Annotated in this window: 43 protein-coding genes (1 of these 43 cut by a window edge); 5 read left to right on the top strand and 38 right to left on the bottom strand. The window is 37.1% G+C overall.

The genetic code is table 11. From position 1 onward, the window contains the following. The first annotated feature begins 696 nt into the window (after positions 1–696). The 3 genes from ACWZFG_RS03110 (at position 697) to ACWZFG_RS03100 (ending at position 6,059) form a co-directional block, all read left to right on the top strand. Positions 697–2,175 (top strand): hypothetical protein, encoded by a 1,479-nt coding sequence (locus ACWZFG_RS03110; RefSeq protein WP_455577035.1) that lies wholly within the window; start codon positions 697–699, stop codon positions 2,173–2,175. A 14-nt stretch (positions 2,176–2,189) separates the two neighbouring features. Further along, positions 2,190–3,263 carry a glycosyltransferase gene (locus tag ACWZFG_RS03105; protein WP_177505785.1) on the top strand — a complete coding sequence of 358 codons (1,074 nt, stop codon included), beginning with the start codon at positions 2,190–2,192 and terminating at the stop codon, positions 3,261–3,263. 195 nt (positions 3,264–3,458) lie between these two features. Beyond that, positions 3,459–6,059 (top strand): diguanylate cyclase, encoded by a 2,601-nt coding sequence (locus tag ACWZFG_RS03100; RefSeq protein WP_177505786.1) that lies wholly within the window; start codon positions 3,459–3,461, stop codon positions 6,057–6,059. Between the two features lie 28 nt (positions 6,060–6,087). On the opposite strand, the gene ACWZFG_RS03095 is transcribed toward ACWZFG_RS03100, so the two are convergent. The 10 genes from ACWZFG_RS03095 to ACWZFG_RS03050 form a co-directional block, all read right to left on the bottom strand. Continuing rightward, a complete protein-coding gene (locus ACWZFG_RS03095) occupies positions 6,088–8,163 on the bottom strand; it encodes a methyl-accepting chemotaxis protein (RefSeq protein WP_177505787.1) in 2,076 nt (691 codons plus the stop codon). 52 nt (positions 8,164–8,215) lie between these two features. Then, positions 8,216–9,115 carry an L-serine ammonia-lyase, iron-sulfur-dependent, subunit alpha gene (sdaAA, locus tag ACWZFG_RS03090; protein WP_455577034.1) on the bottom strand — a complete coding sequence of 300 codons (900 nt, stop codon included), beginning with the start codon at positions 9,113–9,115 and terminating at the stop codon, positions 8,216–8,218. A gap of 2 nt (positions 9,116–9,117) precedes the next feature. Beyond that, positions 9,118–9,780 carry an L-serine ammonia-lyase, iron-sulfur-dependent subunit beta gene (gene sdaAB, locus ACWZFG_RS03085; RefSeq protein WP_177505788.1) on the bottom strand — a complete coding sequence of 221 codons (663 nt, stop codon included), beginning with the start codon at positions 9,778–9,780 and terminating at the stop codon, positions 9,118–9,120. A gap of 54 nt (positions 9,781–9,834) precedes the next feature. Further along, the gene (locus ACWZFG_RS03080; protein WP_177505789.1) at positions 9,835–10,977 is read right to left on the bottom strand and encodes an iron-containing alcohol dehydrogenase; all 1,143 of its coding nucleotides are present in this window, start codon (positions 10,975–10,977) and stop codon (positions 9,835–9,837) included. Between the two features lie 156 nt (positions 10,978–11,133). After that, positions 11,134–12,327 carry an MFS transporter gene (locus ACWZFG_RS03075; RefSeq protein ID WP_177505790.1) on the bottom strand — a complete coding sequence of 398 codons (1,194 nt, stop codon included), beginning with the start codon at positions 12,325–12,327 and terminating at the stop codon, positions 11,134–11,136. Positions 12,328–12,486: 159 nt separating this feature from the next. Next, on the bottom strand, positions 12,487–12,978 hold the full coding sequence (locus tag ACWZFG_RS03070; RefSeq protein ID WP_177504999.1) for a flavodoxin domain-containing protein: 492 nt from the start codon (positions 12,976–12,978) through the stop codon (positions 12,487–12,489). A gap of 107 nt (positions 12,979–13,085) precedes the next feature. Beyond that, positions 13,086–14,309 carry a tryptophan synthase subunit beta gene (gene trpB, locus ACWZFG_RS03065; RefSeq protein ID WP_418626664.1) on the bottom strand — a complete coding sequence of 408 codons (1,224 nt, stop codon included), beginning with the start codon at positions 14,307–14,309 and terminating at the stop codon, positions 13,086–13,088. A 121-nt stretch (positions 14,310–14,430) separates the two neighbouring features. After that, positions 14,431–15,342, bottom strand: a complete 912-nt coding sequence (locus ACWZFG_RS03060; RefSeq protein WP_455577033.1) for a DMT family transporter — start codon at positions 15,340–15,342, stop codon at positions 14,431–14,433. An 80-nt stretch (positions 15,343–15,422) separates the two neighbouring features. Beyond that, a complete protein-coding gene (gene hcp, locus ACWZFG_RS03055; RefSeq protein WP_455577032.1) occupies positions 15,423–16,997 on the bottom strand; it encodes a hydroxylamine reductase in 1,575 nt (524 codons plus the stop codon). 14 nt (positions 16,998–17,011) lie between these two features. Next, positions 17,012–17,710 (bottom strand): ATP-binding protein, encoded by a 699-nt coding sequence (locus ACWZFG_RS03050; protein ID WP_455577031.1) that lies wholly within the window; start codon positions 17,708–17,710, stop codon positions 17,012–17,014. 156 nt (positions 17,711–17,866) lie between these two features. On the opposite strand from ACWZFG_RS03050, the gene ACWZFG_RS03045 reads away from it, so the two are divergent. Beyond that, positions 17,867–18,538 carry a cyclic nucleotide-binding domain-containing protein gene (locus tag ACWZFG_RS03045; protein WP_177504994.1) on the top strand — a complete coding sequence of 224 codons (672 nt, stop codon included), beginning with the start codon at positions 17,867–17,869 and terminating at the stop codon, positions 18,536–18,538. A gap of 56 nt (positions 18,539–18,594) precedes the next feature. Here ACWZFG_RS03045 and ACWZFG_RS03040 read toward each other — a convergent pair whose 3' ends face one another. The 19 genes from ACWZFG_RS03040 to ACWZFG_RS02950 all read right to left on the bottom strand — a co-directional run bounded on the left by ACWZFG_RS03040 (position 18,595) and on the right by ACWZFG_RS02950 (position 41,378). Next, positions 18,595–19,068: a nucleoside deaminase gene (locus ACWZFG_RS03040; RefSeq protein ID WP_177504993.1), complete on the bottom strand. Its 474-nt coding sequence runs from the start codon at positions 19,066–19,068 to the stop codon at positions 18,595–18,597. A gap of 164 nt (positions 19,069–19,232) precedes the next feature. Then, on the bottom strand, positions 19,233–20,198 hold the full coding sequence (locus ACWZFG_RS03035; RefSeq protein ID WP_455577030.1) for a type I phosphomannose isomerase catalytic subunit: 966 nt from the start codon (positions 20,196–20,198) through the stop codon (positions 19,233–19,235). Positions 20,199–20,376: 178 nt separating this feature from the next. Next, positions 20,377–20,718: a hypothetical protein gene (locus ACWZFG_RS03030; RefSeq protein ID WP_455577029.1), complete on the bottom strand. Its 342-nt coding sequence runs from the start codon at positions 20,716–20,718 to the stop codon at positions 20,377–20,379. Positions 20,719–20,792: 74 nt separating this feature from the next. Beyond that, the gene (locus tag ACWZFG_RS03025) at positions 20,793–21,242 is read right to left on the bottom strand and encodes a metallophosphoesterase family protein (protein ID WP_418626659.1); all 450 of its coding nucleotides are present in this window, start codon (positions 21,240–21,242) and stop codon (positions 20,793–20,795) included. Positions 21,243–21,397: 155 nt separating this feature from the next. Then, positions 21,398–23,173 carry an oleate hydratase gene (locus ACWZFG_RS03020; RefSeq protein ID WP_455577037.1) on the bottom strand — a complete coding sequence of 592 codons (1,776 nt, stop codon included), beginning with the start codon at positions 23,171–23,173 and terminating at the stop codon, positions 21,398–21,400. 316 nt (positions 23,174–23,489) lie between these two features. Continuing rightward, positions 23,490–23,984 carry a hypothetical protein gene (locus tag ACWZFG_RS03015; RefSeq protein WP_177504990.1) on the bottom strand — a complete coding sequence of 165 codons (495 nt, stop codon included), beginning with the start codon at positions 23,982–23,984 and terminating at the stop codon, positions 23,490–23,492. Between the two features lie 656 nt (positions 23,985–24,640). Next, positions 24,641–25,444, bottom strand: coding sequence for a lincosamide nucleotidyltransferase Lnu(B) (gene lnu(B), locus ACWZFG_RS03010; protein ID WP_002294514.1), 804 nt, complete (start codon positions 25,442–25,444; stop codon positions 24,641–24,643). 44 nt (positions 25,445–25,488) lie between these two features. Then, entirely contained in the window at positions 25,489–26,982 is a 1,494-nt protein-coding gene (lsa(E), locus tag ACWZFG_RS03005) for an ABC-F type ribosomal protection protein Lsa(E) (RefSeq protein WP_195923603.1), read from the bottom strand. Positions 26,983–27,424: 442 nt separating this feature from the next. Then, on the bottom strand, positions 27,425–28,996 hold the full coding sequence (locus ACWZFG_RS03000; RefSeq protein WP_195923604.1) for a recombinase family protein: 1,572 nt from the start codon (positions 28,994–28,996) through the stop codon (positions 27,425–27,427). 3 nt (positions 28,997–28,999) lie between these two features. Further along, a complete protein-coding gene (locus ACWZFG_RS02995; RefSeq protein ID WP_195923605.1) occupies positions 29,000–29,413 on the bottom strand; it encodes a recombinase family protein in 414 nt (137 codons plus the stop codon). After that, a complete protein-coding gene (locus ACWZFG_RS02990) occupies positions 29,414–30,979 on the bottom strand; it encodes a recombinase family protein (RefSeq protein WP_195923606.1) in 1,566 nt (521 codons plus the stop codon). A 61-nt stretch (positions 30,980–31,040) separates the two neighbouring features. Next, a complete protein-coding gene (locus ACWZFG_RS02985) occupies positions 31,041–31,277 on the bottom strand; it encodes an SHOCT domain-containing protein (RefSeq protein ID WP_455577028.1) in 237 nt (78 codons plus the stop codon). Positions 31,278–31,472: 195 nt separating this feature from the next. Beyond that, positions 31,473–32,174: an N-acetylmuramoyl-L-alanine amidase gene (locus tag ACWZFG_RS02980; protein ID WP_195923607.1), complete on the bottom strand. Its 702-nt coding sequence runs from the start codon at positions 32,172–32,174 to the stop codon at positions 31,473–31,475. Beyond that, positions 32,171–32,587: a phage holin family protein gene (locus tag ACWZFG_RS02975; RefSeq protein ID WP_195923608.1), complete on the bottom strand. Its 417-nt coding sequence runs from the start codon at positions 32,585–32,587 to the stop codon at positions 32,171–32,173. Before ACWZFG_RS02975 ends, ACWZFG_RS02980 begins: the two co-directional genes overlap by 4 nt. Positions 32,588–32,671: 84 nt before the next feature. After that, entirely contained in the window at positions 32,672–35,140 is a 2,469-nt protein-coding gene (locus ACWZFG_RS02970) for a glycosyl hydrolase family 18 protein (RefSeq protein WP_195923609.1), read from the bottom strand. Beyond that, complete coding sequence (locus ACWZFG_RS02965; RefSeq protein WP_113803079.1) at positions 35,137–35,706, bottom strand: hypothetical protein; 570 nt, start codon at positions 35,704–35,706, stop codon at positions 35,137–35,139. The genes ACWZFG_RS02970 and ACWZFG_RS02965 overlap by 4 nt, the downstream gene beginning before the upstream one ends. A gap of 222 nt (positions 35,707–35,928) precedes the next feature. Next, positions 35,929–38,448 carry a phage tail spike protein gene (locus ACWZFG_RS02960; RefSeq protein ID WP_455577027.1) on the bottom strand — a complete coding sequence of 840 codons (2,520 nt, stop codon included), beginning with the start codon at positions 38,446–38,448 and terminating at the stop codon, positions 35,929–35,931. Positions 38,449–38,453: 5 nt separating this feature from the next. After that, positions 38,454–39,227, bottom strand: coding sequence for a distal tail protein Dit (locus tag ACWZFG_RS02955; RefSeq protein WP_195923611.1), 774 nt, complete (start codon positions 39,225–39,227; stop codon positions 38,454–38,456). 15 nt (positions 39,228–39,242) lie between these two features. Further along, positions 39,243–41,378 carry a phage tail protein gene (locus tag ACWZFG_RS02950; protein WP_455577026.1) on the bottom strand — a complete coding sequence of 712 codons (2,136 nt, stop codon included), beginning with the start codon at positions 41,376–41,378 and terminating at the stop codon, positions 39,243–39,245. A gap of 202 nt (positions 41,379–41,580) precedes the next feature. Between ACWZFG_RS02950 and ACWZFG_RS02945 the strand changes: the two genes are divergently transcribed. After that, positions 41,581–42,722 (top strand): IS3 family transposase gene (locus ACWZFG_RS02945; protein WP_455577025.1). Its coding sequence is split into 2 segments (ribosomal slippage): positions 41,581–41,830 and positions 41,830–42,722, totalling 1,143 coding nucleotides; the frame shifts between segments, so codons are not numbered across the junction. A gap of 23 nt (positions 42,723–42,745) precedes the next feature. On the opposite strand, the gene ACWZFG_RS02940 is transcribed toward ACWZFG_RS02945, so the two are convergent. The 9 genes from ACWZFG_RS02940 to ACWZFG_RS02900 all read right to left on the bottom strand — a co-directional run. Continuing rightward, on the bottom strand, positions 42,746–42,961 hold the full coding sequence (locus ACWZFG_RS02940) for a hypothetical protein (protein WP_455577024.1): 216 nt from the start codon (positions 42,959–42,961) through the stop codon (positions 42,746–42,748). A 209-nt stretch (positions 42,962–43,170) separates the two neighbouring features. Then, the gene (locus ACWZFG_RS02935) at positions 43,171–43,554 is read right to left on the bottom strand and encodes a hypothetical protein (protein WP_067424337.1); all 384 of its coding nucleotides are present in this window, start codon (positions 43,552–43,554) and stop codon (positions 43,171–43,173) included. A 2-nt stretch (positions 43,555–43,556) separates the two neighbouring features. Next, the gene (locus ACWZFG_RS02930) at positions 43,557–44,156 is read right to left on the bottom strand and encodes a major tail protein (protein WP_044037664.1); all 600 of its coding nucleotides are present in this window, start codon (positions 44,154–44,156) and stop codon (positions 43,557–43,559) included. A 2-nt stretch (positions 44,157–44,158) separates the two neighbouring features. After that, positions 44,159–44,503: a hypothetical protein gene (locus tag ACWZFG_RS02925; RefSeq protein WP_195923613.1), complete on the bottom strand. Its 345-nt coding sequence runs from the start codon at positions 44,501–44,503 to the stop codon at positions 44,159–44,161. Further along, positions 44,500–44,931: an HK97-gp10 family putative phage morphogenesis protein gene (locus ACWZFG_RS02920; RefSeq protein ID WP_195923614.1), complete on the bottom strand. Its 432-nt coding sequence runs from the start codon at positions 44,929–44,931 to the stop codon at positions 44,500–44,502. The genes ACWZFG_RS02925 and ACWZFG_RS02920 overlap by 4 nt, the downstream gene beginning before the upstream one ends. Then, positions 44,924–45,259 carry a head-tail adaptor protein gene (locus ACWZFG_RS02915; RefSeq protein ID WP_085333699.1) on the bottom strand — a complete coding sequence of 112 codons (336 nt, stop codon included), beginning with the start codon at positions 45,257–45,259 and terminating at the stop codon, positions 44,924–44,926. The genes ACWZFG_RS02920 and ACWZFG_RS02915 overlap by 8 nt, the downstream gene beginning before the upstream one ends. Before the next feature lie 3 nt (positions 45,260–45,262). Next, positions 45,263–45,580, bottom strand: coding sequence for a head-tail connector protein (locus ACWZFG_RS02910; RefSeq protein WP_195923615.1), 318 nt, complete (start codon positions 45,578–45,580; stop codon positions 45,263–45,265). 19 nt (positions 45,581–45,599) lie between these two features. Continuing rightward, positions 45,600–45,980, bottom strand: a complete 381-nt coding sequence (locus ACWZFG_RS02905) for a head fiber protein (RefSeq protein WP_195923616.1) — start codon at positions 45,978–45,980, stop codon at positions 45,600–45,602. A 12-nt stretch (positions 45,981–45,992) separates the two neighbouring features. Continuing rightward, positions 45,993–46,279 carry the 3' end of a phage major capsid protein gene (locus tag ACWZFG_RS02900; RefSeq protein ID WP_012102984.1) on the bottom strand. The gene runs 919 nt beyond the window's last position, so only the last 287 of its 1,206 coding nucleotides appear in the window; its start codon lies off the right edge, out of view — the gene reads right to left on this strand; the stop codon is at positions 45,993–45,995.

Genomic DNA, 46,279 nt, shown 5'->3' with positions numbered 1-46,279 from the left:
AACCCGCACATCTGGCATAATTGAATCAAGTAATACATTACTTAATATCTACATTGTTTAGTTTTCAAGGAACACTTGATTGCTGGCGTAACCAGCTCATTTATATTATCAGAAGCGATTTGCTTTGTCAACATCTTTTTTTAAGATGATTGATAAAGTTTACTTCCCGTGCCGCTCGTTAGCGACTTGTATTATATTACACGCTTCATTCTTTTTTGTCAATATCTTTTATGAAAAAATACGAGAATTTTTTTATCCTCGTATTTTTGCTTAATCTTTTAACTATTTATATTCAATTATTTTACACTTCAGTATGACAAATACACAGCTGCTTCTCTGACAACAATAACCTGATAATGTAATTAATATTAAACATTTGCTCTCTTTCCCCAAAAACTCTCTCAGCTTTATTTTTTCCTATGGTTAATTGTATAGCCTTTTAACATATATAATAGTTTCTTCATCTAGTTTTACTTTACAGTTCTTAGCTTCAAGCTAAATTTGTCACAATTTTGTCATATAACTCTTTTTATTATATGATTATACCCCTAGTAAATCTCATACACACTCTTCTCTCTTTTCAAAGAGAAGCACTCTATTTATCATGAGTGCTTTTTTTATTTAGTTTATGTTCCATAAAATAAATAAAATTCATAACCTAATAATGTATATGAAATTTTTAGGAGGAGAGATTTTATGAAAGATTCAAAAAAAGTTCAACAAGACCTATTTAGAGCTAGTAAGCCACCTAATATTGAATTTGAAAAATTTGTATCCCCGAGTGTTGTAAAATTAAATGATACCTTAACGTATAAATTATATTTTCACAACGAAAGTGATGTTCGACTAACTGATGTAACTTTTTCAGACACATTAGCAACCTATTTTCAGGCAGTCCCTAATAGTTTAACTATTGACGGAGACAGTTATGATATAACGAAATTACCTACAGGAATAAATTTTGGCGCTGTAAATCCACATGTAACAATTCCAATTGAGTTTGAAGTTACTTTAATATCCATTCCTAATAATCTTTGTATATTAGGAAATAATGGGAAAATGACCTTTACCTTTAATGACCAAGGAACAATTACTACCGAATCAGTTTTTAGTACAGATGCAAATGTATTCTTAAATTCAATTTGCGGCGCTACCGGCGCAACTGGCGCAACTGGTGCTACTGGTGCTACTGGCGCTACTGGTGCAAGTGGTGCTACTGGCGCAAGTGGTGCTACTGGCGCTACTGGTGCAACTGGTGCTACCGGCGCTACTGGTGCTACTGGTGCTACTGGTGCTACTGGTGCTACCGGCGCAACTGGTGCTACTGGTGCTACTGGCGCTACTGGTGCTACTGGCGCTACTGGTGCTACTGGCGCAACTGGTGCTACTGGCGCAACTGGTGCTACTGGCGCAAGTGGTGCTACTGGCGCAACTGGTGCTACTGGTGCAAGTGGTGCTACTGGCGCAAGTGGTGCTACTGGCGCTACTGGTGCAACTGGTGCTACCGGCGCTACTGGTGCTACTGGTGCTACTGGTGCTACCGGCAGAACTGGACCTACTGGTGCTACTGGTGCTACTGGTGCTACCGGCAGAACTGGACCTACTGGTGCTACTGGTGCTACTGGTGCTACCGGCAGAACTGGACCTACTGGTGCTACTGGTGCTACCGGCAGAACTGGACCTACTGGTGCTACTGGTGCTACCGGCAGAACTGGACCTACTGGTCCGTGTTGTATATACAATACAATTTACGGAGATTTTGCTTTACGATGTTGTTGCTTTAAAACAACTAAAGGAGCTTTACCATTGCGTGTTATTACGTCAAATGGTCCAACAGTATCCTCCTCTAGCAATTTTAGAGAAATATCACTTCCTTCTAATAAGCTATATAAAGTTTGTTGGAACATAATTGTGAAAGTGGATCGTGGACCATATGACTTAGAAGGATATTTGCTTTTAAACGATACTAAAGTTTCCGGTAGCAACTTTAGAGTTTCTGGAGCTGTAGCTAGATGTGAGTTTATAACCTTAGTTGGATCTGCATTAATCAGCATACATTCACACCACGATGTTTTATCCTTAGTTTTAAATTCGCATGATAATGCCTCTGTAGATGTCGTCGATGCATCTATAAAGATGATTTCTTTAAGCGAATCTATTGATAATCATTTATAGAATGGAGTGTTTTCATGAAAATCTGCGTATATGCCATTGCTAAAAACGAAGAAAAATTTGTTAAACGTTGGATGGATTCAATGAATGAAGCCGATTTTGTCGTTGTGCTTGATACAGGATCCACTGATAATACAGCTAAAATTCTTAAAGAATACGGTGCTATCGTCAAAACAGAAATAATTTCCCCTTGGCGCTTTGATGTAGCTAGAAATAAATCCTTAGATTTAATCCCATCAGAAGTAGATATTTGTGTTTGCACTGATTTAGATGAAGTTCTTGAATCGGGCTGGCGTAAAAAATTAGAATCACAATGGACTTCAGAAACTAAAAGAGGTCAATATAGATATACATGGAGTTTTAACGATGATGGCTCTGAGGGAACAGTATTTTGGGTTGATAAAATTCACTCCCGTCATGATTTTAAATGGGTAAATCCAGTTCATGAAATACTTTCTCCAAAAAAAGAAGAATCCTATCTTACTACTATTTTATATGGTATACAATTAAATCATTTTCCAGATCATACCAAGCCAAGATCACAATACCTTCCTTTATTAGAATTATCCATTGAAGAAGATCCTACAAATGATAGAAACATGCACTATCTTGGTAGAGAATATATGTATTATGGAAAATGGAATCAATGCATTGATACATTAAAAAAACATCTTAATTTACCCAAATCCACCTGGATTGATGAACGTTGTGCCTCTATGCGATTTATTGCAAATGCATATTACAATCTCCAAAACCACGTTGAATGTGAAAAATGGTTACTTCGAGCAATGGCAGAAGCTCCTCATTTAAGAGAACCATATATTGATTTAGCAATGCTATATTATCATCAAGAAAATTGGTATGGTGTTCTATTTGCAGCCGAAAAAGCACTTGGCATAACAACGCGTCCTATGACTTATATTAACGAACCACGTGCGTGGGGTTTTACTCCTTACGATTTAGCCTCTTTAGCATGCACTAATATAGGACTATATGAAAAAGCTTACGACTATGTTAATCAAGCAATAAAATATGCTCCACATGATAAACGATTAGAATGTAATCGGCAATATATAAAAGAACATTTATAAAAATAAAATGGAGTTGAAAATTCAACTCCATTTTATTTTTATAAATTTTAATATTTTAGGTTAATATTGTATTTTTTTTTACCAAACTATGCTAATATGTTATCAAATACTGAAATAAAATGGAATTTATATGATATAAATAGAATTAATTTCTTAAAAACAGTTTATTTATCTCATTTATGGAGCGTGTTCTATTTGAATAAAAAGCTTACATTTTCTTTAAAGTTAATTCTAATATTTTCTCTTTTAATTTTAATTTGCACATTATTCTTTAGCCAATTTCAAATTTCATTAGATAAAAACCTTAAAGAATCAACCCAAGAAAAATTATCCTATAATACGCAACAAACCTTATATTCTCTAGATAAAAATTATATTGATACTTTTGCTAAGCTAAAAATACAAGCAGATACTCTTAGCTTACATTATGACGATATTACAAGCAACGAGGCTCTATTATATTTAAGCAATCAAATAGATAACCATTTTTTATTACGAATGGCCATAATGACATCCGATGGTACAAGTTATACAACTGATGGCAAAACACAAAATAATGTTTCACGAGAATATTTCAAACAAGCCTTAGCGGGCAATAATAGTATTTCTGATGTTTTACAATCAAGCGTAGATGAAAAATCTATTATTGTTTTTGCTGTTCCTATTCATAAAGACAACACAACTATAGGGGTCTTGCGCGCCACCTATCAGTCCGAATATTTTTCTGATTTATTAAAAGCAAACACATTTGACAACACAAGTTTATCAATTATTATTAGCCGGTCAGGGAACATAATCGCGTCCACTCAAAATACCCAAAATCAAAGTAACTGGCTAAAAATATTAGAAAATGCTAATTTTCAAGACGACGAAACATTGTCTCATATAATAGATAACTTAGCAGATAATAAAAAAAATACAATTCACTATATTTTAAACAATCAGGAGTATTATGCCAATTTTCAGCCTATTGGATTAAATGATTGGTATCTTTTTAACATCATACCAGCTGAAACAATTGCAAAACAACATAGGGAAATTTCTACGAACGCATTAGCTTTGTGCATAAAAGTTCTTCTTCTTTTATTAATTGTTATTTTAGCTACAATTTTATATTTAAAGCATAGTTTTAATGAATTACAAAAAAGTAAAAATACCCTTGAAGCTACTACTAATAACATTAATGGAGTTGTTATTGTTCTATCTTGCGATGAAAACCTTACAATTAAATATGCAAACGATTCTTATTATTCTATGTTAAATTACACAAGAGATGAAATTCATATAAAATTTAAAAATGCCTTTTATCCTATCATTTATCCACCAGATGCTATAACCACTTTTAATTCTATTATAGAACAATTAAAATCTACCGAATTAATTTCATGCGAATTTCGTATTAGGAATAAAGATGGTACAATTTTTTGGATATTATTAAATGGGCAATGCGTAAATAACCAAGAAGATATTCAAACACCTCCTACGATAAATTGTGTATTTATTGATATCACTCCAATGAAGCAAACAACACAAGAATTAGAGACGCTCACAAATAGTATCCCTGGCGGTGTTGCAAAAATCTTCATTGGAAGTAATATATCGATTTTATTTGCTAATGATGGCTATTATGAGCTGATCGGCTATACCCGAGATGAATATATAGCCTTAGGTAAACGTGCTTTAGCAAAAATCATTCATCCTAGAGATATTGACAGGGTATTGTCATACCTACGTGCTAACGCACATAAAAATTACCCTATAAAAATCGAATACCGTGTAGTTCATAAAGATAAAAATATATCATGGGTATTATTACATGGAAATCGTGTAGATGATGAAATTATTACACCTGTTTTTCAATGTGTATTCATTGACATCACTCATAGTAAGGAATTACAAAGAACTTTAGAACTCGAGAGCGAACGCTATCGTACTTTAGCTGAATTATCTGATGATATCTTATTTGAGTATAATTTCGCAACAAAATCTATTAGTTTTTCTAAAAAATATGAAGAAGTTACCGGATTAAATCCGCCAATGAAAAATATCCGAAAAAACTTTATTGAATACCAGTTAATTTACGATGAAGACATTGAAACTTTTTTAGGTTTTTATGATTCATTTAAAAATGGTGCATCTTCTGGAACTACTGAATTAAGGTTAAATAAGAGACAAGGATATTCTTGGTATAAACTCCAAGCTGTAACGATTTTTAACTTTGATAAAACCCCTAAATTAATTATCGGAAAAATTGCAAATATTGATTCACACAAACAAGAAACTGATCATTTACGAAAATTAGCTGAACGAGATACTTTAACTCAACTTTACAATCATAATACAACGATCTCTCTCATTAACCAGTATTTAAATGAATGCGATGAAAGCTCTTATAATGCATTAATCATTATTGATATTGATAACTTCAAAGCAATCAATGATACTTTTGGACATTTAAATGGTGATATTGTTTTAAAAATGGTTTCAAATAATCTACGCATTTTATTCCGTTCTACTGATATCATTGGCAGAATTGGCGGCGACGAATTTGTCGTTTTATTAAAAAATGTTGCATCAAAAGAAGTACTATTAAAAAAAGCTACTGGTATTTGCAAATTTTTCCACACGATTCATTTGAAAGATTATCCAAACTATAAAATATCCGGCAGTGCCGGAATTGCGATAAATCTAGATGACGGATCTAATTATGATGAACTTTTATATAAAGCAGATGCAGCCTTGTATAAAGCTAAACGAAAAGGTAAAGATTGCTTTGCCTTATACGACGAATATTAAAAATAGCAAGCCTAAAGGCTTGCTATTTTTAATATTTAAATTTTCCTATTGCATTTTTCAATAATTCCGCCATTCTTGCTAACCCTTGGCTAGATGCTGAAATTTGTTCCATAGAAGCTGATTGTTCTTCAGTTGATGCTGAAATACTATCAATATCTGTAGCAATATTTTTTGTAGATTTATCAACCTCTTCGACAGCACTTAAAACGGTCGTGCTATCTTGAGCAATAGAATCTGCCCCTGCAGCTAATTGTTTTATTAAGTCATCCACTTGTTCTATTAAGTTAGCAATTTGCTTAAATTGAGTACCTGCTACACCAACAACCTCATTACCTACTCTAACTTCTTGAGTTCCTGCATTCATCGCATTCACAGCTCTATCAGTATCCGTTTGTATCTCACCAATAATTTGAGCAATTTCCGACGTAGCAGCTTGTGATTGTTCAGCTAACTTTCTTACTTCATCTGCTACAACGGCAAATCCACGTCCTTGCTCACCAGCCCTAGCAGCTTCTATAGCTGCATTTAATGCTAGTAAATTAGTTTGTGCAGCAATACTTGCAATCGTACCTACAATATCACCAATTTGTTTAGAACGTTGTCCCAAAACTTCTACCGCCTTAGAAGATTCCGCAACAGTACTCTCTATTTTGTCCATCTGATTTATCGCACGTTCAATTGCAGCACCACCATCTACTGCCGCATGACCAGCTTTTTTTGATACACCTTGCATATTCTCTGAATTCTCAGCAATCCCTCGAATTCCATCTGCCATCCCCCGAACTAAATCTACCATATGATTAATTGTATCCGTCTGTTTAATTGAAGACTCTGCAACGGTGCCAATTGTTTCTGCCACATGAACAATTGTATCTGCAGTTTGCTCAGCCCCTGTAGATAATTCAGATGATGCAACCGATACCTCCTCAGCACTCTTATTAATTTGTGCAACTAATTCTCTCAGTTGATTATTCATCGTTGTAAATGAAGTTGCCAAATTTCCAATTTCATCTTTTGAATGAATATCAATATCGACTGCTCTAACATCACCATCAGCAATATTGCCTGCTGCATTTTCTAATTTTTTTAATGGATTTACAATTTGATTAGATAACCAATATGCCGCTAAAACAATTGGAATCATAGCACCTAACAATACAAAGAATAAAATTTTGCGAACTTCATTTACTCCTGCCATAAGCTGAGATTTATCTACAACCGTTATGTAGCGATAGCCGGTTTTCTCGGATGAGTATGCGGCAACTAATTTAGTTACACCATCTATTTTAACTTCTTTAGATCCTTCTGTTAAACTTGCGATCTCATTAAATCCATCAATTCCTGTATCATTAAGATTCTTAAAGTTCAAATCTGGATTTTCAGGATCAGCTATAATTATTCCATTTCTATCTGTTAAGATAATATAGCCAGTTTCGCCAATTTTAATATCAGAAATAAGTTTCGTCACAATTGGCAAATCAACATTTAATCCTAAAACGCCTTGCGGGTTGCCATTTAAATCCTTCTTGACCATAAAAATTCCAATTGTCGGCACACCCTTTGATGTCATAAATGGATCAGTTATGATGATTTCATTCGGCTTTTCCATACTATTTTTATACCAATCACGACTTCTAGAATCATATCCTTCTTTCCTAGGTACAGCTGGCCATTGTAAAAAACCACCATCTATGGTTCCATAACTTACTACTGAAACAATTCTATCATGACTTTTACCAAAATTATCAAAAACATTATATACATCAGCTTCAAAGCCTCCATTTTCTAGAGGAGTCATTGGAATCATACCATCTGCTGATGTAGACTTCATATTTTTATAAACGGTAATATTGCCCCCTTGTTTTAATGCATCATTATTACCAATCATATAAAGATTTTCCTTTAAATCTAAAAACATGATTTCAACTGCATTATCGACCTGTTTCAATTCTCGATTTGCTGCATCAATAAAATCTGTTTTGCTTTTATTAGCAATCACATCGTCTAAAATTAATCCTAAAACAAACATCATACATACAAAAATCCCAATAAAAGAAATTACAATTTTATTTTTAATCCCTAAATTACTAAATATATTCCCCATAATTTTCTCCTCTCAAATAACTCCTACGTACTTTCATTAAAGAATAATCATTTTAAATTTTATGAATCTGTCCTTCAAATTTTCGTGCAGTAGGAGTATCCGCTAGCCCAGCCTCCGAAGTTTCACGTAAACTTTTAGGTATAGCTAGACCGATTTTATACATAGCTTCAATTATTTCATCTACTGGAATTACACTTTTTACTCCAGCCAATGCCATATCTGCAGCTAACATCGCATGAACAGCTGCAAATCCATTTCTTTTAACACATGGAACTTCTACCAGTCCTGCAACAGGATCACAAACAAGTCCTAATAAGTTTTTTATTGCCAATGCAACAGCATCACCAATTTGCTCAGGCGTTCCTCCCGCTAAACAAACAAGAGCACCAGCTGACATTCCAGCAGCTGAACCACATTCAGCTTGGCATCCTCCTTGCGCACCTGCAATAGACGCATTTCGCGCAATAATTATTCCAATCCCTGCTGCCGTAAATAAAGCATCTACAATTTTATCTTCACTAACAGGATATTTTTCTACTGCTGCCAAAATAGCCGCTGGCAAAATACCACAGGATCCCGCAGTTGGACAAGCCACAATCTTCCCCATAGCAGCATTAACTTCAGAAATAGCAACTGCATATGCGGCTGTCTTAAGTACCGTTGCTCCTGAAAAATTTTCACTATCTTTACTTAGATAATTGTTTATACTACGTGCATCACCACCAACTAACCCACTTGCAGACTTTTCATTCTTTAAAATCCCTTTATGAGCCGCCTCCTTCATCACCTGCCAATTTTCCTTCATTTGCTTTCTTAAAAATTCTTCAGATAGCTGCGATTTCTTAGCTTCATACTTTAAGACAATATCTGCTATTGTTATTGATTTTTCATTCGCTAATGTAACCAAATCACGAATGTAATTAAATTGAATCATCCCATACTCCTTCTTCACGATTAAATTGGAGGAATACTAAAACAATGATAAACCCCTTCTACAGTTTGTATTTTATTTAAAACATCTTTATTAATTGGCTCATCTACTTCAATAATCATCATCGCATCCTCTCCCCGAATTTGTCGCGACACGCGCATAAATGCAATATTTATATTATTTTGGGACAAAACTTTTGTTACCTGTGTAATAATTCCTGGCTTATCATGATGTATATTAATCAGCGTAGGATATCGTCCTGTAAGCTCGACTGCATATCCATCAATTTGAGTAATTAAAATATTGCCACCGCCGATAGATGATCCAACAACACGAGTTGTCCTACCAGCTTTTCCTATTAAATAAATAACAGCAGTATTGGGATGAACATCTCCTAAATCAATTCGATTAAATTGATGTTCCAATCCTATTTCGTCGGCAATATGTAACGATTTCTTTATTCTTTCATCATCTGTCTCAAAGCCCATAATACCTGCAATAATCGCTTTATCCGTTCCATGCCCTTTATAGGTCTGCGAAAAAGACCCATGAAAGCCAATCGTTGCCTTTACAGGCTCTTCCCCTAATATTTTCCTTGCCATTATTCCCAATCGCACAGCACCAGCGGTATGAGAGCTAGACGGACCAATCATAACTGGACCTATAATATCAAAAACACCGTTCACCGTCTCACCTCCCATAGTAACTAATCTTTATACATAGGATTTGCCCTTCACAAATTAAAATGCAAATTCTAAGATTTTTCTCACATCAGCTAATCTTAAAACACTTAATTTACCAATGTTTCCTCGAGAAACTGTCATTTCAGCTAATTTTCGTAAATCTTCTTCTTTTACTCCCAGCTCACGCAATGACGTAGCTGCATTCCAAGATTTAAGTAGTTGTTTTAATTCATATATTCCACTTTCAATATCATCGGTCAATAAAACATTCTTGGCAAAACGTTTAAATTGTTGTGGGTTACTATCACAAACATACTTCATCCATGCCGGAAAAATAACCCCTAATGCCCCGCCATGTGCAATCTGGGGATACATACAACTAATACTATGGGACATATCATGACATGCCCAGTCTCCACCTTTAAGCCCCGCACCGCTGATTCCATTCAAGCCCAAAGTAATTGCCCAAGCTAAATTCGCTCTACTTATCGTGTCTTTAGCATCTACTTTTAAACCTTCTACGGACTTAATAATTGTTTTTAATAAAGCTTCATTGACAGCAATACTCGTTTCCTCATTCGTGCCAATAAAGTAATATTCCATAATATGCGCCATAGCATCAAGCGCCCCATTTACAGTTTGATTCCATGGCAATGTATTCTGCACATCAGGTTGAATAATAGAAGCAACCGGATATAAAAGGGGACTTCCTGTTCCCCATTTTTTGTTTTCTTCATCATTACTAATTACTGCACTACAATTCATCTCCGATGCAGTTGCTGATAATGTTAAAATTGTAAAAATCGGCAAAGCTTTTTTTATTTTTTCTTTTCTTTCAAAAACTTTCCAAATATCGTCTACATAAACTCCTGCTGCTACAATTTTAGTTGTATCAATAACACTACCACCGCCAACAGCTAATACAGCATCAACTTTTTCTTTTTTCGCAATCGCAATTGCTTCCCGAACTTTGGCTAAAGAAGGATTGGCCCTTACCCCCCAACATTCCATCCACTCAATTCCATTTTTCTGCAAAGAATTTATCGTGATATCATAAACATTATTTTTTTTAATTGAGCCACTTCCAGCAATCATCAAAACTTTCTTACTCCCCACATTAGAAAGCATTTCGCCTATTTTCTCAATCGTATTTTCACCAAAAACTAATTTGGTTGGATTATAAAAATTATAAGAAATCATTTATCCCGCTCCTAACAAAACCTATCCTTAATACAATTTAAAATTCTACAAAATAGTTAAACTACCTTCAATAGAAACAATTTTTTTCACAAAATGATAAAATCGGCCTATGTTTTTTTGCATTTTTATTTTTTTCAAAAGTAATTTATTAAAAAATTAGATAAATAAAAAAATGTAACCGATAGTAAAAATAAGATATATTCCCCAAGCGAAAGAATATCCTATTATATCTGCCATAAAACCAGAAAAAAGAGGTCCTATTCCCCCACCTACAGTAAAAAACAACTGTGCAATACCTAGAATTGCAGCATAGTTTTCTTTAGAAAATAACTTTCCCACTCCATACGCCGGCCACAAAGAAGGCATACATAAACTAAGACCAAAAATAATTGCAAAAACATACGGAATAGTTGATTGCTCCATAAAAAACAATAAACATATCGCAATAAAATTCAATCCACTAAAAAATAAAATTGCATATTTCGTTTTCATCGAATCAAACACAGCTCCACCAAGGATACTTCCCACTAATGCTGAAATTGCTAATGTTGAACCAATATTTGCTCCATACTCCAGTCCATATCCTAAAGATGACAAATAAGATTGTACATGTATTTGAACCCCAGACACTGTAATACCTAAAAATAAAAGCCCTATAGTAAACCGCCAAAAAGTTTTATTTGTCCAGAGATTAGATAAGCTTGACTTATTGTTAATTTTAATATTCGGATTATCTTCAAGAACCCTTCTGATAAAATTATTCTTATCACTTGAATGAGGTGAAAGTTTCATAATAAATAATGAGACAGGAACCGCAATCATCAATATAATTAAACCAAGAAAAAGATATGTTTTTTCATACCCAAATTCTATGATTTTATCTGATACAATTTGCATCCAAAAAAAAGTTCCCATGCCTGCACCTGCGAATGCAATTCCCATCGCTGTTCCGCGCCATTCTCCAAACCAGTTTGTAATAACTGTAGCAATTGGAATTGACGTTAAGCCCGCCATACCAATTGCTATAAATACTGCAATAGTATAAAACTCTGTAATATTTTTTACAAAACCATAGCTTAAAAATCCACTTCCTACTAAAATAGCACTTATTGTCATAATAATTTTTAAATTTATTTTTTTTATGAGATATCCAATCAACGGAGATGCAATTGCAATCACAGCTGCGCTTATTGTAAAAATTAAAGAAAAAGCACTAATACTACACCCTAAATTTTCTACGACCGAACTCATAAATAATGGCTGAATGGAATTTACTATACTAAAAGGAAAAGCCATTAATAAAAAACACCCTATTAAAATAATCCATTTATACCATATTTTACTTTGCATTTACTTCTCCTTTTTAATGATAAATTATCACATTTTTAAAAAATTTAAATAAAAATTTTTTAAGATAGAACCTTATCGTTATTATGACTCATTTCTTTTTCAATATGCAAAAAAAGGAGCATTGCATATGCAACGCTCCTTTTTTGTATCTATTAACTTCTAACTAAATAGTTCAGCAGCTTTTTTCGCGATTCTTTCTCCAAAAACCTGAAACATCTGTTTGCTTTCTTCAAAATTTTCTTTTAATGCGACTGCGCCAAGATGAATGAATGGCTGTCCATATGCACTTCCACCAGAATATACGAGCATTCCTTTTACCATCAAATGATGCAAAATAAAAGAAATAGCACAATCTGCACCGCCTTGTGCATAATCAGCTGTCGCAAAAGCAGCTCCTAATTTTCCTGCCAAATTATATTTGTGAGATTCATCAAACCATTTTTTTATCTGCCAGCAAGAGCTCGCATAATATGTAGGCGTTCCAAAAACAACAGCTTTGCTTTCTGATAAAAATTTCTCATCTATCTCATTACAGCTTAAATCAAAAAGTCGCACCTCTATATTTTGGATTTGTTTCATTCCTAATGCAACCTCTTCTGCCATAATTTTTGTTTTACCACCCTTGCTATAATACAAAATCGAAATCTTCAAAAAAAAACACACTTCTTTCTTTAATTTATTTAACATTGATTTAATTCAATATTCCTAATTCATTTCCTGTATATAATTTATTATAAAAATTTTGCATATGAGCTTTATTATTTAAAGTCGTTATATTGCTCTCCATAACCATATTTCTCAACTACATAATCAATATCTTTATCGCCACGACCACTTAAACAAACTAAAATGGAGCCCTGCTTTATTGCTTTTGCTTTTTTCATAGCAAAAGCAACAGCGTGCGAACTTTCTAAAGCAGGAATGATACCTTCATACCGAGATAATTTAAAGAAAGCATCAATCGCTTCTTCATCTGAACTTGTACCATATTTAACTCTCCCCAAATCATGTAAAAATGCATGTTCTGGTCCAACGGATGGATAATCTAATCCACTTGCAATTGAGTATACAGGGGCTGGTTCTCCTTGATGATCTTTTAGCATAATGCTTTCAAATCCATGCATAATTCCGCGTTCACCATACGACATTGATGCAGCATGGTCACCTAAGTTGCTACTTTTTCCTAAAGGTTCAACCCCAACAATATCTATAGGTTCTTCTAAAAATGGAATAAACATTCCCGCTGCATTGCTTCCCCCGCCAACACAAGCACATACTACATCAGGAAGTAATCCTGTCATTTCTTTAAACTGATCTTTTGCTTCATAGCCAATAACTGCTTGAAAATCACGTACCATCAATGGAAATGGATGAGGTCCTAAAGCCGAGCCAATACAATAAATAGAGTCTTTATAATTTTTTGCATAAGATTCAAATGCAGAATCCACTGCTTCTTTTAATGTTTTCAACCCATGCGATACAGGGACAACATTCGCACCAAGAATTTTCATTCGAGTTACATTTGGTGCTTGTTTTGCAATGTCGACTTCTCCCATATGTATTTCACATTCTAATCCAAAGAATGCAGCAGCCGTTGCAAGCGCTACCCCATGCTGACCCGCTCCAGTTTCAGCAATCAACCGTTTTTTTCCCATAAATTTAGCAAGCAAGCCTTCGCCCATACAGTGATTCAATTTGTGGGCGCCAGTATGATTTAAATCTTCTCTTTTTAAATAAATTTGACAGTTACCAATTTTTTTAGATAATCTCTCACAATGATACACAGGGGTCGGTCTACCTTGGAATTCTCGTCGAATTCTTCTTAATTCATTGATAAATTGAGATGAGTGGCAAATTGTCTGATAAGCATCTGCAATTTCTTCAAAAGCAGGTGTCAATTCATCAGGTAAGTATGCTCCACCATATACACCAAATCTACCATTTTTATCAGGATAATCTTTTAAATATCTTCTAAAATCCATGCAGCAACCTCCAAATCATTTTCATACCATTTTAGTATAGCAATATGTGATAATCTTTACAAGGATACAAATAATCAGATTAAAAATCATCTATATTTTTATTTTGTCTTTTCCAAAAGAATTATAGTTTTTTTGAACCTCTAATATATTTATCAAGCCTTATCAAAGAGCTTACATCAATCTCACTTAAAAGTGTAAACCCTAAAATTAATCCCCCACCAATAATTTGTAAAAAACTCATCGTTTCATTTAAAAGAAATGAGGAAATTATTATTGCAAAAATTGGATCTATATAACTCATTAATGCAATTTTTTGTCCTGTCAACATTTTTATTGAAGATAAATACAAACAATAGGTAAAACCTGTATGAATTACGCCTAAAAAAATCAAATTAAAAATTCCCCAACCATCCAAAGTCCTAACATGAATACCATTACTAAAGCATACATATGGCAATAATACAAAAATTGCTGCAACAAATTGCAATAGAGTTCGCTCTACCCCCATTACTTTCTTTATATATTTATTTAATAAAACTACTGTTGCATAGAAAATTGCCGCCCCTAATCCAAAAAGAATCCCTAAAAAGTGATTCTTTGCTTCCCCCAGGCTAACACCAATAATTAATACCAACCCAACAGTCGCCATAATAAAGCAAATACTTTGTTTTAAACCCAACTTTTCTTTAAATAATATGGGACAAATCATCATTACAATAACAGGTGCAAAATAATAGCACAAGGTAGCTAAAGAAATACTTGTATAATGATAGGCCTCAAATAAAAAAATCCAATTCACTCCCATAGCGATTCCCGATGCTAATAACCATGGCAAATCTGATTTAATCTGACAAAAAGAAATATTTCGTCCCCACAAAAATTGATATATCAATATCGCTCCCGTACCAATTAAAGCACGAAACAAAGCAATTTCCCCAGCCGAAAGGGATATGTTTTTAACAAAAATCCCGACTGTCCCAAAGATCATCATTGCACAAATATATTTTACTTCTGCATACATATCTGTAAACAACCCCTTAAATAAAAAATACTCCCTTTACAGTAACAGATTTCCATACTTTCGTCTACTGCAAAGAGAGTCTTTTTATTTACCTATCCTAAGATTTTTTTCAAATCTTCCTCCGGCGTACTAATTGATGAAATATTAAAATTCTCCACTAAATAATTCAATACATTTGGCGATACAAAGGCAGGTAATGTTGGCCCTAAATAAATATTCTTTATCCCTAATGATAATAAAGTTAATAAAATACAAACTGCTTTTTGTTCATACCATGATAGCACTAAAGTTAATGGTAATTCATTAACCTCACACTTAAATGCCTCAGCTAAAGCAATAGCAACGCGAATTGCACTATATGCATCATTACATTGTCCCATATCCATAATGCGAGGTAAGCCAGCAACTGTTCCTAAATCAAGGTCATTAAATCTAAACTTTCCACATGCTAATGTCAAAATAATTGTATCTTGCGGCGATTTTTTTACAAAGTCAGTATAGTAATTGCGTCCTGGTTTCGCACCATCGCATCCACCAACCAATAAGAAGTGACGAATATCACCTTTTTTCACTGTATCAATCACCTTATCCGCAGCAGATAAAACCGTGTTATGCCCAAAGCCAGTCGTAACCGTTTTTCCTCCGTTAATCCCAATAAACACGGTATCTTCTTTATATCCTCCTAATTCCAAAGCTTTTTCAATGACCGGAGTATAATCGCGCTCATCATCGATATGCACCATCTCTGGATATGCAACTACTTCCGTTGTAAATACACGATCACGATAACTATCTTTTACTGGCATCAAGCAATTTGTTGTAAATAAAACTGGCGCCGGAATATGGTCAAACTCTTTTTGTTGATTTTGCCACGCAGTACCAAAGTTTCCTTTTAAATGAGGATACGCTTTTAATTTTGGATACGCATGTGCAGGCAGCATTTCCCCATGCGTATAAATATTAATCCCCTTATCCTTTGTTTGCTCTAATAATAAATATAAATCATATAGATCATGTCCCGTTACGACAATAAACGGACCTTTTTCTACAGTCAACGGAACTGTCGTAGGTACTGGGTTTCCATAAGTTTCAGTGTTCGCCTTATCTAGTAACTCCATACATTTCAAATTTGCTTTACCCGTTTCCATAACAACCGGTAATAATTTTTCCATTGACCAATCTTGACTAATTGCATATAACCCTTGATAAAAGAAATCACTTACTTCTTTATTTTTGTATCCAAGCAAAAATGCATGATAAGCATATGCCGCCATACCTCTTAATCCAAATAAAATCAAAGACTTAAGTGAACGAATATCCTCATTTGCCCGCCAAATATTCTCCATTTCATATGCTTTATAATCATTCTTATTACGGTTTAGCTTTTCTGTTTCATTTTTTGTAATCTCAATTTGTCTACTTATCGCCGCATCATCAAAACTAACGTTTGTTACTGTAGTAAATAATCCCTCTAAAATAATCCGCTGTGTCTGTTCTGTCACATTGATTGCGTTTTCTTTCGCAACACAGGCCAAGCTAATTAGCGCACTGGTCAATGCATCTTGTAAATTCGCAGTATTTTCTTTTTTACCGCATACCCCAGCCTTTCCTCTACAGGCAACACTTCCCGCAGTCTGCTCACATTGAAAACAAAACATATTTTCCATAAAATTAACTCCTCCTAATTTAAAATTTCACCTTTTGTAGAAATCGTAACGATTTGCCACGGGATAAATTTCCCACTTTCTTGCAAAGCCCGTTTAACAGCATTCTCAATACCTCCACAACACGGAACTTCCATGCGTACAACCGTTACACTTTTTATTTCATTTTCTCGAATAATCTCAGTTAATTTCTCGCTATAATCTACACTGTCTAATTTTGGACAACCAATCAGAGTAATATGATTTCGCATAAACTTACGATGAAAATCCCCATATGCAAATGCACTGCAATCTGCGGCAACAAGTAATCGTGCTCCATCAAAATAAGGTGCATGTACTGGAACAAGTTTTATTTGAAGCGGCCATTGCATAAGTTCACTACCAATATTCATATTCTCATCTTCTCTTTCATGCTTAACCATAATCTTTTGCGCTTGACTTCCGGGACAACTACCACTTGCACAAGTAGACTTCATTTTTCTTTTTGCCATTCGCTCCTTTACAATAGATTCATTATATTCATCTGCCTCCCGAACCTCAAAAGTAATCGCATTCGTTGGACAAGCAGGTAAACAATCACCTAAACCATCACAATATTCATCACGAATTAAATTTGCTTTACCATTTTTTATTTCTATTGCACCTTCATGGCATGCATCAGCGCAAATACCACACCCATTACACTTTTCTTCATCAATTTTTATAATCTTTCTCATTACCATAACTAGTTTTCTCTCCCTTCATCATGAAATTCCCAAATATTATTTACGAATTATCCGTAATCTATCATCGACTTAACTTGACTTTATGCTGTTATTTTACTATGCTAAAAAAAATAAATCTGTTGTTTTTACAACAGTTTGGAGATTTTTATGGAAAATATTAAATTTAATGTATTAAAAAAATCTCCGTTATTTTATAACATAGCGGAGAAAGACCTAGAAATAATGTTAAATTGCTTATCTGTTCAAGAAAAAACATATCCCAAAAACACCTTTATTTTTAATGACGGCGATAACGTTTCAACCGTAGGTATCGTTTTAAGAGGCTCCGTTCATATCATTAAAGAAGACTTCTGGGGAAACCGAAGAATTATCTCCCAAATTGGCATAAGTGATATTTTTGCTGAAACATTTTCCTGCGCGCAAGTAGAGAAAATACCTGTTAGTATTGTAACGAATGAAAGAACAGAAATCATGCTTATAGATTATAAGCGAATTATAAACACTTGTTCATCTTCCTGCCTTTTTCACTCATATCTCATTCAAAATATGCTAAAAATTATTGCAAATAAAAATATTTTACTTACACAAAAAATTGAACACATCACACAACGTACCACACGCGAAAAATTAATTTCTTATTTATCTGCCCAAGCAAAAATATCGAATCATCACACATTTACGATTCCTTTTAATCGTCAGGAATTAGCCGATTATTTATCGGTAGATCGCAGCGCTATGTCAAGTGAATTATCTAAATTACAAAAAGAAGGCCTCCTTAAATTCGAATGTAATACCTTCAAATTTATAGGAAGCCTATGATACATTTTCATATTTAGCAAAATTTTATAAAGTTATTTCAGATCAGATAAAACAAGTTAGTATATTGTTTTATCTGATTTTTTTTGAAATAATTCAAAAGCTTTAATTGTTTCACTTCGGGCTAACTGTTTCAACTCCAAAGTTGTAGAATCCTTGCATTTATCTTCAATGAAATTATATATAAAATCATCTCTAAATCCAATATTAGCAGCATCACTTGCGGTATTCCCATAATAAGCGGTCTTTATATTTGCCCATATAATTGCACTCAGACACATTGGACAAGGGTAGCAAGAAGTATAGATGGTGCAGTCGCTAAGATCATGCGTCTTTAAATTTTCACACGCATTTCTTATTGCCTGCATTTCTGCATGACACGTAGGATCATGTTTTAGAAGCACTTGATTGTGTCCACATCCAACGACTTTATCTTTCTTAACAATAACAGCACCAAAAGGGCCGCCCTCATTCGTCAAAAGATTTTTTTGTGATTCATCTGCCGCCATTGCCATAAAACGTTCGCTGCTCATCAGAAATCCTCCTTTGCCTACATCTGCATAAAATCTAAATGCTTCTTAGCTGTAAAGAATTAACTTAACAATTCATCCTCATTTATCTATCCATGGCATTCATCCTATTTTAAAATATACCTGATGAAAAACTGAATAGTTTTTTCAACTCTGATTTTATTACTTTATACCATACTTAAAATAAATTTACCTTTTCCGTTAATTTTATATTCCCCCATACTAGCCGGAATAAAAATACTGTCACCTTTACCTATTTTCATAGTTTTATCCCTATTTACCAATTCTACTCCACCATCTAGCACAAGAATGGATTGAAAAGAAGAATCATCAGCATAAAGATTGCATTGTTCTTTTACATCAAATAAATAAACTTTAAAATATTCACATTGAGCAAGTAACTTCATTGAAAAATCAGCAAAAAAGCTCATCGTGGCTTCCGCCGTACATGGTTTTGTTGGCTGATTTAAATGAGTTACATCCAATGCCTTTTCTATATGTAATTGACGTGGCTTACCATCAGAACCAATCCGACCATAGTCATAAATACGATATGTCGTATTAGAATTCTGCTGAATTTCAGCGATTACGATACCTTTGCCAATTGCATGGAGCGTTCCCGCATCAATAAAGAAAACATCGCCTTTTTTCACCGGTACACTGTTGCATACATCTAATAATGTATTATTTTCAATCCTCTTTTTAAACTCTTCTTTACTAATCTTTTCTTTAAAACCATAAAGCAAAGTTGCACCTGGCTCACAGTCAACAATATACCACATCTCTGTTTTCCCATATTCACCTTCAACTCGTAAAGCATATTCATTCTCAGGATGCACTTGTACAGATAAGTTGTCTGCAGCATCAATTAACTTGATTAAGATAGGAAAGTCAGTAAACTTTTCTGCATTTTTCCCTAATACCGCTTTACCCGCTTTTTCTATGTAATCCGAAAGTTTTAGTCCTGCATATTCGCCATTGAGCACAACACTTTGCCCAGCTTTATGACAAGACAGCTCCCAGCTTTCCGCCACCTTTTCAAACTCAGTTCGCTTATGAAAATCAGTTTTAAGCTTTGTTCCTCCCCAAATATAATCTTTCATCATTCCTTGTAATTGTAATGGATATAGCAAATTCTCCGCCTCCATTTTCTAATAGAATCTCTTAAATCTCTTTATATTAAAAATTAGCGAGCATTTATTTAGTCATTTTTTTATATTAAAACTATTCAAACCAATCCTAAATATTAATTTACAAAATAATCTAATCAAGTCATTATATCACTTTTACTAATGCCTCACAAATCTATATTCACCTTAGTTGGTATCTTACCTTTAGATAACAACATTTCATAATTCTGTCAATTACGATAATAAATTTACGCCATATTGCCCATCTCTCGACACTTTGTATTTCATCATAAATCTCATCTAAATTTTCAAATTCATTTCGACTCATAATTGACATTAAATCGCAAATTAACACCATAACCATGGCTTTTATTTCACCAAAGTTATAAGCGATAGCTTTCTTTAATCTCGCCCGATTTTTTATTTGTAAAGAAATAAAAATCATAGCAATATCAATAAGTATATTCAAATTATACCTTGACATTGCTATGATTGTATACGCTATTTCACTCGTGTTATCCACTTGCTTAAATTAAAATCTAAGACCACAATCTGTGTCTATCCCTTATTAATTTATATTTATTTACTAAACTTCATCTATTCTATAATGATCTTCTCATATTTGTAAACTCCCCCACTAATCCACATCTCACACATACTAATTGGTAAATCAAATCGATGTTTTCCACAACTTCCTGGATTTAGCCACAATACTCCATCTACTATTTTATCATCGTATTTATGGGAATGACCGTAAATAACCACATCAATATTTGTTAATTCTTTTGGTATATCTTCTTTATTATGAACAAGTAGAATCCGTACCCCTTCAATGGTTATTACAAGGATTTTGGGTAAATTGCAAGCCCATTCTTTATCATTGTTCCCACGAATAATAAATAGTTCACTATGTTCATTTAAATATTGAAGAACCATTGGCGTATTAATATCACCAGCATGAATTACAAAATCTACAGTCGGCAGTTTCGCTTTAACTTCATCACGTAATAGTCCATGTGTATCTGATATAATCAAAACTTTCTTCAAAAGTGCCCTTCTCCTGTACATTATTTCAGCGACTTTCATTATATCATGTCTCTTTAAGCCTTGAACATCTAATTTTATTGTAAATTCCTTTAAATGAACGACGCAACCCGAACACAAATTTATCCTGGAATGAATTTTGTTGTATAAAATAAGTTTTAAATTAAATGATACTCTCTAAGCAGTTTTTCAATGTCAGTTCCTTCAAGTTTTTTCAGAACACCTTTTAGAGCAACCTTTTGAGTAAGACTTAGTTTCATATCCGTAATTTTTTGACCATCACGAATCTTAACTGTAGCATCTAATAAATCTCGAATATCATACGTACTCCCCCATACTTCTGGAACTCCACGATCAATATTAAGAAGCGTATAAACCGCTTCCATACCTGTACGAATAGAATACTCTGTTGTAAAAATAGTATCACGTACAGTCTCTGCAAATTGACCAATGAATGCAAAATTAATACTGCCCTTTGGTACAACATCCGGTCGATCTCCAGCTGCACGCGGCATAAAGAAAGCTGTAATATACGGCATCATACATGGCACAGTATTCGCGCTATTTTCAGCCAACTCCTCAATTTCACTTTCTGGTACTCCCATATGATACAGCCATTCCATGCAAATTTCTTTCCCTGTACATTCACGCATAGGCTTTTTTACAAAATCTCCTTCTTTATCGCTAAACAGACCATAAATCCAACCAACAAGCTGATTCTTCGCTTGTTCACGAAACTGTGGCTGCCGATTAAAAGTCCAGCTTAAAAGCCAGCTCGAATCTTTCGCTGTAACAATACCGCCAGTGACTACTCCTCCACTAAAAGGATCGCGCTTACATATTTTTTCCACATAAGGAGGTATACGATCATCAAGTGTTGTTACAGTTGCAGACATCCAGTTACTCTTCTCCGGGGCATAACAAAACTTTTCAGGATTGCCGAAGGATGGATCTTGTGCAGCAATTTTCCGCCACATATCCCATCCCCCACCTTCTGTTGTTTCCTTATTAAATGGAGCTGGATGCTCTTGATCTCCAATCGTAGAATTTTCTACACAACCTCCATTCGTAATAAAAATCAAATCATCTTCCGCTAAATCAATATTTTTTTCTTTTCCATCACAAACAGTAATTACGCGTTTTGCAATCTTCGTATCCTTTTGAATATCAAATTCAACGTTAATAACCTTGATACCATAATGGAACTGCACATTATTGGATTCTAAATATTTAATGAGCGGTAAAACCATAGATTCATACTGATTATATCTTGTAAAACGAAGTGCCCGAAAGTCTGGCAAACCACCAACATGATGGATAAACCGTTTAATATAAAGTTTCATTTCAAGTGCACTATGCCAATTTTGAAAAGCAAACATAGTGCGCCAATACATCCAAAAATTAGAATCTAATACTTCATTACTAAAAACCTCATCAATCCGTTTATCATACAGTTTCTCATCTGGAGTGAAAAATAGATGCATAATTTCCATTGCACCTTTATCACTTAAACCAAACTTACCTTCAGTTTGAGCATCTTCACCTTGATTAACTGTTGCACGCATCAATGAATAGTTAGGATCTCTCTTATTAAGCCAATAATACTCATCAAGCACACTAATCCCCTCGGTCTCAATCGAAGGAACAGAGCGATACAAATCCCACATACACTCAAAGTGATTGTCCATTTCACGTCCACCACGCATGACATAGCCAACATTTTCATAATGGTAACCATCACATGCGCCCCCAGGTAAAGGCTCCTTTTCAAGAATATGAACGTTTTCACCCTTCATTTGTCCATCACGAACAAGGTAAAAAGCCGCCGCTAAAGCAGCAAGACCTGAGCCTATGATATAAGCTGTCTTTCTATCTACACCTTCTGGTTTTAACGGACGAGCAAAAGCTTCATAATTACCTCTAGAATAATAAATAATAAAAACTCCTTTGTTTCTAAATTTTATTTTACACCTCTATTTATATTTTCACAGATTATATAAACTATTCATCAATATACAAACATTGCCTTAATTTACATTGATAAAAATTTCGTAATTGTATAATAAAAATTCACCCAAACATAAGTCTGGGTGAATATAAAATGTATTGATTAAATTATTACATAGTTGTTTTCAAAGGCGCCTCGACTGATGGCTTAACTCGCATTCTAGCACCATTATGGTATTCTATACTTACTAAAAACCTGGCTGCCGCACGTTTCTCAGCACAGCAGCCTTTTTAACTTACTTTTTAAAATTTTACAGTCGCACCGACACCGAACTTGTCCTCATTTCGTCCATGATCGGGACTAAATGCATGGTAATTTACATTGAAATCAATATTAGATGCAATCGCAATGTTAGTTCCAATTTGAGTTTCTTTAAAATCGCCTCCGACCGCATAAGAAATATACCCAGTCATCCTATCGCCCAGCGGCGCACTTGCAGCCAATCCGGCATAAAAATTCGAAGAATCATATGGTAAATCGCGGTTACCGACCATTGCCCGAAGATTTTCATTAATGCGAAATTGTCCATAAATATCGTCCATATCACCATAATACCTGCGATCCGCATTTTGATACCCGATGGTAAACTTATCAGAAAGTTGATGTTCTACATAATATTCTGTAGTTCCGATTCCAATAGCAGTTTCCCCCTCCGAAAGATCATTTATCGGAGCAGCGAATACGGAAGTTACATTCAACGCTACTAATGCCGTTAATGCCAATAAACTTTTCTTCATTCTAGATATCCTCCTGTAAGTACTTTTCTTTAAAGCAGCAACTTTTTCAACCGCTTCAAAAAGTATCATACATGATATTGCTTTAAATGTCATTAAAAAGCGGGGTGGTAAATAACAGCAATTGTATTCCCTTATATATCTCGACAAACTGACGGTTCTTTCGTCTTATTTCATTTGCTAAAGTATCATTTTCCCCACTATAGCCCCACTATAACCATCATCTCTTATTTTTTCGCTTTTATACTTGTCTTGAAATAAGCGTTTTATGCTTTTTCTTGTAGTAGCAAATGAGCATGATAATCCCCTTCTTTTTCCTTAGATTCTCGTACCAATTGATTCAAATCAAGACAAAAACCATTCCTATTTTTTTAACTTCTCGAACAAACAAAAAATTCCTGCCAAATAACGTCATTATTGGGCAGGAATTTTTTGTTTCCTCTCTATATTCTATTCCTTTACTATCAACGCTACACACTCCACATGGCTTGAGAGGATAGAATGAATGTCATTTGATTATGTCCGTTCTCGGAAACATATCTACTGCGTTTTTTACACTATCGGTAGACGGAAACATATCCATAGGCTTCGCTGTTTTTTGAAAAACTGAGGTATGCTGTTAATTTTCAGTACCCAATACTGTAAATAACGTTACTCTCCTATTCACTAATGTAATTCAACAATCTTTCTAAAATGTCATGTGTAACTTTTAAGTTGTATTGTTCAATAAGGTGACTTTGCAAATCCATAACTAATAGCAAAGAATTTTTATAGGCTTCAAATAATTCTACCTTATCTAATCGAGCAGTGGTCTTTGCAAATTTTTTATAATTTTCAAGGCTAATTTCTTTTTCAAGGTTTTTACTCATGTTTAGCCAATTATCAGCATTTTTTTCTGCCATACGTATAAGTTGTAGTGTATTTTTTTGAAGTTGTGATAAGAGTTCTAATGAACGAGCATATTCTCCTCTTTTTAGAACGTTGATTCCCATCAACCATAGATTAGAGAAATTACACAACAAAAAATTAGCATTTTCTTCAGTAAGTCTATTTGGTCTTGCACCACTTATCTCTGATAAATAATTTTCTAATTGCCCTGTTTCATCATAAATAAGCATAGCCTTCGTATCAGGAATATAACCTGAATCTTTAAACGAGGGGATTATGTTCATATCTTTTTCAGAAAGGAAATGAAATTCCCCACGTATAAGATTATCAAAAATAACTACCTCTGTTCCGTACTCATTTTTATAAAGCATCAAGTACGGAGCTACGTCAAACAACCAGTTGGATGAATCAAAGTTCGAGGTTATACTATCTTTCAAAAATATATAGAACTCTATATCAGAGTATTGGTCACCTTCTCCTTTGGTAAACGATCCATACATCATACAAGCTGTAATTCGTTCATCTGACTCAGTAAGATTCTTAACGTTTGCAATTAATTCTTTTTGTTTTAACATTTCTTCACCCTTTCATGTAAATATCTTTTAGTTATTGTGGTAACTCAAAATCTCCACAAACCTAAATTAATATTTTTCGTAGAAATTTTGCTGCAAAAAGTATCATCATGCTCCACAAACAATAGGGTTGGACAATATTCCAAGATCGCATTTTCAATTTGAATACGTGAAAAAATATCAATATAATTCAAAGGTTCATCCCATATATAAAGATGGGCGCTTTCACAAAGACTTTTAGCAATCAGCACTTTCTTTTTCTGCCCGTCGCTATAATCCTCCATGTTTTTGTCAAACTGAACTCTGCTAAAATCCAGCTTACGAAGGATTGTTTTAAATAAAGTTTCATCAATCCCACTGTTATAGGCAAACTCAGTCAGATTACCTTTCAAAAATGATGTATCTTGAGAAATATAGGAGGTTTTCAATCCGCTACCCAACATTAGATTGCCAGTATGTGTAATGTTCTCTCCATTGATCAGTTTTAAGATGCTCGACTTCCCGCTTCCGTTTTTCCCGACAATCGCAACTCTGTCGCCAATATTGATCCTGAAATTAAGATCTCTACATATTTCTTTATCTCCATAAAACAAAGATAAATCTTTTGCTTCTATCAGGCACTCTTTGTGGTAACCAAGTGTTGAAATCTTTAAGTCATCATATTGCTCAATGTTATGAAGCAGTTCGGATTTTTGCTCAATAGCCTTCTTCTGTCTTGACTCAATACTCTTGGCACGTTTCATTGCTTTTGCTGACTTATGTCCAACATATCCCCTATCCAATTTTGAACCAGAGTTTGTCTTACCATATTTGCTTTTTTCTACTTTATTTGCCCAATTTGAACTACGTCTTGCCGCTGAAGATAGCCGTCCGATTTCATTAAGAAGTTTTTTGTTTTCCGCTAATTCATAATTGTCTTGTAAGCTTTTGTTCTCCCACCAACTAGTAAAGTTTCCTTTTTGGATTTCGATATTCGTTTTATTAATAGATAATATGTGGTCCACGCATTGATCGAGTAGGCTTCTATCATGAGATACCAAAATAAATCCTTTCTTGCTTTTCAGGTAGTTTTGCACTACATTACGTGCATCGATGTCAAGATGGTTTGTAGGTTCATCAATAAGCAGGAAACAACTCGCTGTAAGGAATAAAGCTGCAAGAAGGACCTTTGTTTGCTCACCATTTGACAATGTATTAAACGGACGATATAAAGCATCTTCTTGAACATCAAGCAATGATATTTCACGAAAAATCTCCCAATCCATACATTCCGTACAAATACTCTTCATTACTTCAATTGTATATAGACTCTTATCTTCCACATCATAAGGAAAATACTCAAACTTAACTGTAGAACTTATATTGCCGGAATACGCATATTTGCCAAGCAGTAAATATAAGAAAGTAGTTTTACCTCGTCCGTTTCTTCCAATAAAACCGAGTTTCCAATCTGTATCTATCTGAAAACTTACATTTTCAAAAATATTGTCATAACTTCCTTCATATGAAAAAGTTAGATTTGAAACATTTATTAAGGACATATATTTCTTCCTCCTTTACATTATAAAAATTCTATAAGCAAAGTCGGTTTTCGGCATTAATTACTCTATAATGTTATCCAACTCTGCAAGGATTTTGTCATGAATGACATAGTATCATTGTCTATCACGTTTATCTTCCTTTCTTTTACAAATATTAAAAGCCGCAAGAAAGTAAATTCTTACGGCTCAAAAACAAATACTATTATTACCTTTTGTTATACATAACATAAGGTTACTGTAATGTATTATTGAGTGTAGAATACTTAACTTTCTTGCAATTTGCATAACAAAACAAACGGTTCTATAGCCGTTTCTTTAAATATCTTATTATGCATCATATAATTAGCAAGAAAAGTTATACATTCTTCCACCTCCAAGTCGTTTTATTATATCATATTATCTTTAAAAATCCAATATAATTCTTCTGTTCTCTTTCTAAAGATTACCCTTCTACATCAATCTCGACTCCTGATTTGAATACAACGGCGAACTTATCATGAAATACCGTAACTTTTTCAATTAGCCGCCTTACTAATTGCTCATCATACTCCTCCAACTCGCAGGATTGCTCATTAAAGAAATTACTCATTTCAGCGATTCGTTGCCTTTTCCCTTCTCGATCTGCATTCTCTACAAGTGCATTTTGCTTTAACTCCCGAAGTCGATAAATTTCGTCAGCCACATCTTCATAGTCATTTTTTGATTTTGCTTGTATAAGGAGCTGTTGTTGTAACTCTTCCAATTTTCTATCAATATCATCGGTGGTATTATCATTTTCTTCACTAAGTATAGTAGTTATGTTTTTCTGCAACGCCTGGATGAAGGGCTCTTTGTTAGTCAAAAGTTCGTTAATAGCCTTAACCACTGCTGCCTGTAATGTTTCCTCGTTTATGGTAGGTGCCGTACATTCAGAGCCTTTTTCCTCTAAACGACTAACACATCTCCAAACAATAGACTTGTAACCTCGGTTATTCCAATGTACTCGTCGGTAAATATCACCGCACTGTCCGCAGTAAACTATACTCGATAAAGCATACTTACTGCTGTAGACTCTCTTTTTACCGCCTTTTCCGCTACGAAGGTTAGCTCTTCGAACCATCTCTTCTTGAACCTGCATAAAAAGCTCGCGTGGAATGATTGGCTCGTGGCTATTTTCTACATAATACTGGGGAACAATGCCGTTATTCTTGACTCGCTTTTTAGAAAGGAAATCAACCGTATATGTTTTTTGTAGAAGGGCATCACCGATGTACTTTTCATTCTGCAGTATCTTTTTCAGTGTTTCTGGTCTCCATTTGGCTTTGCCTGCCGCTGTTAGAATACTGTCTGCTTCTAGTCCTCTTGCTATCTGCAAAAGGCTGGCTCCCTCTAGGTACTCCCTATAAATCCGTTTAACAACTTTAGCACCCTCTGGATCAATCACTAATTGCTTGTTTTCATCCTTGGTGTAACCAAGGAAACGCTTGTGGTTGACCTGAACTTCACCTTGCTGGTATCGATACTGAATACCCAGCTTAACGTTCTGGCTTAGGGATTGGCTTTCTTGCTGGGCAAGGGATGCCATGATAGTCAGTAAAACTTCACCCTTAGAATCCATGGTGTTGATATTCTCTTTCTCGAAGAATACCGCTATGTTTTTATCCTTTAACTGACGGATATACTTAAGGCAATCCAACGTGTTTCTGGCAAATCGGCTGATTGATTTTGTGATAATCATGTCAATATTGCCTGCCATACACTCCTCGATCATTCGGTTAAATTCATCACGCTTTTTCGTATTGGTACCAGTGATGCCATCATCCGCAAAAATACCTGCTAAATCCCACTCCTTGTTCCTCTTAATATAGTTTGTATAATGCTCAATCTGAATTTCGTAACTTGAGGCCTGCTCCTCACTATCCGTTGAAACTCGGCAGTAAGCCGCCACTCGTATTTTGGGTTTACTCTCACTATTTTTATTATTTCCGATTCGTTTAATTGCTGGAATTACTGTTACATTCCTACTTACTGCCACTGGTTACACCTCACTTTCTATTAAACTGTAAGCATATTCTGCCTGCTTATATGGATCGTCATATTTTTGTACCAGAGGTTTTGCTTTGAACTTTACAGGATAATCCGTTTTTGATACATCTTTAGGCTCCCATATCCTTCCGAGTTTTTCTGCTCGCTTTTGTTTTTCTAATCTTGCTTTTTCAAATATCTCCTCATCAATAATTGGAGGATAGAATTCGTCTCCAAGGTATTGCTTGTTCTGTAGCATCCTACTTACTGTGGCATGGTAGCAATCTATCCCAGCTTTTATTGCAGCATTCTTCAAGGATAATCCTGACAAGTAACCTGAAAATAACTCTTTTACTTGTTCTGCTGCTATATCATCTACAACAGCCTTTCCATCTTCAATTCTATATCCAAAGGGTGTGTGACCCATCTAATTCACCAACCTTTCTTTCAGTGTGATTCCACATTTTAATACAAACCCAACTACCTCCCGTGAAAAGACAATAATCTTCTCTACATAATTTTCAAACAGCTCATCCTCATAGGCTGTGAGCATTTTGGACTTAGTCGTAAACTTAAGCAGTCGGTCAACTTCCTCTACTTTTGTAAAATTTCCGTTGACAGAATGGGTAAGTTGTTCCTTTTCCGCAAAAAGACTTTCTCTTTCTGCTTCCAATGAATTCTTTTCTTTATTAAACAGAGCAGGTTCCAGATATCCTTTGGCCATTAAGCCCGTCAGCATCTGACTTTGCTCCATGTTGTTTTCAATCTTGGTTTCCAACTCTTCGATTCTACGAAAACTCGCTGCATTATTCTGGCTCCGTAGCCCATTCAAAAGTGGTCTTAATATGAACTTGTGACCAAAAATGAGTTTATTCATCATCGTAACAAATGCAGTCTTTATATCTTCATCTCGTATGAACTGCATGGAACATTCCGTTATATGGCTTATATGCTTACTACAGCACCAAGCAATGTACTCTCTTCTTCCAGATGAATGAATCCGTCTTTTAAAGGTACTGCCACATTCCGAGCAAATAATCTTACCGGAAAAAGAATAACGGTTTAGATATTTACTGTTGCGCTTTTCGATTCCTTTTTCCTTTGCCCTCTGATTGAGAATAGCTTCCACAGCTTCAAAATCTTCATGGCTGATAATTGCATCATGATGATTTTCTACTAGATACATATTTTTCTCACCGTAATTGGTGTGCCTGTTAAAACGGCTGTCAGTATAGGTCTTTTGCAAAATAACATCGCCAGTATATTTTTCATTGGTCAAGATTCCACGAATGGTAGTAGCTGTCCAACGACCACCTCTTTTTGAAGGGATACCCTTTCGATTAAGATCATCTGCAATTTTCTGTGTACCTTTGCCTGATAATACTTCTGCAAAAATATACTTCACAATTTCAGCCTGCTTAGGATTTACTATCATGCGACCGTCAATGTTTTGATAGCCATAGGGTGGGTAGGAAATTTTAAATGTTCCGTTTTGAAATCGTCTTTGAATTGCCCATTTAGTATTTTCTGAAATGGAGATTGACTCACTTTCTGCAAGCCCACTTAATATAGAAAGCATCAGTTCACTTTCCATTGATTGGGTATTGATATTCTCTTTCTCAAAGTAGATATAAATCCCAAGGTCCAACAGTTTACGAACCATCTCCAAACAATCCGTAGTGTTTCTTGCAAACCTACTAATGGACTTTGTAATAATTAAGTCGATCTTCTTGTTTTCACAATCTGACAGCATCCTGAGAAGTTCCGTTCGGTTTTCTTTTTTAGTGCCACTAATTCCCTCATCATAATACAAGCCAACATACTCCCATTCTGGGTTTGCCTTTATGTAAGTCTCATAATGGGATTTTTGTGCTTGTAGACTTACTAACTGTTCATCACTACCCGTAGAAACACGACAGTATGCGGCCACTCGTAGTTTAGGTTTGATAATCGATGCAACCTTATTTCCTTCTATTTTCGTTATCTTTTTCATCGCCTCACCTCCTTCTTGGTAGGTCACATATTACCTCTGAAACCCTTATATATCAACGAATTCAGGGCATTATCTCTGCTAAAAAAGGAGAGAAAGATTGGCGATTAAGTGCCTCTATCTTGTTGAATTCTGCTTCCGTTATTAAACCTTTTTGGAGCATCTTTCTAAGTAATTTCTCTGCTTGAATATAATCAAACTCACGCTGTAGCTGCTCCTGTGACATTTTCTTTAATTCGATGCTTTCGTCTATAACCCCATCTGAGATCTTCATAACTTTTTTATCCTCATGCTGATTCATGTAGAATCACCTCCTACCTAATAGCCGCGGGAACAGGTCGAAGTTGAGGATTTGTAAAAATAAAATAAAATCAGAGCATAAAAAAAGAGCCTGCAAGGGAATAACCCCTACAGGCTATATACATCTAATAGTTAATATTTTTAGGGAAACTCTGTAAAGCTAAAGCATAATTGCTTATTAACTCGCTCCCCTTGATTAATCATACTTAATAAATGCATCCGTAAATCCCGCCTTTTTAGCTTTTGCAAGCTGTACCTCAGCATTTGCTTTGACAGTGTATGCACCTATTTGTACACGATAGTATTTCTTTTTCGCTGGTTCTGCTGATTTTTCTTCTTCGCTTAGAAGTTTCTTAACATCTGCTCTAAAGGTATCCATGGTCTTGCCATGCTTAGGAAACCAGTGCATAACATCCGCATGGTTACTGGCTATACCTTGCTTATAGCCTTCACTATGACAGATGATATCCTTCTCACTTAGTCCATAGAGTTTGCAAAGATGTACACAAAGCTCTACTGCTTCCTTATAAACAGCAGAAAAATACGAGGCATCGGTTAGACCGTCCTCGCAAATTTCAAAACCTATATGGGTATTATTCGCATCCCCTCCAGCATGCCAACCACGATGATTCCAAGGCAATGTTTGGTATGTGGCAATGGAGCCATCTGCTAACTTACCAATAAAAGCATGGACACAAACTTGACGACCTCCGGGTTTATCCTGATTCCAATGATTATTGTATTGGTTCTTTCCGAGCAAACCGTCATCTGGACCAACATATCTCTTCAACCATGGGTTGTTAGCCCCTGTTGAATGAACCATTATACCCTTCGGTTTTATTGTTTTACCTGCTTTGTAGCAGGCATTATTCGTAAGTATTAGTTTACGTAGATTCATTTATAGTCCTCCTTTTCACTTCTGTTGTGAAGCTGCTCTAATATATCCTTGAGTTTCTGTGGTACAGGCAGACCAACATGAACAGCATTTTCAAGTATAGATATGCCTTCATTTGAAAGATAAAAAAAGATGACCGCTGTTCGTATAACAAAGCCATCTCCAATAACGTTTTTATCAATAATGTGACCGATTGCTACCAATGAAAAGATGAGTACTTTCTTAAATATGCCGCGAAAGCCTACCTCGCTGGATAGTTTCTTATCAAGCACAGCACACATCAAACCTGTGATGTAATCAATCACAACAAAAGTAAGTAAAGCATATAAAAATCCGTCCCATCCTCCGAGAAAATATCCGAGCCAACCACCAACAGCAGCAAATGTCACTTGAATCCAGTTCCAAATTTCCTTCATTATCTTAACCTCCTATCATTCTGATTACACAAAAAAACGCCAACCGAAATAGGCAAGCGTATACTTGTATAGTTTATTTTTCCTCTATATTTGTTTTGGTAAATCTTCCCATAGACGCATATCTTCCTGTCCCAATGACCAGATAGCAATACCCCGTAGGTCCCAACGATAAGCCGCTTCGTTTGACCAGTAGACCAGCGAATCCACATCTTGATAGTACAAAATTGAAAAGCCATCTGCATCACCGAGAAACAGCCGAGATATCCAGACGTTTATGTCCTTTGGTATAACCTTCGCTGTATAATCTGCATTGCATGGTATCTGCAAGAGATTACTATGATAAAAGTCATAATCCATGGAAATATCCTCACTTCTGGTGGAGGCTTCCTCTACATCAGCTGTAAGAGTAAATACATGAAACTTACTATCCCAAGTTACACCATTCCTAGCAATTCTGCCATACTGCATTAGTGATCCGTCTGGCATGGTGACATCAAAGGCTTCGTAAGGTTCATAAGTCCATGCATCTCCCAAGCGGAGAAGTTCACATTTTATTTGCCCATCGGACTGAATACCACAATAGCCACCCGTATTTGAGATGTTTGCAGTAAAACGAAGTGTGTTGGAATTCCCAGAGTAGACACGCACCTTATTTCCACGTTTCCTCATTTCAATGAGATACATATTCGGATTGGTGCGGATGTCAGCATCTGAAGTCTTATAGTAACTTGCCGGATAACTACCAAGTAATGTAGAGCCTTGGTAAAGCTCCACTTGTTGGGCATCAATGTTGATACAACAAAACACATTCCCACAAAACACTCCTGCTCTTCCGCTACCGCTCATAGGAAAGGCAATTCTAGCACGAATATGCACATCACTAAAGCTGTCGTATTTCCAGGCAAGCTGACCACTTCCTTCAAGCTGAGAATACGGGCGATTGCCATTGTCATCAGGATTTTGCCATACACTCCAACTCCCCGATAACGTCTGCCAGTAGCTTTCTGGCAGGATGACGGGATCTCTAAAGTCTTCATACCAAGCTAACGCTGAATCCGGCTTACGGCGCAAAACCTCTGTAGTAAGCTTAAACCCTTTGTCGGGAACAGCCATGTTACCATTTACGTCTTTGAAGCTTCGTGGAGATAAACTGAAGGTTGCCTCTCCAGCAGAAGGAAATTCACTAAAATTAGAACAAACCCGGAAACCATAAAATTGAGTACCAACTACACCACCTTCAATCGTGATGCTATGTGTTCCTGCTAGGAGATTTACATTAGTGGCAAGTTCTGCCCAGAAAGTTTTCCTCCAGTATGGCCACCACAGACGATTCTCTGAGTAGCTAACCACTGTACCGTCAATTGCAATTGTGATACCATTCTTATCCCAGAACGGAAAGCAAAGCTGTACAACTACATCATAAGTACCTGATTTGTCAATTGTAAAGTTGTACTCCGCTTTACCTTCACTTGACGAAAGAGTGATCATTCCATTACCAACCACAACACCATCTGTGTAGCTGTCTGGTTCACCATCTCGGTTAACATATATAGTTCCAAACTCCGACTTTTGTGTTTTCCCATAACAAGTAAGATATTTTCGCCGATTATATGTTTCAGCAATAATAGGAGCTTCTCGTGATACTGCGTCCCAGCCTTCCATATAATCGTAGACATGTGGCAGCGCCCATGGTACTTTATCGTGATCATCCCAGTAGGCAATGATTGGGATAAATGGTTGTGGAGGCTGATCATTTGTAAAGTTATACACCCCAGTCATCCAGTTCTTAGCTGCATAGTAAGTGTTCGATGTACCGCGATAAGTCTTACCTAGGTTGGATGGATAGTCGTAAATCTGCCAATTCCAACCGTAACCAGGTAAACCCATATATACTTTTTGTGGTGACATAGCTGTAATAGCATAATTGTAGATACCTTCAAGCCAGCTCCTTGGTGATACTGGGCCTGGAGCTGAACCTGCCCATGCCATGCCATAACTCATGATTGCTGCCGTATCACAATAATCGTTAAGGTCGGCATAAACACACCAATTTTCTCCACCAACTGATCCTTGCACACCCGTCATTCCAGGTAAGCAGATATTGACCAGTTTTGATGAATCATAGTTTTTAACAGTCGAGTATATATCAGCGAATAGAGCATTTGCGGCAGCACGGTTCTCAAATCCGCCACCGCGCTCTAAATCGATATCTACACCTGCACACCAAGGGTATTTGTTCATAATACGCACTATTTCTGAGAGGAATTTCGACTTTGCACCACCTTCGTTATTTCTCAGAGCCGTAAATATGCTCTCTGTCCCATGATTCATAATGGTAAGTAACCATTTGATATGTGGCCACTTTGTACGATATGGAGTAAGGGAAGAAACGCTAGTACCTGTTTCCGTTATCGTGCCTGTGATGTCTACCTCAAAAGTGAAAATACCAACAGTATCTAAACGGTCACCGTAATCGTTCAAAGCCTGATACATCCGAGCATTGCCCATGAAGGACCATACCATACAGCGTTTACCCTTAATATAATCTTTCATGGACGTAGATCCCCTTTCAGCATTTCTTTGTATTCGAAATATACCCTAGCAGATTTTCTGTCTTGTAGCTTTACTTGGTGCTTACTGTCGGTAGCGGCTGTGTATTGAAAGTATCCATGTTTCGGTGTGGGATAGCCGTTTCTCAAACACTCTCTTGTTGAAGCCTTAAGCGCAAATTCATCACCTGGGTAAGCCTCTGAATCAAATTTTACCTTATGTGAACCCATCCCCTGTGAAAGCTGAATACTGCCAGCTTCCATAGCTTGCAGGGGGTAGATATAACAATCTAGCCCGCTTGAAGTTTCTCCGAGGTTAAAAATAATGATTGTGTCTCCACTACGGACTACACCATTGTGGAAACGTACCGGATTAGGCGAATGCTTTAGGAACGTTTCCGTGTGTAGCGTGTATCCTGTCAGCTTGTCACCCTCCTGAAGTTGTAGGTCGGTGAAATAAATCGAACCCGTACAGTTGGTAATAATGGGACGCACAGTAATACTAACTATATGCTTTTCTGATTTTACTTTTATGACTTCCGCAAAACGTATAAAATTACTTTCCTGCATAGCCATCACCTACCCGTCGTTCGTCCACTTGATTTCGCATACATGACCGACCCAGCCAGTGGCTATAGAACCTGCCTGCAGCATAATGTCAGTGAAATATACTTCTCCCGTGCAGTTTGAAACTACCAACCGAATGGTGATAGAGTGAAGCTTCCCATACCCTTTAGGTGTTGCATCACGAGCAATTTGTTGAAATACAGCCAAATCAATCACCATCCTTTCTTAAAACAGGTCAATAAATCTCGTTTCAGTAGTTCCATCTTCAAACTCAAATACTACCTCGATACCCACTTGTCCATCTATACCTTTTTGGAGATTTTCTGATCCTATTTGTGCTGATATGGTGTAGTTACGGCGGGATGCAGGGTATACTGTTTGAGCCATACTTTTTGTAGAGGTTGCAGAACCTACCGCTTTAAATGAAGCTGTACCTGTCACACCTTTTTCAGTGTCCACCTCAAAACCTGAATTCTGCCAATAAGCAAAGCCATCGTCTGCTCTACTATTACGCAGATGGTTAAACGGCACCATATCTTTAATTTCCTGCCCAATGAGGTTGCTTTGGCCGAGCTGATCAGCGAGAATGCTAGAAGACGTATCCCCAAGTTCACGAAGTTTTGATGATAATTCAAGTACAGTTTTCCATGGTTCCTGAAGATTGTATTGTCTGCGAACAACCCTTGTTTTGATAGTAAGATTCAAATCTCTATCATCCACCGTCACAATGTCGCCAAGTGACCACCTTTCATGCTCATAACCTGTCAGCACAGACAAATCCATCGCTGATAGCACATAGGAAACACGGGGCTTTGAAAATTCTGCGAGTCGCATATTCGTAAACTCAAGCATTTGATAAGGATTTGTGAAATTCGAAAGATCGAGTGTTGAAACCCGCACCTCATTGCAATATTCATAGTTTTCTACATATTCCTTGCCACTATTGATCGTGGCAAAGGTCATGCCATCTTTACCATGGGCATATAGCCTTGTCACCAGAGAGCGGGTATCAACAACTCTCTTGATACCTGTAAGGTTTTTCTTATAGGCAAATAATGCACCACTATCTCTACCACTAAATGTAAGTAAATTTACAAGACGGTTTCGACTATCAAATACTAAGTCTCCACCGTGAATCTGTTGCGTCATTCTGAGTATGGCCAATGCATTCTTCTCTTGGCATTGCCATGTCCGTTTGGTAGTGACATCAACTACACCAAGAGACCATCCTGTGCCTTCCAACGCATAACTCATTGGAACAGAGGGTAAATCGGCATTAAACTCTCGCGGCTGTTTTTCATCTGAAAAGGTTAAATCATAAAATGCTGCTTCCGCATATACGGTGGTCAGAATCCCTGTTCCATCTGCTCCTTTTTCATCTGTCAGTGTCCTTATGCGATAAATGTCATATGCAACCTGAACCTGTTTTTCATTATCTAAATATACACGTTTACTATCATTCCATGGCAGTTTGAATTCCAAAGTATCTGCGCCATTAATCTCTCCCGTTACGATGATGTCATATGCATTTTCAAGTACTGCTTCCCATGCGCCATTCTCGTCCAGCACGACAGGCCTAGCAAAACCCAGTTTTTCATATGGAGCTTTCGGTATGTCGTGAAATGTGATATCCAAAAGTTTCGGTGTAACCAAGGGATCAATAGTTGAAAGTGTAATCCTATAACGAATAAAGTTACGGTTTGGAGAAACCAGTTCACCGTTGGAACCCACCTCCTGCCACGCCGACCAATCCTGCAAATCGTCTGACGTAGCCGTCTCTATAGTAGAAATAGAAGTCACGCCTGCTGTATACTCCGAAGTTACAGACACTCGACCACTACCCGCAAGAGAACATTCTGCAGCTATAGTCGTAAGTTGCCCAACTTCAGGATATTTGTTGTTATTATCTTTGAGGAGAGTTACCACACCAGGTTCTGTAATAGCATCAATCGCACCACTAGTATCACCGCCATTGGCAAGCAATGACTGTTTGAAATGTCGTTCTAAATCCTCAATTGTAAGCTGTGAATTCACTTCGATAAACCAATCATCAAATCCACCTGCATAATAATACTGATTTGCATGCATTCCAATCACAATATCTGCTGTACAAGACGGATTTAATGTTCCCGTGAATGTCCGTTTGGGTGCAATCCAGACCGTTCCGTCTGCTCGGTTACATAGAATAAACTGCGATGTCTTGGCATTCACTTCAATAATTGCTGCAATAAAGTACCATCCACCATTAACCATGTTAAAACTTGGTGTTTCACTCTGGTCGAGGATCAGTGAACCAGAAGAGTTATATAACATCATTCGAGGTCTGCCTTGGTACAGGGACAAGTATAGAATAGGTTGACCCGGACCTTGTCTTGTATTAAACAGCGGAATAAAGGTCTGTCCTACAGAGTAGGTAGTTGGATTTATCCATCCACCTACTGCGATTTTATCGCCTAAATTGGAGAAAAATGTACCATCATTCTTTGCAATCAAGTAGGTTTTCTCTGATGTCGGATTAACAATATTCTGGCGAAAAAAACGTCCATAGCGACCATTTGGGAGACTTGCCGATGTGCCAGACCATCCCGATATAGCGATGTGCCGACCATGACCACTCGCATCGACAAGTTTAACATCGGAGTCGGGTCCAGACTCATTGAATCGCCAAAGAGCAAGTGTATTCTCGCTTACAGGAAACTCACCCGTAAAGTCAGTTTGTGATGTCAATATTGATTTAATTGCCATTTACATCACCTCCATCGGCTTTTTGCCTGTATTTTAAGCTCCATAAAATCCGCCCCTACAGGAGTAATCGTCACAGTATTGTTACCCTTACGAAGCACAGGAAAATTAAGTTCTTGCATAAGCGGTAGGCCGTTACGTAGTGTCTCGCCACTAGTATCAACGACCTTTGCTGTGACCTTTCCTGTATCAATTATTAATGTTTCACCATCATACAAAGGACCAATAACACGAATTTCTTCATTGTTAGTCTGAATGGAAACATATGTGTTTGTTCCTGAAGGAATTATTCCTTTTATCAAGTACACTGGTTCGGAGTCGGCATTGCCTTTTAGCCTTGTAACGGTATTTTCTCCCTCGGCTGTTATGGTATAGGTTTCATCCGTTAAAGCGTAGGCATGGGGATCTGGGCAAACAAATTTCAAATCAAATGCACCGGCTGAAAGAATGAGTCTGTCACAGTCTACTGCTTCTGACAGACGGGCAATGAAATAACGGTCAGGTACATCGTCCAACACAAGTTGTTGCACCCCACGTTCAGGATTCAGCCAATCAGCAAGGTTATCCATAACAGATACCAATTTAGAAAATTTATATTGTGGGTAGACATTACAATGAACTGTGATTATTTTCTCTGCAATATCGCTACCAAAGTCAGCAATACCAGGCTTGCCAGGTATCGTTACAAAGGAGTTTCTCAATGAGGGCGATGCTTGCCAGTTTGTAAGCCTAGCATTTATATTCATTGATTGCGATGATATGCCGTTAAATGTGAACCCCATTTTCATCCTCCTTCCTTAAGCGGGATTGAATCGTCCTTGTGCCCTCGAGCCGGTTTCCATCAAGTTGTACAGTTCCTGAGAAATCCTGCGGATATCGTCCTCGGATCGAACTATCATCTGCTGTATGGTGATAAGCGAACCACCAAAACCCCCAGTACCGACTGACCCATTGATAGAACTGCTAAGGTTTATACCTGGTGTGCTAAAGTCTGTGGGAATAGCATTTTGCATATCCTCACCAACCTGCGCCATCGTCTTCTCAAAGCCTTGACCAAGCCCCTGTGCCATATTGTCACCAAGTCCTGCAAAAAGTGCAGAAGGTGAGCGAATACCAAAGAAATTTTTGATTTTATCCACCACACCCCCAAAGAAACCGGATATTTTCCCCCAGAGCCATGCTCCCGCATCAGAGATCCCTTGCCATAGACCTTTGATAAGATTGCCACCAACTTGTGCCATCTGCCCAATTGAACCCGTAAAACCCTTAACTAAAGCTGCGATTATCTGTGGGACAACTTTGACAACTTCCACGATAATAGTAGGTAGGTTTTTAATCAGTGATACTAAAAGTTGTATACCCGCTTGAATTATCTGTGGGATGCTGCCAATAATCGCATTGACAAGCGAGGTAATAATCTTAGGTATCGCCGCCACCACAGTAGTGATGATGAGTGGTAAATTTTGAATTAAGGAAATCAACAGATTCACCCCGGCATCAATTATTTGGGGGATTGAGCTAAGTATCGCCTTAACTAAACCATCAATTATCTGTGGGATTGCAGCAACTATTGCTGCAATGATTTCCGGCAATGCTTCAACTAGTGACACCAAAAGCTGTATACCTGCATCGATAATCTGCGGAATGGCACCAATAATAAAGTCAACTAAAGCGGTAATGATGGCGGGTAATGCTGCAATTAACTGCGGAATAGCGTCAACTAGACCTTGAGCAAGCCCCATAATAAGCTGAAAGGCTGCCTCCAGTATCATTGGCAAGTTGTCAGTTAATCCTTGTACAATCTGTGTTACAGCAAGAACTGTTGCTGGTATGAGTTTTGGTAAAGCCAACCCGATGCCTTCTACAAGCGCAGTGACCAGTTCCACTGCAGCATTAATTAGGAGTGGAAGATTATCAATCAATGCCCCAACAATCGTCATTACAGCTTCAACAGTGGCTGGTATGAGTTCTGGTAAAAGACTCAGAATTGCCTCCAGTACTTGAGAAAACAGTTCCGTAACAGTCCTCAGAAGCATAGGAAGCAAGTCTCCCACAGCTGATAATATCGCACCTGTTGCCGTAGGTAATGCAGTTACGATATTCTCTAAAACTGGGACAATATTAGCAACAACCGATTGAAATGCATCTACAAGATTCTGTGTCAAATTCGTCATATCTGCATCAGCATTGCCAAGTCCTGCTGTAAACGAGCCGAGTGCGGCTTGGAGTAAACCAAGCGAACCTGTGACGGTTTCTGTTGACTCTCGTGCAAAGTTCCCTGCATATTGCTCTGTGTTTTCAAAGAACATTTGCATTGCGACTTCAGCTTTTTCTGCTTGTGTAGCTGTATTCCAAGTGAAATCTAGGCCTTTTGCCAGTGCATAGGCCTCGATATTGGTAGCATTCATAGCAACACCAAGGTTATCCATCATGGTGAAATTACCCTTTGCTGCTCCTGCTACTGAGTCCAGTGCCACTTGCATATCAATACCCATTACAGATGCCATATCCGCTGCTCGTTGCATAGCTTTTTCTGTCAGTTCAAGGCTTTTGCGCTGTTCTATGCCAGAGCCTTGGAACAATGCACCCATTTTGTTTGCCGTAGCAAGATACTCACTTTGGGAAACACCGAGATTTTTGTAAGCCTCTTCACCAGCTTTTTGAATTGATGCGGCATATTGACCGAATACTGCCTCAGATCCACCGAGGTTCTGTTCTAACTCTCCGAACTGAGCAACTACCTCTTTACCAAGCTTAATCGCAGCAGCTCCTGCGGCAACAGCAACTGTACCCATCGCCACACCGATACCTTTAAGGACACCGCCCAGCTTCTCAAACTTGCTACCAGTCTCATCTGCAATATTACCTGTATCCTCAAGTTCCTCTCCAAGATCATCTGCTTCATCAGCTGTCTCTTCTAGTTCTCGTTCCATATCATTAAGTTGGGCTTTTGCATTATTCAGCTGAATAGCCCAATTTTGTGTACGTCTATCGTTCTCGCCAAAGCTCTCAGAAGCATTTTTTAGAGCGGCTTCCAGTGTAGAGATTTTATCCTTCTGTGGACCTATACTAATAAAGTAGACACATTTCGAAATATTTATTACACTTTAGTAAACACATTTTGGAGGTGTATTTATGGGTTTAAAATCAACTCGTTATGATGAGGAATTCAAACAATCTCTCGTTGCTCTTTACAACAACGGTAAGATTATGTCTGATCTCTGTAAAGAATATGGAGTTTCAAAATCTGCTCTAAGCAAATGGATTAAGCTATATTCCACTGTTAAAATGGATGACGGGGACATTATGACTGCCAAACAGGTCAAGGAGCTCCAGAAAAAACTGGCTCAGCTTGAGGAGGAAAATTTAATATTAAAAAAAGCCATTGCCATATTCACGCCACACTCTCAGAAAGATTAACAGCTATTCATGCATTGCGCTTTCAGCATCATCTAAAAACTTTATGCAAGGTATTAAAAGTTAATCGAAGTAGCTATTATAAGCATTTTTCCTCAAAACCGGCTCCCAGAGTACTCGAAAATCAGGAATATAGGCGCATTATTTTAGAGGTATATTCAGACTATGACAAATGTATTGGGGCTTATAAGCTAGCTTATATCCTAAAGCGTGACTATGGCATTAACATAAGCGTTGGTCGGGTTTACAGGCTTATGTCCTCGATGAATCTCCCGAAGAAATCAACTGATAGGCCTGTGCGTGCTAAGCATACTGATAATGGCGAATGTCATAATCATCTTCATCAAGATTTCAATCAAAAGGCTCCTAATCTTGTATGGGCAAGTGATTTCACTTATATCCGGGTAGAGTCTAAATGGCACTACCTGTGCATTGTAATGGATTTATTCTCAAGAAAAATCATTGGCTGGCATCTGTCATCTTATCATAATGTAGAGCTTACGATTGCTGCATTTAAGAAAGCTTACAGCCGTAGAAATATTTCATATGGATTAATGTTCCACTCAGACCGCGGATCAGAGTATACGGCTTTTACCTTTCGCAGACTTCTTGATTCCTGCAATGTAGTACAATCTTTCTCCAAGAAAGGCTATCCTTTCGATAATGCATGCTGCGAAAGCTTTTTTAAGCATCTGAAGAAAAACAGGGTTAACAGAAAGAAATACCATTCAGTAGAGGAACTGCGCTTAGATCTTTTTGACTATATTGAGAACTTCTATAACAATAAGCTTCCTCATGGAGCTATAGGTTACATGACACCTAATGAAAAGGAAGCTATTTATTTTGCTGAAAATATATAAAAGTTTTCATTTTTGTGTCTAAATTATTGACTGTGGTTCATCTGTGCTTCAATGGCTTTGTTCAAAACTTCATTTCGAGCGGTTATCGCCTGAACACTTTTATCATTTCTATCAAATTCCGAGGACACGAGTTTCATCTCACTACCTAGAACCTTAAAGGATTGATTGATATCACGAAGGGCATTCTTAAACTCTTTTTCTCCCTCAATGCCAATCTTTAAGCCAAAATTATCAGACATACGTTAATGCCCTCCTTTCTAATTCAATCCTTCGGGAATAATATCCTCAATGAAGAGTTCTCGCTTCCGGCTAGCAAGCCCCAAGAACTGGCGATGGCAATCCCACAAGTCCATGAGAAGCCCTAATGGTGTGAGCCATGTTTCTTCCTCAGTACGGTTCAGATGCACTGTTCCGTAATAAAGAAGCCGAGTAAACAATTCATCATCACTTACTCGGCCTCGGTGTTTTTTGAGTTATCTTCACTTTCAATATTTCTCTTTGTTCCTTTGAACATAGCTTCTGTAATGGCACTTTTATATGTTGCAAGTTCTAGTGGTGAGGTGAGCAGTTCCACCTCATCCTCGGTCAACACATCCTTTGGAGCTTCTTTATTTTTAAGATTGTGAATGAGAATGGATTGGTTTGCCAAGAGAGTAATAAGCCATATTATCTCATCCAAAGCCATCTCAAAGTTTTCGGATTTCAGCAATTTGTCTCCCAGATTTTCCAAACCACCATAGCGACGGGCGATTTCTTTTGTAGCTTTGGTCGTGAGGATAAGCTCATGTTGCTGTCCGCCAATATTTATCGTTGCACTTCTATCGTTATCCATCCTTATTCACCTCCGCCAGAAACAGCAAAAACAGGTTCATAGACTTCCGTATACCAACCACTGATAGTAGCTGGTAAAACTCCTTCATCATCTTCATTGACCTCCGCTTTCCACGGATGATTACCATTTCCATCTAATTTATTTCTGCGCGATACAGTTCCCTCAATGGTTGGTGTAGAAAAAGTGATAGAATCTCCCTTTGTAGCCAGGTTGGTTGAAGGAACACCAAACTTTACCCTGTATAGCCAGAAGTAGCGGTAATGTCCATTTGCCTTTTTCGCTCGAAAACCGATAGCAACAGGGCTACCTCCATCCTCACTAGCTGAAATAAGTACACCATTATCATCTGTAGTTGCTCCTGTGAGACTCTCAGCAGCTTTACGTCCAATGTCATCCACACCAAGGGAGAGTGTTCCGTTTTTGAATTCTTTTATAATCTCTGCCGCTCCGTCATCAGCGTAAAGGGTAGCTTCCGCAAGTTCAATGGATAGCTCTGCGGAGATTGCCTTTGCCAGCATAACGGGCGTACCGTAGGTTTCGTCTCCGTTTTCGTCCTCTGTAATGGGAGCATAATAGAGACGGTCAAGTCCTATCGTTGCCATAATCAAACCTCCTGTAATTCATAATCTTTTGCCACATCAATGGCATAATGATGGTAGTCCGTGTCATCCTCATGTCCAATATAACGACGATCCGTCACGGTAAAGTCTGCATCCAGGAACGCACGGACAAGCTGATTCTTTCGTACTTGATAGTTATTTTTGCTAAATAACGAAAGCCGTGCTTCCTGTATCTCATACTGTGGACGATTGTCTGCGTGAACATCAAAGGTATCCGAAAGAGGTGTGATAACAACATACTCATCAGGGGCTTTGTCCTTGAACACACCCGTTTCCACAAGAATGCCTAGACCATCCACAATTCTATTTAGTTCCAATAATATACTCATAGACTGTTAATCTCCTCCTCCAGTTTGGCAGTCATGGCCTCCACACACTGCTTTCTTGATTTAGATTTTGCGGGTTTTAGAAATGGTCTTGCAGGCTGCCCATGTTTACCAAATTCAATGATATTAGCAATTTTGGCATTGCTACCACCATCGCTTCTCGGTTCTGAAAACCCAACCTTGACATTATAATTACCTTTACGGTCTTGTTTTGCTGAAGTAACACCAAGGGAGGATACAAGTTCTCCAGTGGATTTGGACGGGTATTTTGTTCCCTTTCCAACAACAGAGCGTAGATTATCTTTGACTTTAGCAAGCACAACTTCGCCACCAACTTCTAGTACCTTTGGGATAATCACATCAGTTTGTTCAGCCAATTTAGATACCTTAAGAAGAAAGTCCTCAGGCATTCTTACATCCACTTTAGCCATTCGATGCCACCACCTTTTTTGCTAAAACCTCAATATACATTCCTCGGCCTTTTACATCTTCTACACCGGTAATTTCATACCGCCCATCACTATCTACAATGACCATTTTTGTTGTCACATGGATACTAGGGATCCTTCGAAAACAAAAAAGAGCGGTTGCTTCAGAAAATACCGCCCTGTTTGCCCATTTCTCATTACCATGTCGTTCTTCCTTATACGCACGAACCGAGGCAATAATAGTGTCACTGATTGTACCAAAACCCTCGCTATCCTTATCGTTTTCAACGGAAACTATATCGATAAAGGTATTCATTTTCCCATAACTCATAGGCTACACCTTCCATTCACGATCTAACCGAAGTAGTAGGTTCACCGTCTTCCAAACCTGCTGCCCCGCCTGTACGCTATCGGCGAAGAAACCAGCCGTCGAGCCATCTCTGCTTTCGTAGAAATGACTCGACAGCATGATTACTGCCTGTTCAGTTGTTGGGGGCATGATGTTTTCAGTGTAATAACCCTCAGCAACATGCTGATAACTTTCCGCATAAGAGACGGCGGCTTTGATGTAATGCAGCAGAAGTCCATCGTCTGCGTCATGCGTCAGGATCAGATTTGCTTTTACTTTAGGGAGAAGATTATCAGTTGTCATGCCGTCCGCCTCCTTCCGGTCATTCTTCGTCTGCAGCCATTAACCCAGCCACTTTTAGTTTAGCGAGCAGAGCATTAAAATCCGTGACAAGAGTGGCTGTATCCTCGGCTATGCTGTCGGATTGATTAGCAGCCATTTTTACCAGCCCAGAGACTGACTCCGTAGCATCGGTAGGATATGTTGGAGCATACAGCTTACCATCTTCACCAATTTTGATTTCGACAGTATCACCCTCATCAGCAGCTGCGGCTTTTACACCACCGAGAGTCTCCTCTGTTGCCACGAGAAGCGGATCGGCGGAGAGCCCCGTTACCGAGGCTCCTTCCTTGATTTCAAGTGTTCCGCCTATAACAGTTTTCTCTCCGCCTTGTTCGGTATAATTCTTTGTGTTATAGCTCATAACGCACCTCCATTAAGCTTTCTGCTGAAGTACTTTTATGGCTTCAGGTAGAATTAATTTTCCATCCACACGCTGAGTAGCAACAAAGCCTACTTGGCCAGTAACAGCATAAAGTTCATTAAGTCTCTTAAATACACGACCCTGACGATCAGCTACCCAGTAATAACTAAAATCTCCAAATGCGATACTCTTTGCAGCTGCAGCAATAGTTGGCATATATGCAGAAGTATACAATGGTCGATTGAGGATAGTATCCGGTGTACCTGCCTGTAAGGAAGGTTGCCATAGATATTGTCCTT

The sequence above is a fragment of the Anaerosinus sp. genome (assembly GCF_965318445.1).
This window is presented reverse-complemented; position numbering and strand designations above follow the sequence as displayed.

Bases quoted from the DNA above. Each gene is read 5' to 3' on its own strand.
- ACWZFG_RS03110 (WP_455577035.1), top strand. From the start codon at position 697: ATGAAAGATTCAAAAAAAGTTCAACAAGACCTATTTAGAGCTAGTAAG.
- ACWZFG_RS03105 (WP_177505785.1), top strand. From the start codon at position 2,190: ATGAAAATCTGCGTATATGCCATTGCTAAAAACGAAGAAAAATTTGTT.
- ACWZFG_RS03095 (WP_177505787.1), bottom strand. From the start codon at position 8,163: ATGGGGAATATATTTAGTAATTTAGGGATTAAAAATAAAATTGTAATT.
- ACWZFG_RS03080 (WP_177505789.1), bottom strand. From the start codon at position 10,977: ATGATTTCTTATAATTTTTATAATCCAACCAAATTAGTTTTTGGTGAA.
- ACWZFG_RS03075 (WP_177505790.1), bottom strand. From the start codon at position 12,327: ATGCAAAGTAAAATATGGTATAAATGGATTATTTTAATAGGGTGTTTT.
- trpB (WP_418626664.1), bottom strand. From the start codon at position 14,309: ATGGATTTTAGAAGATATTTAAAAGATTATCCTGATAAAAATGGTAGA.
- hcp (WP_455577032.1), bottom strand. From the start codon at position 16,997: ATGGAAAATATGTTTTGTTTTCAATGTGAGCAGACTGCGGGAAGTGTT.
- ACWZFG_RS03050 (WP_455577031.1), bottom strand. From the start codon at position 17,710: ATGAGAAAGATTATAAAAATTGATGAAGAAAAGTGTAATGGGTGTGGT.
- ACWZFG_RS03045 (WP_177504994.1), top strand. From the start codon at position 17,867: ATGGAAAATATTAAATTTAATGTATTAAAAAAATCTCCGTTATTTTAT.
- ACWZFG_RS03040 (WP_177504993.1), bottom strand. From the start codon at position 19,068: ATGAGCAGCGAACGTTTTATGGCAATGGCGGCAGATGAATCACAAAAA.
- ACWZFG_RS03015 (WP_177504990.1), bottom strand. From the start codon at position 23,984: ATGAAGAAAAGTTTATTGGCATTAACGGCATTAGTAGCGTTGAATGTA.
- ACWZFG_RS02995 (WP_195923605.1), bottom strand. From the start codon at position 29,413: ATGGGTCACACACCCTTTGGATATAGAATTGAAGATGGAAAGGCTGTT.
- ACWZFG_RS02990 (WP_195923606.1), bottom strand. From the start codon at position 30,979: ATGAAAAAGATAACGAAAATAGAAGGAAATAAGGTTGCATCGATTATC.
- ACWZFG_RS02985 (WP_455577028.1), bottom strand. From the start codon at position 31,277: ATGAATCAGCATGAGGATAAAAAAGTTATGAAGATCTCAGATGGGGTT.
- ACWZFG_RS02980 (WP_195923607.1), bottom strand. From the start codon at position 32,174: ATGAATCTACGTAAACTAATACTTACGAATAATGCCTGCTACAAAGCA.
- ACWZFG_RS02975 (WP_195923608.1), bottom strand. From the start codon at position 32,587: ATGAAGGAAATTTGGAACTGGATTCAAGTGACATTTGCTGCTGTTGGT.
- ACWZFG_RS02970 (WP_195923609.1), bottom strand. From the start codon at position 35,140: ATGAAAGATTATATTAAGGGTAAACGCTGTATGGTATGGTCCTTCATG.
- ACWZFG_RS02965 (WP_113803079.1), bottom strand. From the start codon at position 35,706: ATGCAGGAAAGTAATTTTATACGTTTTGCGGAAGTCATAAAAGTAAAA.
- ACWZFG_RS02960 (WP_455577027.1), bottom strand. From the start codon at position 38,448: ATGGCAATTAAATCAATATTGACATCACAAACTGACTTTACGGGTGAG.
- ACWZFG_RS02955 (WP_195923611.1), bottom strand. From the start codon at position 39,227: ATGGGGTTCACATTTAACGGCATATCATCGCAATCAATGAATATAAAT.
- ACWZFG_RS02950 (WP_455577026.1), bottom strand. From the start codon at position 41,378: ATGGAACGAGAACTAGAAGAGACAGCTGATGAAGCAGATGATCTTGGA.
- ACWZFG_RS02940 (WP_455577024.1), bottom strand. From the start codon at position 42,961: ATGTCTGATAATTTTGGCTTAAAGATTGGCATTGAGGGAGAAAAAGAG.
- ACWZFG_RS02935 (WP_067424337.1), bottom strand. From the start codon at position 43,554: ATGGATAACGATAGAAGTGCAACGATAAATATTGGCGGACAGCAACAT.
- ACWZFG_RS02930 (WP_044037664.1), bottom strand. From the start codon at position 44,156: ATGGCAACGATAGGACTTGACCGTCTCTATTATGCTCCCATTACAGAG.
- ACWZFG_RS02925 (WP_195923613.1), bottom strand. From the start codon at position 44,503: ATGAGTATATTATTGGAACTAAATAGAATTGTGGATGGTCTAGGCATT.
- ACWZFG_RS02920 (WP_195923614.1), bottom strand. From the start codon at position 44,931: ATGGCTAAAGTGGATGTAAGAATGCCTGAGGACTTTCTTCTTAAGGTA.
- ACWZFG_RS02915 (WP_085333699.1), bottom strand. From the start codon at position 45,259: ATGAGTTATGGGAAAATGAATACCTTTATCGATATAGTTTCCGTTGAA.
- ACWZFG_RS02910 (WP_195923615.1), bottom strand. From the start codon at position 45,580: ATGACAACTGATAATCTTCTCCCTAAAGTAAAAGCAAATCTGATCCTG.
- ACWZFG_RS02905 (WP_195923616.1), bottom strand. From the start codon at position 45,980: ATGAGCTATAACACAAAGAATTATACCGAACAAGGCGGAGAGAAAACT.